This window comes from Nostoc sp. UHCC 0252 (genome assembly GCF_034931145.1).
Classification (GTDB): Bacteria; Cyanobacteriota; Cyanobacteriia; order Cyanobacteriales; family Nostocaceae; genus Nostoc.
The window spans coordinates 20,370-63,827 of sequence record NZ_JAYGHE010000047.1; the positions used below are offsets into that span (position 1 = coordinate 20,370).

Below are 43,458 nucleotides of genomic sequence, written 5' to 3' on the forward strand. Positions count from 1 at the left end.
GTTAAGTTGACACGTATGGGCACTGCCGTGCCCCTACACCTCGCAATATTTTGCACCGCATTTGAATGGGAACCGCTACAAGTACTTATTTAAGGTGGTTCAAAAATCTTTGTTTCGTACTCAATATATTCAAAGCAATCACAGCCAAAATTATAATTTCTGTCTAACAATTTTTAGTTAATCAAGTAGTTAATTACTTTGAGGTGTTTATGACTTCTACAAACGTCAATTTCTTAGAGCAAAGTGTATCAAAATTTCAGAGTTTGGAAATAGACGATCGCTTGACTGTCCTAGCCTTACTTTATACTGAAATTGGTGATGAAATTCAATCGCTCTGTTTGAGTAATGATGTACCAAATGAAAATACTGCAAATTTAGTTGCACAAATTCAAAATCTGCCACAGCAGGAACAGGTTTCTGCTTTGCGTCAGTTGCTAAACAAAGATGAAGTAGGAGACCCACAAATTCCTACTGAAGAGTACGCTTCTATGAACGCTGATGATAAATTGGCTTTTTGGTATCAATTAGCCCAAAACTTGGGAACTACAATTATCGGTTTACCAGATGACTATATACCTTCTGAAAAAGCTACAGAAGTAGTTGATTTACTTCACACGCCAAACATTGAAGATTTAGTGACTTTCTTCAAGCGGGTGCTGTAACAGTTTTGAGCTAAGAGTCAAAGGTGAGGTTATATCATGTTCAACTTAATACTTATGCCATTGCGAGCGTAGCGCGGCAATCTCAAACCTTTGCGATTGCTTCATTCCACTTCGTTGCATTCGCAATGACGTATTATAAGCGATTTGCCGAACATGATATTATGCCTTACCTTTATTTATTGTAAAAAACTTTTGTTTAGCAAACTCTAGAAGGGGGCAAAGGGCAGGGGAGGCAGGGGAAGCAGCTTCAAAGACTCGTCCGCGAGTATCAAAGACTCGTCCGCGAGTATTAAAGACTCATTCACGAGTATCAAAGACTCATTCACGAGTATCAAAGACTCGTCCGCGAGTATTAAAGACTCGTCCGCGAGTATTAAAGACTCATCCGCGAGTATCAAAGACTCATCCGCGAGTATCAAAGACTCATCCGCGAGTATCAAAGACTCGTCCGGGAGTATCAAAGACTCGTCCGCGAGTATTAAAGACTCGTCCGCGAGTATTAAAGACTCGTCCGCGAGTATCAAAGACTCATTCACGAGTATCAAAGACTCATTTACGAGTATCAAAGGCTCACGTTAATTTACACAAACAGAATTGTTACAAATCATTCTCCCCTGCTTCCTTCACTAGCGCAAAACCGCTTGATAGCGACCTAGTGCAATTAAAGGAAAGTATTGTTGATATAAGTGATATTTGAGATAAAAATGGCAAGGGAATCCAGTCCCTGTAAAGTCTGCCTCAAACCAAGTACCATCAGATTTTTGAGTTGCAACTAAATAGCCAATTCCTTGCTCAATAGTCTCAAGAGCGAATTTACCAGTTGCTTCACCTGCTGCCAAGAGGCCAATTAAAGCCCAAGCAGTTTGCGATGCAGTACTATTTCCTTTTCCTTTGAGACTGGGGTCATTATAGCTGCGGCAAGTTTCACCCCAACCACCATCTGGGTTTTGACATCCCACTAACCAAACTGCTCCCCGTTCTATACTGAGTTTATGCCTTTGAGGATTAATCAATGCCAAAGCTGACAAAACGCCACTAGTGCCGTAGATATAATTTACACCCCAACGACCAAACCAACAGCCTTCGGTTTCTTGTTCGTCCAGAAGATAAGTAAGCGATCGCTCTAAATTATCACTATCAATTGACAAATCACAAGCACCAAGCATTTCCAATACTCTAGCCGTCACATCTGCGGTGTTTGGATCAATCATGGCTTTCAAGTCGCCATAAGGGATAGAGTTAAGCCAATCTTGATCGTTATCCAAATCAAAAGCAGCCCAACCGCCTGGTTTACATTGCATAGATGCAATCCAGTTTAGCGCCCGTGCGATCGCAGCCTGCTTGACTTTTTCATTAGGGAGTTTCGCCAAATGTAAAGCCATCACTACCACCGCCGAGTCATCCACATCGGGATAAAACCGATTGTCAAACTCAAACGCCCAAGCCCCTGGTTTTCCTTGGCGATTTTTGACAGCCCAATCTCCGTAATCTAAAATTTGTTTTTGCAATAACCATTCTCCAGCTTGTACCACGGCGGGATGATCTGCTGCAAAGCCGGATTCTACTAAGGCACGCATCACCCAAGCTGTATCCCAAACCGGTGAAACACAGGGCTGTACCCGATAACTATTCTCTGTTTCAATGGCAAAGTTATCAATTGCTTGCAAACCTCGTTCCACAATCGGATCGCTGCGGTCATAATCCAGACAGCGCAAAGCTAGCATTGAATTCAACATCGCCGGAATAATGCCGCCCCAGTCGCCTGTAGCTTCTTGGCGTTCTAAAATCCATTTTTCGGCGGCTTTGATGCCTTCTTCGCGGAAGGGGACTAAATTAAGGCTTTCTGCCCACTTGAATCCTTGATCAAGGGTGAGGAATAAATCAGTCCAATCGCCACTTTGGGGTAATTCCCACCGGACTCGATCAACACCCTCAGCGTATAGCTCATCTAGATTGATAGTTGGGTTGGTGATAAAAACAGGTTTGCGATCGCATACAATCAGTAATGGCACAGTGCTGGAACGTGCCCAGCTAGACATTTCGTAGATATTAACAGGGAAAGCTTTAGGCAACAACATTATCCAAGGCGGTAGCGAGGGAATACCGCGCCAGTTGTAACAACCAATCAAGGCTAAGTGCAACTTAGTAAAAATCCGAGTTTTGCTGATACCACCCCGTTGGAGAATAAAAGCTTTTGCCTGAATCATCGCCGGATCGCTTGCTGGTACACCTAGCAGTCTCAGCGCCATGTAAGCTTCAACTGAAGTGCTAAGTTCTCCGCCATCACCGTAATAAAGTTCCCAGCCGCCATGCTGTCGTTGCTCTTTACGCAGATATGCTTCAACTTTGTGCAAAGGTCTACTTTCGTCTGTTCCCCAAATCTTATGCAAAAGGACTGTTTCAGCAGTAATGGTGACGTTAGATTCTAACTCTGCCCACCAATAGCCTGCTGGATTTTGAATCGAAAGTAAATATTGTTGACTGGCTGCGATCGCTTCTGCAATTTGATTGACTTTTACCCTGTCTTGTGTTTGCATCAAATCCTATCTAACCTCACACTCAACACTAGCTATGAATACGGCAACACTATGAAAAATCTTTTTCTTTATTGGTAGACTCTCATCTTGCACCTAGCCCTAGCGATTAGAAATCGCGGCTATACAAACGAAGTCCGCCTGCGCGGACTAACACAATTCAACCTGCGGAGGCAGGTTTTGTCTCGTGTAGCCGCGACTTCTAGTCGCCTGGTGCAAGATATAAGTAGACATAGTATTGTGTCTGAGTCACTGAAAATTTGCAATAGGTCATGGGTGTAATTGTATTAGGATTGACGCTGTTATCATTGACAATTTGGTTAGGATTACTGTGTTTTTGGGGACAATTTTGGCGGACAGACCAGCAATTAGAGATGGGAGAAACTCAACTACAATCGTTACCTGCGGTTTGTGCCGTGGTTCCAGCGCGTAACGAAGCTGAGTTAATACCAACGACACTGCGATCGCTCCTACTCCAAGATTATCCTGGTTCTTTCAACGTGTTTTTGGTAGACGATCGCAGCACAGATCGGACAGCAAATTTTGCCGAAGGGGTTGCACACGCTGTAGGTAAACCCCAGCAATTGCATATTATCTCAGGCGAATCACTGCCTTCTGGCTGGTCGGGTAAACTTTGGGCAGTTGAGCAAGGTATAAAAAGTGCTAGTAAATTCGCACCTGACTATTTTTTACTGACCGACGCAGATATCGAACACGATCCTAGTAATCTTCGCCGACTCGTTGCGAAAGCTATCCAAGAAGATTTAGACTTGGTTTCGGTAATGGTGCGACTCAGGTGTGAAAGCTTTTGGGAAAAACTTTTGATTCCGGCTTTCGTGTTTTTCTTCCAAAAACTCTATCCTTTTCGCTGGGTGAATAATCCCAACAATCCCACAGCCGCCGCAGCTGGAGGTTCTATTCTGATTGCCCGTGAAGCTTTAGAGCGAATTGGAGGCATTCAAGTGATTCGCCAAGCTTTAATTGACGATTGCGCCCTAGCGATGGCTGTTAAGAAGAGTGGGGGAGTGGGGAGCAGGGAGCAGGGAGCAGGGAGCAAGGGAGAAGAGTTTTCCCCTCTGCCCCCCGCACCCTGCCCCTCTGCCTCCCCTGGGCGTATCTGGTTAGGATTGAGTAGCTTGACTCGCAGTTTGCGCCCTTATGACTCGCTAGCGACAATTTGGGATATGGTTGCTCGTACTGCCTATACTCAACTGAATTATTCGCCATTACTACTCTTGGGCACTTTGGTGGGAATGCCTTTGATTTATCTAGTTTCACCTGTGTGTCTAATTCTAGGTGCAGTTTGGGGCAATTGGGCGATCGCACTTACGGGTTTCTTAGGATGGCTGTTGATGACTTTCGCTTACTACCCGACAATCCGCTTTTATAAATGTTCTCCTTGGTTCGCGTTGAGCTTGCCTGCGATCGCATTTCTCTATACGCTGATGACTCTAGATTCAGCACTACGTCACTGGCAAGGGCGCGGCGGCTCTTGGAAAGGAAGAGTTTATCCCAGCCCAGATAATTTATAGTTAGAATAAAATTAAATGTGGATACCCACAGTGCTAATCTAAATAAAAATAAGCCGAAAGTGGTTGATTAAAAGAGCTATGACAACCGCAACACCCACAATTAATCCTGTTACTGTCCCCAAAAAGCTGCCTTTTCTGGAGTCCATTTGTTGGCAGACTGCCGATGTGTATCGGTTTACTTCAGAACAAATGCTGAGTCGCTATGAGCGTGGCTGGCAGTATCATAATCTATTTAATAATCTTGAAGGTGAAGAACTCAATTTTGTTCAGGAACTCGCTAGACGCTATAAATCCTGGTTGCAAGTTTGTTTATGACCTTCAGGTTAGAACACCATAATCAAATTCTCACAGTTCTTGAATCTTTAGATTCCGACATACTTATGAAGGGTTCTGCTTACTTCGGTGGCGGAACCCTTCTTGCATTTGAGTTTGAAGAATATCGCTGGAGTAAGGATGTTGATTTTATCGCTTCTGTTGGTACAGAAGGCTATAAGTACCTGCGGGAAGTGGTATTTGAAGGTGGGCATGAAGCATTATTTCGTGATTTAAGTAAAATCCAAGTTGGTCGTAGCACAACTGACCAATATGGAATTCGGATGATCGTTTTTGTGGATGATGTGCCGATTAAAACGGAAATTATTGCTGAAACTCGTTTTAAACTAGATCCACCAAGATATCCAAAATGGTCACTCGTTCCTTGCTTAAGCTTCAATGACTGTTTTACCTCTAAGCTGCTGTCAAATTCTGACCGTTACGCGGATGACAGTGTTCAAGCAAGAGATTTAATCGATCTAGCAGTTCTCAGGCTGCAATCTCCAATCCCTCAAGCATCAATTGAGAAGGCTGAAAAAGCCTATCAGGTTATGCGCCCTTTGAAAAGAGCGATTGAACTCTTTCAGGGAAGACCTGATTACAGGGAGAAATGCTTTCTCAGTCTACAAGTTGATCAAGCTCAGATACCCAAAATTCTTGATGGTATTGATTTACTATCAACAGATTTAGGTTTATCTCACACTCCAAGAGCTTTTCAAGAACAACATGATATCTTTGCCGATTTAGAAACACAAATTAAAAAACAAGAAGATTCTTAAAAAGATAGCGATCGCCCCATTCCCCATTCCCCATTCCCCATTCCCCATTCCCCATTCCCCATTCCCCATTCCCCATTCCCCATTCCCCATTCCCCATTCCTAATTCCTTGAAGCTGTTTGTTTATCACTCGCAGGACTCACAGGCAATGGTTGAGCAGCTTTCAACACCGCATCCAGCAACCCTGGAAACAGCACCTCTAAATCCTCACGCCGCAGGATGTTGATGTGATGTGTCCCTTCTTTACGTGTAAAGACTATCCCAGACTCCCGCAAAATCTTAAAATGATTGGACATTGTAGACTTTGCGATCGCAAAATCAAAACTGGCACAGCATTGTTCCCCCTCAGTCGCCAACCGCCGCACAATCTCTAGCCGCACTGGATCGCCCAATGCATACAACACTCCCGGTAACGAAATATTTTTTCTATCTGGATGATAAAGAAATCTCATAGTTGCATTATCTCATCAAGTGGCATATATTTTTATTATTCGATATTATCGAATTATAGAATTAATTAGGAAGGCAATTTTATGTCATCCATTACAAATGTCACAGAAGCCACATTCAAGCAAGAAGTCTTGGAAAGTGAAATTCCGGTCTTAGTAGACTTTTGGGCCCCGTGGTGCGGCCCTTGCCGGATGGTAGGCCCAGTAGTTGATGAAGTCGCTGCGGAATACGAAGGACAGGTGAAATTTGTGAAGCTGAACACAGATCAGAACCCTACTGTCGCTAGCCATTATGGAATTCGCAGCATTCCGACGCTGATGGTTTTTAAGGGAGGTCGGCAAGTCGATACTGTCGTAGGGGCAGTTCCAAAAACCACCTTGAATAAGACCTTAGCACAGCATCTTTAATCTAGGTACTGTTGTGAGACGCATTTAGTTTGTAGTCTTCTCTAATGAAGGGAGACAGGAGTCAGAATACACCTGATACCATGTTCAGCGAATCACTTATAATATGTCATTGCGAATGCAACGAAGTGGAATGAAGCAATCGCAAAGGTTTGGGATTGCCGCGCAACGCTTGCAATGACATAAGTATTAAGTTGAACATGATATGACTCCTGTACAGACGCGATTAATCGCGTCTTTCCCCACTCTTGACTTCTGACTCCTGAATTCTGTTTTAACTAATGGGGAAAGAGCAAAATGGACTTGAAATTGCATGGTAAATCCGCGCTAGTTAGTGGCTCAACCGCAGGTATTGGTTTGGCGATCGCCCAAGCGCTAGCTGAAGAAGGTGCATCAGTAATTGTCAACGGTCGATCTGAAGAAAGAGTAACCCAAGCGATCGCCAAAATTGAACAAAGTACACCCGACGCGAAAGTTTCTGGTGTTGTTGCTGACACAAGTACTGCATCAGGGGTAGAGGAACTCTTTCAAAAAGTTCCTCACGTTGATATCCTGATTAATAATGTGGGTATTTATGAGCCAAAAACCTTCTTTGATATTACCGATGAAGACTGGTTAAACATATTTCAGGTTAACGTTCTCAGTGGAGTCCGTTTGAGTCGGCAATATCTGCAAAAGCAGCTAGAGCAAAACTGGGGGCGGATAATTTTTATCTCCAGCGAATCTGGGATTCAGATTCCAGTGGAAATGATTCACTATGGCACAACTAAGACAGCGCAGCTTGCTATTGCCAGAGGTCTAGCAGAAATGACTGTGGGGACTGGAGTTACAGTAAACTCCGTTCTACCAGGGCCAACTCGTTCCGAAGGAGTTGAAGGTTTTATCACCAACCTGGCAAAGGAACGTAGTATTAGTGCTGATGAAGTTGAGGCTGAATTTTTTCAAAATGTGCGTCCAAGTTCCCTAATCAAACGCTTTGCGACTAATGAAGAAGTAGCAGCGATCGTAGTTTACCTTTCTAGTCCTGTAGCTTCAGCAACAAATGGTGCAGCTTTGCGAGTAGATGGTGGCGTTATTCGATCGATTGTTTAGTATTTGAACCACATCTGTAGCAGGCGTACAGTGAAAAGGGCGGTTAGAAACCGCGTCTACACAAACAAAACTCACCTTGGTGGGTTAAAAAGCTTTGAATTGGAGCAAAATAACATGACTAGTGATATCAACTTATTCTCTTCTTACCAATTAGGGAATTTAGAACTGCCAAACCGGATTGTGATGGCACCCTTAACCAGAAACCGAGCAAGCGAGGGAAACGTACCACACCAACTGAATGCTACTTACTACGCTCAACGTGCTTCCGCCGGACTGATTATTGCAGAAGCAACACAGGTAACTCCTGAAGGACAGGGTTATCCTGCTACACCGGGAATTCATTCACCAGAACAGGTGGAAGGATGGAAATTAGTAACCGATGCCGTACATCAGGAGGGAGGAAGAATTTTTCTGCAACTATGGCATGTAGGCAGAATTTCTCACCCAGACTTACAACCAAATGGAGCTTTACCTGTGGCCCCTTCTGCTATTACTCCTAAAGGTGAAGCTGCAACTTATGAGGGGCCAAAACCTTATGTTACACCCCGTGCTTTAGAAACTTCAGAAATACCACAAATAGTAGAACAGTATCGTCAGGGAGCAGCAAATGCTCTAGCGGCTGGGTTTGATGGGGTAGAAATTCACTCAGCTAATGGTTATTTAATAGATCAATTTCTCCGCGATCGCACCAATCAACGTACAGATAAATATGGGGGTTCCATTGAGAATCGCACCCGATTCTTGTTGGAGGTGACAGAGGCGGTAACTAGTGTGTGGGATTCTAACCGAGTTGGGGTTCGTTTCTCTCCCAGTGGGACTTTTAACGATATCGGTGACTCCAATCCGCTAGAGACATTCGGTTATGCGGCTCAAGCGTTGAACCAGTTTAACTTGGCATATCTGCATCTTTATGAGGCAACAGAAGCAGACATCAGACATGGCGGGATAATTGTACCAACCAGTCATATCCGCGATCGCTTTACAGGTACTCTCATCGTCAATGGTGGTTATACCCGTGAAAAAGGCGATGCTGTACTGGCAAGTAAAGCAGCAGATTTAGTTGCCTTTGGCACATTATTTATATCAAATCCAGATTTACCCAAGCGCTTGGCTTTAAATGCACCATTAAATGAAGCAAATCAAGCAACCTTTTATGGTGGCGGTGAAGAAGGGTATACAGATTATCCATTTTTGGCAACTGCTAATGAGGCGGTAGCTAAGGCGTAATTCGTAATTCGTAATTCGTAATTCTGACTTTTGTTCGGAAACAAGGAATAATTTTTATTTTTGTTTCATGAATAAATAAATTCGCTTGTATTGTAATTACGACTTGCGAATTATTTGGTTAAAACTCAACTATCAGGAGAATCTCATGAGTTCTATCACCCAAACTCAAGCTTTAGACGTACCGAGTGCGATCGCTCAACGTCGTTCCATCAAAACTTTTAAAGCAGACCCCATTGCCCCAGAACTGCTCAAGCAACTGGTAGAATTGACCGTGGCAGCGCCCAGCAGCTTTAATATCCAGGACTGGCAAATTATTCTTGTGCAAGATGAGGCGCAAAAGGCAGCACTATCAGCAGCATCGTGGAATCAACAGCAAATTGTCCAAGCACCTGTAACCTTCGTCTTTGCCGCCGATCCTAACGCAGGCGAACAAGACTTGACCCCAATTTTTGAGCGAGCAACTGAAACTGGGGCATGGAATGAAGGCACGATAAACTACTTTAAAACTGCCGTCCCGCAATTTCAAGCTGGGCTAGGCGACAAGCGACGCGAATATGCCATCAAAGATGCCATTATTGCCGCTACTCACTTGGTGTTAGCAGCAGAAAGTTTGGGATTATCCACTTGTTTTATGAACGGTTGGGTTGAAGATCAGGTAAAGCAAGTGATTGGTGCTGAGGATAAACCAGATTTAGCGATCGCTGTTGTTGTTCCTGTTGGCTATGCAGCAGAACCACGCTTAAATCCAGGTCGTTTGCCATTCTCCCATAACGTCTCTGTGGATAGAATCGGTAATTCTTATACAGGGTAGCTTTCTTTAAATTTCGGTTAAGACAAAAGACGCGATGAATTGCCGTCTCTACGATAATCAGTCCTTTGTAGAGACGGCGATTTATCGCGTCTTTGTAATGATTTGGTTTGGCTCAAAGTATTGCTAGAGAACTAGCACCAAATAATATTCATATAGCGCATTTTGTAATTGATATCATGTCCGGCTAATTAGTTATAATTCTCACATCTGTGCAAAAAGCGGGAAACCCTCTTTCCCCCTGCTCCCCGCCCCCTGCCCCCCTGCGGTCTTAATGATAAGTCTTTAACCGGACACGATATGATGGGGCAATTCGTTCAGCAATTCGCCAAGATCCATTAGATAATCCTGATAGTACTCTTGACCCAGATGCGTTCGCGTAGAGTTTCCGAAGGAGATTCGCTCAAACTTATCTCAGCATTTTATGCTAACCCCGTAGTGCTTGGACTTATGAAGTAGAAGTACGTCCTTGGGTAGAGAACTTCTAACCTAGACAATTGTTACAAGAATAGTTTTGCAGCGTATGAAAATTGATTTTGGTGCAACTGCTGTTGATTACGCAAAACATCGTGCGGGCTTTCCCAGTTCATTATTTAACAAACTGTCTGAATATGGTATCGGTTTACCAGGGCAATATATTGTTGACCTTGGTACAGGGACAGGAACACTAGCACGCGGCTTTGCTGATAGAGGTGCTTATGTAATTGGCATAGATCCATCAGCATCACTTTTAGAACAAGCGAGACAGTTAAGCGAAGCAACCCAACTCAAAGTAGATTATCGAGTCGCAACCGCCGAAAATACCGAGTTACCAGATGCAAGCGCCGATGTAGTCACTGCTGGACAATGTTGGCATTGGTTCGATCGTCCGCGTGCTGTCCAAGAAGTTACTCGGATATTGAAAAAAAACGGCTCGATTGCGATCGCACATTTTGATTGGATACCCTTAAAAGGTAATGTCGTTGAAGCAACAGAACAACTGATCCAGGCTCATAATCCCGCGTGGGATCTGGCCGGCGGTAACGGTTTGCATCCCCTGTGGCTACAGGATATTGGCGAAGTTGGCTTCCGAGATATCCGCACATTTTCTTACGATGTATTTGTATCTTATACACATGAAGATTGGCGGGGACGAATTCGGGCGAGTGCTGGCGTGGGGGCTAGCCTGACACCAGAAAAGGTAGAAGTATTTGACCAAGAATTGGCAACATTACTCGAAACAAAATATCCTACACCAATCCTTGAGGTTCACCATAGAGTTTGGGCAGCGATCGCAAAATCACCCCTATGAAAAACCATAATACTAGTCATACGAATAGCAGAGCTACGGAAGCTTTACAAAAATCATAACCATCAGGTGGTTATCGCCTTCAGCAGCGATTTCCCGATTCGACTTTTAATTATGTAGTTGCAGATTTATACAAATTTGAAAAAAGAATGCGACAAATACACTGGGTAAGGTAGCACCTCTGTGCTAATCTCGGCAATTTCCACCTAGCTTAACGAAAATCTAAACACCGTCTGGCACAACTGGGCTAAGAATAGTTTTTAGTAATAATAGCGATCGCACTCATAACTAACCATGTCTGAACCAAATATCGAATCAATCCTCCAAGAGAATCGTCTCTTCCATCCTCCCTCCCAATTCTCGCAGAACGCCCATATCAAAAGCTTAGAAGACTATCAGCGTCTCTACGACAAAGCCAAAGCCGATCCGCAGCAATTTTGGGCAGATTTGGCTGGAACAGAATTAGAATGGTTCCAAAAATGGGACACAGTATTAGATTGGCAACCGCCTTTTGCAAAGTGGTTCGTTGGCGGTAAGATGAATATTTCTTACAACTGCCTTGACAGACACCTCACTACTTGGCGCAAAAATAAAGCAGCCTTGATTTGGGAAGGAGAACCAGGTGATTCGCGTACCCTGACTTATGCCCAACTGCACCGAGAAGTTTGCCAGTTTGCCAATGTATTGAAGCAACTGGGCGTAAAAAAAGGCGATCGCGTTGGTATTTATATGCCAATGATTCCCGAAGCTGCGATCGCTATGTTAGCCTGTGCCCGAATTGGCGCACCCCACGGTGTAGTATTTGGTGGTTTTAGCGCCGAAGCTTTGCGCGATCGCTTAATCGATGCTCAAGCTAAATTAGTAATCACGGCTGATGGTGGTTGGCGCAAAGATGCGATCGTTCCTCTCAAAGAACAGGTAGACAAAGCCTTAGCCGATGGTGCTGTTCCCAGTGTCGAAAATGTCCTAGTTGTCAAGCGCACCGGACAAGAAACTTATATGCAGTTAGGCGGACGCGATCATTGGTGGCATGATTTGCAAAAAGGTGTGTCAGCCGATTGTCCCGCCGAACCAATGGACAGCGAAGATATGCTGTTTGTTCTCTACACTTCTGGCAGCACGGGCAAACCGAAGGGCGTGGTGCATACAACTGCTGGTTATAATTTGTATACCCATATCACCACCAAGTGGATATTCGACCTCCAAGACACAGATGTATATTGGTGTACCGCCGATGTCGGTTGGATTACAGGACATAGTTACATAGTCTACGGCCCGCTTTCTAACGGTGCAACAACCGTGATGTATGAAGGTGCGCCCCGTGCTTCTAATCCTGGCTGTTTCTGGGATGTAATTGAAAAATACGGCGTTAATATTTTTTATACTGCACCAACGGCAATTCGGGCATTCATTAAGATGGGCGAACAACATCCCAATGCGCGAAACTTGTCTTCGTTGCGTTTATTGGGAACCGTCGGCGAACCGATTAACCCGGAAGCTTGGATGTGGTATCAGAAAATAATTGGTGGCGATCGCTGTCCAATTGTTGATACTTGGTGGCAAACGGAAACAGGCGGTATCATGATTACACCGTTACCAGGAGCAATCCCCACTAAGCCAGGTTCGGCAACTCTTCCCTTCCCCGGAATTATTGCAGATGTCGTAGATTTAGAAGGAAACACCGTACCCAATAACGAAGGCGGTTATCTAGCAGTGCGCCATCCTTGGCCAGGAATGATGCGGACAGTCTACGGCGATCCAGAACGCTTCCGCCGCACCTATTGGGAACACATTCCACCCCAAGACGGTAACTATACTTATTTTGCTGGTGATGGCGCGAGGCAAGATGAAGACGGCTACTTCTGGGTAATGGGTCGTGTGGATGACGTACTGAATGTATCAGGACACCGACTCGGTACAATGGAAGTAGAATCTGCTTTAGTTTCTCACCCAGCAGTTGCAGAAGCGGCAGTAGTGGGTAAACCTGATGAACTTAAAGGTGAAGAAGTAGTTGCTTTTGTGACTTTAGAAGGCACTTATCAGGGAAGTGAGGAACTGAGTAAAGAACTCAAACTGCACGTTGTTAAAGAGATTGGTGCGATCGCGCGTCCCGGAGAAATTCGCTTTACCGATGCTTTGCCAAAAACGCGATCGGGTAAGATTATGCGGCGCTTGCTGCGGAATCTAGCCGCCGGACAAGAGGTATCTGGTGATACTTCGACATTGGAAGATAGAAGTGTGTTGGATAAATTGCGAGAAGGCTCGTAAGTAATTCTAAATGAGGTTAGTAGGGGCGCATATTATATTATGTGCGCCTTTACCGTCTGTCTTCTGATGCATTACGCAATAACGCACCTCATTTATCATAAATATTTAGAACATTATTGAGGCATTCAGAGCGATGAAGGTGAAGCGCAAACTGAAATCAGCATTTGTTAAATCTGTTAGTGGCATGACGCTGAGTATTATCACTGTAATTGGTTTATCACCATTAGCGTTAGCGGTTCCTGCAAAAGTTTCTTTGCATTCGCCTGGACAGTTGGTTGAGAGACAACCACAAAAACTAGCGCAGTTTTCAGACACAGGGCCATCACAGCGATCGCAGATGCTGCAACAAGCCAATTCTTTATTTAATCAGGGAGAGTTGACTGGTGCAGAGGAAAATTTTCGCAAATTCGTTAAACAATTTCCAGACGATGCCTTTGGACATTTTCAACTGGGAAACGTGCTTTTTCGGCAAAAGAAACCAGAAGAAGCAATTAGCTCTTATCAAGAAGCCATTCGCCTCCAGCCAAAATACGCTCTCGCTCACAATGCGATGGGTATGGTTTACGCAAGCCAAAGTCGCTGGGAAGAAGCCATTAGTGAATATAAAAAAGCTCTAGAAATTAATCCTAATTATGGCGAAGGGCTAACTAATTTTGCGCTGGCATTGTGGCAAACAAATAAAAAAGACGAGGCGCTATCTTCTTTAGAAAAAGCTTTAAATATCTTCAAAGAACAGAACAGAGGTGAAAAAGTTAACCAAGTAGAAAGAATCTTGCGAGAGATAAAAACTGCTGATGATCCTAGTGTTTCATGAAAATCACATTATTCAGTGCATAAAAGTTAAAAATAGTTACTGAAAATTAGCTTTAAGGATGCTTTGCAAAAACTACGATCTCGTTAAAGGATAACCCTATCTGGGATAATTTGTGGCAAGGAGGATAAGGATAGTTTTACACAAAGACGCAAAGGTTTTTAGAAACTTTGCGTCCTACAATAAAAATGTAAAAATAGATCATAAAATATAGATAGGTAATGAGGTATGGCTAGGGTTATGTTTGAAGCTTTCATCTGAAGAGACTGTAAACCGCAGCAGTTTGCCCCCCAGATACTTCTTGTGGTTTTTTCTCATGTCCATCACGAATATAAAGCTTGTCTCCGTACCATACAGGCTCATTACCAGCTTTAATCTCAATCATTAATACTGTATGTTCCATATATGTAAGAGGAGTTAAACTTGTATTAACTGCTGTCTTTAACCATTCTGGTAATTTTGAATCGCGAATTTTTCTGCTGATAAAAAGAATGTAATCATCAAGGCTAACATTTTTTAAACGCGCTTCTCGCTCTAAACCCACAATACCAAATGTAAAAAAACGAGGAGCAGTAATCTTGTCCAAATTTTCAATACGTTGAGTATCTTGTTCTTTATCAGTAACACCAATAAATATATATCCCTTTTTTCCTTTTCCTAAATTTGCTATTGCAGCAATATTTTGTATAATTTTTTCTAAGTTTTGCTCATCAAATGTTCTATTTTTATCTTCTAAAGTATATAGCCCCTGTTTAAAATCATAATTAGGTGCTTCTGTTTTTGAGCGTCTCAAGTAATTTTCAAAATCAATAGCATATGATCCACTGCTGCGAGTTGGACTATTGGAATACTTAAAATAATTTTGAATCAATCCTTTAGTAAGACCAATATTGTCGATTCTATTTTCCGTCTTAACAGTAGGACTCATTTTAATTTTCGTTATTAAATTTTGAACAGCAGCAAAAATTTTTTCGTACTCAAAAGGCTCCTTAGATTCTTTGATAAGAAGTTCATAAAAAGACATGAATAATGTATAAAAAGGCTCTTTTACTGGATTACTTCCTCCAGATTTACGACTTAAAATATTTCTTAAAAAGTTATTTTGTTTTGATGTATTAACAGCATTAATAGCATTTATTAGATGAGACAAAACTGTTTTGATATCTTGTTGAAGATTATCTTCTCCATATTTTGCGATAGCCAATTCTATTTTGTCTAATTTATTATTATCGCCTTTTCCATAGTAAGCATCAAAGTTTTCTTTGCTAGCTGCGAAAGGTTCTCCTAGTGCTATAGAAAGTATTATATCTGCCAATAACTGTTCATCCTCACTATCTCGAAGGCCAGAAATCCGTAGTATTCCTTGATTACACCAAAATGTATCTTCTGCATAAACTCCATATCCAAGAGCAATAGATTTGGCATCAATACTAATTTCAGGCATCTCAGTAAGAGGAAGTTCTTCTCGTGAGACATCCCCACGAATTTCAGCTGCAAGAAACCTAACCAAAGTTGAAAACTTTGTTGTGACTCCAGCTTGTCTTACTTCTTGAGGTGATATAGCGGTTCCCAACCTAGTGAGGTACGTTTTCAAAGCTACTAACCTTGGTAAACAAGATTTGGGTGTACCTCAGTAGACTAGGAAACGCTATAAATGTTTACCATTTGAATTAATTCGATTGAAAATATCCTCAATTTCATCAATTAAATTGGCTCTGTATATTGTTACTGCAACGGAATACTCTAAGAATTTTGCACAAATATCAGAATCCCAATAAGCGGATTTATTAGCATCTACCGGGATAAATACTTTTGCTTGACTCAACTCGTATGCAAAGGGATGTTTGGTAACATCAAAATATTTTTCTTGGACAGAAAACTCATTTTCTATGAAACTAAATATTGCATTAAGTCTTTGCATACCATCAATTATTTCATATACCTCTTCTCCATCACTATCATTAAAGACTCCCAATAATATTAATGGAATAGGATAATTAAGTAATAAGCTTTCAATAAGACGAGTTTTTTCACTTTTTGTCCAAACTAACTTACGTTGATATCTACGATTGACAATTAACTTTTCTGTTCTATAAAGACGGTATAATTCTAGTACACTTGTACCTTTGGGAGTAATACTCATAATTTTCTTCTACTTTGATTTAGATTAGAAATTTTTGACTGTAATTTAAAGTAGGGTAGATAGCTATTTCATCGCTCGCTCTTAGTTTTAAGATATTTTGTATAATATAGCACAACAAACGATATTAACCTGTTAATATCCAGTTATTTCGATTGCATTTATAACAAAACTCATTATTATAAATGATGCAATCATCCAAAACAGTCAAGTTGCCTATCTACAATAAGATTTAGATACAATCTTGACCATGCTTATTTATGACTTCCCTATCGGCATTAACTTTACCTGATCACACCCAGTTACCAGACTCAGACGGTACATTTGTAAAAAATCTTCAGGAGCATCCGCAAAGCATTTTAATTACAGATTCAATTAAACCTGTTTTAGAGCAACTTCATCCTGATAGTCAATATTGTATTGGACAAGATTCTGGTATTTACTGGCGATTGACAAATCCTCCTGAGAAAGGGGCTGAAGCACCAGACTGGTTTTATGTACCTAATGTACCACCGACCCTTGACGGTAAAATGCGGCGTTCTTATGTGCTGTGGAAGGAGTATGTTGCACCTTTGATTGTGCTGGAATTTGTCTCTGGAGATGGTTCAGAAGAACGAGATAACACACCACCATCTCAACGGGATGGTGGGAATGTTGGTAAATTTTGGGTTTACGAGCAGGCAATTCGAGTGCCTTATTATGGAATTTATGAAGTAGCAAAAGCGCAAGTGGAAGTTTACCACTTAGTAGATAATACTTATCAACTGATGAAAGCTAATGAACGAGGACATTACCCAATTGCTCCTATGGGGGTAGAGTTAGGAATCTGGCAAGGATTTTATCAGAATGCAGAGTTACCTTGGTTGCGCTGGTGGGATGCACAAGGAAATTTACTGCTAACGGGTGAGGAACGGGCTGTGATTGAGCGACAAAAACGGGAGAGAATTGTAGAGAAATTGCGTACTCTCTCTATTGAAGAACTCAACGCTTTAGGAATTGACCCAGAAATGTTGGATTAAGAAACATTTTTTTCGTTATGAACTTATGAGATCATGTACTTAGTAATGTATAATTAAGCCCAATAGTTCAGGGTGCTTGTCAAGTATTAAACTACTTGCTGGTACTGCCAAAGCATGTTGTATGTCTAAATCTGCAATCACCATTACCGTCAAATTGTTCGCTGCTTATCAAGAAGCCTTTAGGGTTTCGGAGCTGGTGCTGGAATTTCCCAATAGTATGCCAGTCAAAACAGTATGCGATCGCCTCATAGCTGAACACCCCGAACTCTCCCAATGGCGTGACATCACCCGCTTCGGAATCAATTTAATATTTGTCGAACCGGATACCCTACTACAAGATGGTGATGAAGTCGTACTGATTCCACCAGTTAGTGGCGGCTAGGAGAATAGTTAGGAGTTAGGACTTAAAGATTCAAAACTTATGACTTCTCATCTGGTATTCAACTTTGCAGTTCGCTGGACTAAGCTATCTAACTCTTGCTGCATCTGATTAACAACTAATTCATAACATTCATTGACATAATGGCGATCGCTAGCTGCTTCAGTACCGTAACGTTCAAATACAATCGGCGGGCAAACCTGCGTGTAAATTGGTACAGGTAATGGAATGTTGGGCAACGGGCCAATTGCTAATCCCCAAGGTAGTCCGAGATAAATCGGAAAAACTTCTGGATCAATCCCAAGCAGCCAAGGCATTCCCCACTCGTGGAGTTGCTGCACAATTTTGTAGAAGTCAGCCAGTACAATCAGCGTATCGTGAGCGCCCCAGGAAATCACAGGCACAATCGGCACATTTGCCCGCAATGCTAACTTGATAAATCCTTTTCGCCCCGCAAAGTAGATTTTGTTACGTAAATAATGCGGTCGAAACACATCTTCGGCTCCACCCGGATAAACTAGTAAACTAGCCTCACGCAAGGCAGTGTAAGCCATTTTCGGATGAGCCGCGATCGCTCCAGCTTTGGCGGCTAGCTGTGCCATTGGTAGGCTAACCTGCCAAACCTTGGGATGCATCAAACCATAAATCGGCTGCTCCACACCAAATCGTCTGAACCAGTCGTACATCATCATTGTCATATCGGGAGCCGCGAGTCCCCCATTATGAGAACCGACAAATAGGACTTTTTCTTTGGGTGAAATATTTTCCCAGCCACTAGTTTTAACTTGAAAATAGTACTGATATAAAAAGCCCAACAGAGGCATCAGAGATTCTATGAACTTTGGATCTCGCTCATCCAAAGACCAACCAGATTTTTTCTTGAAAAGATGTTGCTTTTTTGACATCAAAGCATTTTAACAGGATTGCTAAAGGTCAAACAATCCTTAAACCAACTTTATTAATAAAGGCGTTCGATTTGAGAATAATATCAGTTGCACTTGACTTGATAAATCCTCAATATTTAAGAAACTATAGGAATCCGGTTTTATTCATGAAAACATACGTAGTGGCATGGCAAGGCTAAAATGTTGCAATAGATTTTTGAGAAAATTGAGATAACTTAATGCTTTCTGCTTTTTTCTAATACACTATTTTAGTCTTGCCACGCCAGTAGGGTGCGTTAGCGACAGCGTAACGCACCGAACCCTCTATGATGGTGCGTTACGAACTCCGTTCTAACACACCCTACAATACCCAATTTTGTTCAAAAATCAAATATGATTCCTATAGTTCGCTATCTCTTTTCCTTGGCGTACTTGGCGTACTTGGCGGTTCGTCCTCATTCCATTTTTCACAATTTAGATAGGATTGCTATATATCCTTTGCTAACCAGCCCACTCAGTTCTTCTATTTGTTAATCACAAATTGCTCTAGATCGTGAAACTGCCCTTTGAAGAAGCCATGCTGTTTAAGTACACCCTGACTCTGAAAACCTAACTTTTCTAGCAGCTTTTTAGAAGCTATGTTGTTCAGCATGACTTGGGCAATAATGAAACGCAGACCCATTTCCTTAAACCCAAATTGCAAGATAGTATGCACTGCTTCAGTCATTATGCCTTGTCTCCAAAAAGTACTGGCAACCTCATAACCGACCTCAGCAGAATGTTTTTGTGGGTTCCACCTAAAGCCACAAGAACCAATCAAAACGTTGTCTTGCTTACGGGCAATTCCCCAGCGAATTCCTTTTCCTTGCTCAAACAGCTTGGTTCTACGTTCAATTATAGCGATCGCTTCTTCGATAGAAGTGAAAGTATCAAGATCGTGAAACTGAGTCACGGCTGGATCGGAGAATACAGCAAAGATAGCCTCAGCATCCTGCAAAGTTGTCTCACGAAGAAGGAGCCTTTCTGTTTCTAATTCAGGAAAGGAAGATAGTGAGAAATCGTTGCTCATAATTGCTCCTTTAGAGCTTACTTAGCGATCGCCACAGCGACAAGACAATTCACAAAGCTTAAGGTTGAATAGTTTTCGCCGATTGGTTAAATAACAAATCTCGTGACTTATCTGGATCAAGCGCTTGAGTTTTCAATGCTTCTGCTTTCTCGTAGGCGCGAATTGTTGCTGGACGAGCTTTGATTGTCTCAAACCACCGCTTGACGTGAGGAAAATCTTCTAAATTTTGACTTTGGCGTTCATAACCCACAATCCAGGGATAAGCAGCAATATCAGCGATAGAATAATCGCCTGCTACAAATTCTCTATCTGCAAGTTGCTTATTCAACACCGCATATAAGCGTCCCGTCTCATTCACATAGCGGTTAATGGCATATTCGATCTTTTCGGGAGCATAAGTACTAAAGTGATGATTTTGTCCCGCCATTGGCCCCAGCCCAGACATTTGCCAGAACAACCATTCTAAAACTTGAGTGCGATGACGTACATCTTGGGGAATTAATTTCCCGGTTTTTTCTGCTAAATATAGCAAGATTGCCCCAGACTCAAATACCGAAATTGGCGCACCTCCATCTGCTGGTTCGGAATCAACGATCGCAGGGATGCGATTGTTAGGAGAAATCTTCAGAAATTCCGGTTTAAATTGATCTCCAGCCCCAATATTCACAGGAATTATGGTATATTGCAAGCCGACTTCTTCCAAGAAAATCGTAATTTTATGACCGTTTGGGGTTGTCCAATAATAAAGCTCAATCATGGCGATCTTCCCTAAAATGGTGCAATTCTTTTTTAAGCTAATAGTGCGGACAGCTTTTCGGATTTCTCATAAAATCTGAAAAGAAGAGGGCGAAAGCTGCAAAAAATCTATATACAGTAGGTATTTTAGCACTTCATACCCAAAAGTATTCTCCTAGAGGTAAGATGGAAAATCGCTTTCAGGAATGGCACTATAGCCCCATACTGGATTATTTTGCTGGGCTATTAATGATGCCTTTCGTCCCCACCATTTCACCCGGAAAGGTTTGCACTTCGACCCTTTGTCCAGCTTGTGGCGATCGCACTTGTGATGATGCGGTGGATGTGGGCGATGTGTACGACGGGCTATTCGGCGATCGCACTCTGAAAAATTGTGTCAAATCAGTGATGTCTGGCGACAAGAAGCGTAGCTCTTTACGCAAGTCAAATAAATAGCTTAGTGACATGAAGATGAACAGTAAACCTAAAAATACTGACCTGCCCAAATCAATCTGTCCCGTTCTTCTAACCGCTCTGATTGATTAAATTGAAGAATTGCAACAGTTACTCGTCCTTCTGCTGTTAATGGTGCAATCTCTGCTCCATTCATCTGAAAGTGATCGCTCCATTTTTGAGTCCTTGGATTGAAAAAGGGTGTTAGTTTCCCCGTTTCAGGATCGATTGACCCCAAATCAGTACCCTTTGCACGATTACAATATGGACAGGCGAGAGCTAGATTTTCTGCTTCAGTAATGCCACAATGTTTTTCGGCAATAATATGTTCCATCTCAAAGCTAAATAGTGCCGCACTCTGAGGAAATAAGCAGTACTCACATCTTTGGTTCGCTCTTTCGATTACGAGTTTCCGTAATTGGGCTGATACATAACTCATGGATTTTGGCGTAATTGCTCGAAGGTATGAGCTTTTGCCATACGGACAAGATGTTCTATGGTCAAATAGCGTTCTAGTTCCGCTTCACCTTTGGCTGAAAGTGTTCCTGCTTTACTTTGTGCTAGCAAATCACTGACACGAGCCTGGAATTCTGGTGAGGGTTGGATTGCTAGAATCTGTTCTGGTGTAGGCTGACTGGCTAACAACGCAATAATCTGTTTCTCATCGATAAAATTACCAGACTGTTCGCTCAATAACTCTTTTAGACCGCGTTCTACTATCTCTTGTAAACGGTCTTGGAACTGCTGTAATTGCTGTCCTAGCTCCTCAGATACCTCAACAGTGATTTGCATCATCTAGCTCTGTTATTTTTTAAATCTATCTATTAGCTATAAGTCTAGCTATAAATTTATCTATTAGTTTGATTTTACAAGTATCTGGTATAACTAGTTACTGCGATCGCACTTCTATTGATAAGGTTAATGTGGGCGATCGCTCTTATTTTTTCATGAAAGCCTTAAGTTGAAATTAACTTGCTAAAGTTGCCTAGTATAAGCCAGTGAAAGTATGCAAAATGAAATCATGTAACAATTACATCTCACTTTACAAATATTAAAGGTAAAAAATATGGGTTTTGAAGGTAGCGTAAATGTTGAAGTGGATGCCCTTGGCATTGCAGAAGCCATTGTATCGTCAGCTAAAACTGCTCAAAATCGTGAAGGATTCGTAAAAAATTTAAGTGAAACTGGTTTTTTTCAGGGAGGTCAACAGTATAACGTGATGGTTTTTAATTTGTCTCAAGGATACACTAAAAACTTTAATAATGGTATCAAAACGTATTTTTCAGCAGTTTACGATGGTGTCATTTACGGTACTTGGATTTTTGAAGATGGTGAATTCACCAATGAAGGTGATGGGGGATATATCAATTGGGCTTTCCAAGGTTGGTTTGAAAGAACTGGCGATCAGGGTCATCATGTGATATTCAGAAAACCTTAATTTAATTTGCTCTTAAGTACACTGTATCCTGTATCAACTCTATTAAAACTAGAAATAGTTGCTTCACAAAGGAAAATATGTCGTACTTTTAATTTTTACAGGTTTTATAGAGTTTCCTAAGCAACTGAGGTACATTCAAATTTGATTTAAGATTTATCTCAAAAGCTAAATAGATTTAGCGTTGTACCTCAGTCATAGAATCGCTATAAGCTTTTTTAGATTTTTATATTATCAATCAAGTCAATAATGTGGCGATCGCATTTCTAATGATGGGGTTGATGTGGGCGATGTCCGTTTAAACCCAAAGTTTCGCTAGGGACAAATTTGAGATAATTTTTGAAAATTATAGTAATCACACAGATGTCTAATCAGGTTAACGTGATTAAGCTAGCGATTTTTGGTCAGACAGGCTCAGGTAAAACAAGCCTTTCTAATATCCTTTTTGGACTCAATTGGCAGACTGACAATGCAGTTTCTTGCACGCAAGAAGTTCATCAACATGAAGGTAAGCTGGCTTTGTTCTCTAATAGAACTAGTAATTTAACTTGGCAACTTCTTGATACTCCTGGTGTTGGGGAAAGTGAAGTTGCTGACGAAGAACACTTTCAGTCAGTGTATTCAGCTTTTCATTCTACAGATGTAATATTATGGGTTGTTCAGGCTGATACTCGTGCCTTTGCTGAGGATCAAAAAGCAATATTAAAATTGACTGATGATCTGCAAAAACTTCCAAATGCACACTTTGTTCTTGCATTGAATCAGATTGACCGAATATATCCTGAAGATTGGGATGAAGACAAAAATGTTCCTTCACATGAACAATTTTCTTTAATTCCAGAGAAAATAAACCTTGTTTACGAGCGTTTTCATCCCTATATACCAGTTTGTAGACAGGATATTCTTCCTTGTTCTGTACTAAAAAATTATGGGCTACAAAATTTAGTAAACATACTCAGTAATTATCAACAACAGGAATCTTAAGATGTTAAATTCTGAAAATAATCAGATAGATCAAAAATTACCAAAAAATATCACAGACAAATTGCGTAAACTGCTAAGTGCTGAAGATTTCAATAGGTTTGAGTCTTCAGTTAAGCAAGAGCTAAATAAACCACCAAAAATAGCCGTCATTGGCAGACCAGGTGTTGGTAAAAGTTCAACAGTTAATGCTCTATTTAATTTACAAGAAGCTGTAAGTCATGTTGCTGATGGTACAACAGAACCAATTGAGAAACCAATCAAGCTTCCCGAAGGTGGAATGCTATCAATTATTGATATGCCTGGTTTAGGAGCAGATATTGAGTCAGATAAAAAGTATCGTGAAATGTATAAAAAAGTTCTACCTGAAGTAGATATAGTGCTTTATGTAATTCAGGGAAATTTGAAAGGGTTCAAAAACGATGAGAACATTCTTAAAGAAGTTGTTATGCCTGTGATGGGTGATTTGAAAGGACGAATTGTAATTGGACTTAATCAAGTTGACAAAATAGGCGATGGCAAAAAAGACAAGGACAAAAAAGACGAGGACACAACAGGCGAGGCTCTGTGGAATGACAAGTTTAATTACCCATCACCTAAGCAAGAAGTTGCTATCAATCGCCGTTGTAATGATATACAGAATGAATTTATTAAATCACTGGATATCGAGATTAAACAAGTAGAGTATTACTCAGCAAAGAAACGATACAGAATCTATCAACTTTTAGCAGCAATTATTAAATCGGCAGGAAATGTAGGCTGGAAATTCTCTATAAACCCTGCTGATCCAATTGACCTTGTTACTGATGAAAGAGTAAGAGATTTTCTAAGACAGGAACTAGAGAATGGAAGCTGATTAATGAGAAAATGAATCTGTGTCTTAAGATTTAGGATTCGTAAGTAATAAACATTTGATACTCACAAATAAATCATTATGAATGCACAAGGAAAAATTGAAAAAGCTTGGGTAGAGCATGGTATTTTCCAAGAAGGAAACGCTGGTGTAAAAATCCATACTAATTTTTCGGTTGAGAATGTTCAAAATGTCCCTTGTAAAATAGCTGCTTATTTCCATAAGTCTCCAGAAGAAAAGCTAAAACGCATTAATAGTTCATATACAAGTTCCGACGGTCAGTTAGTTATATCTTCTGAATTCACTCCTGTTTATACTTCTACAGTTTATAATGATTTTTCGATGTTTATACCTTACGAAGAATTAAAGGGAGACGGTGAAAAACTCAGTGATATCAAGTTTCAGATTTGCTTATATATTAAGGATGGAGCAAAGTTTTTCCACTGGTCAAAATATTTTTTTGTACAACCTCTAAGTCTTGAAGACTTAGATCCAGTAGAACAAGAAATAATGAGTAGTCTCAAAGATATGTCTAAGGCAAAGAAGGAGGTCATTAGAGTGAGTAAAAATGCTTTTATCGAATGGATTAAAACAGCAGTTCCATCGGTTTGGAATGAGATTTCTGGGAAGCTTCCAGAAATATGGGAATGGGTCATAAGATTATTCAGCTGATGATACAGCGCTTCCCGCTATTATGCAATACAGTTTTTATCCTTGCCCCCTCCTAGCACAGCTTTCAGTTTTGAGGATGTACCTCATAGCTGCCGGAAGTGCTGTAATGCTATGGTAGGCGATCGCACTTTTACCAAACATATCAAAAAAGCGATCGCAAATAGTAAAACTTACACCTGTCAGTAAGTAGAAAGTGGGGAGTAGGAGTTTAGATATTTTCGATTCTTGTGTCATTAATTTTTTGACAAACCTGTTCAAACCATTGCTGCCTAGTATATTCCATGACCACTGGTAGCAGGAAAAAATGCTCACCGATTTTTTCAATTAATGACCTTTGCAACAGGGATTTAATTGCTGAAGGTACGAGACGCTTGAAAGAATATGTCACTATATCAGCAGCTAACTGGGTAAGGGATACTGGTTCTCGATTAATTGCCAGCCAATACATTACTTCTTCTTCTACTGCTGATAAATGCTGGAATTGGCGTTCTAACAAGTCGCCAATGTCCTCAAAAATTAGTATCCCCTGTTCCACATACTCTAAAACAGGGGCAATTCTACCATTAAAAAGCTCTTGGGTTCCGGCTGCTACCATCTTGAGCGCTAAGGGATTTCCCCCGTAATGCTCGATGAGTAATTTCCATTCTCGTTCTGTACCCGTGAATTGTCCTTTTTGATGGAATAATTGTTGTGCCTCGGTAGGATTTAATCCCTTTAATGGGAGCGATCGCACTTCTGCTCTTTCCCCTTCTAACGGTACAATTTCTCTGGGTTTTTCTCTAGAAGTGAACAGAACGCAACTAATATGAGGTACTTCGCCAATGCACTTCAGTAATTGACCATATCCCTCGTAACCGGGACGACATTGCGCTGCTTGACCACCAGAGAGAATTGTCTCAACATTGTCTAAAATCAGCAGACATCGGTTTGATTGCAAACATTCCATCAGCTTTGATAGTTTGCCATCAAAGCTTTCGGGGATCGCCATCTCCTTTCGCAACCCCCACAGCAAAAATTGCAGGAGGTTTGTTATTTGCTCCTCTACTGGTGGTGCATTTAGCAAGCTTCGCCACACCACTACTTCAAATTCGCTTTGAATTTGCAGCCCCAACTTTACTGCTAAGGTGCTTTTGCCAATACCACCAATTCCCAGCAGTCCAACTAAACGACACCGTTCTTCTAATATCCAGTGTCGTAGCTGCAATAATTCTTCACTGCGGCCAAAAAACACAGATACATCCGGTGCTTTTCCCCAATCATACTGTGGGTTTGCTTGTCGGGTTTCTAGTTCCTCTAAAGTTGAGGTAGGCCTAGTATAATCGCTTTTAAATAACTCCAAATTAAAGGCAGCAAAGGCAGCCTGCAAAGAACTTCTATCTATAAGTTCCAAACGTGCCAAAATTCTAGATATAGTGTGTAGAGCTAAACGGGTGCGATCGCTCAGTTCTTCTAAAGAAAAGCTATCTCCACCATTTTCATCAAATTCGACTTGAGTTTTGGCATCTCTAAATTTATCCCAGCCTTTTAGGGTAAGGATTACACCCCGTCTGCGTTTGCTTGGTTGTTTCATCAACGTCACCTAAAACCGAGTAGATGCATCTCCATTGAGAAAGTTATCACAGTCCAATAGAAGAAGATAGTTGTGGAACAACTATTCAAGCTTGACAAATTAAATAAAATGTAAAAGCTGGCTAGTTTGGCAAGAGGACGGCAAATATCCAAACGTGATTGTGGAAATTTTGTCAAGTTCAACGACAGCAGTTGATAAAGGTTTAAAAAAACAAGTTTATCAAGATACCTTCCGTACACCAGATTATTTCTGGTTTGACTCTGTAACAATGGAGCTTCAGGGATTTCATTTAGTTGGGGGCAAGTATCAAGAAATTCAATCTACCACTGATGGACGTTTGTGGAGCCAGCAGTTAGAACTTTATTTGGGAGTTTATGAAGGTAAATTAAGATTCTTTACTACTGAAAATCAATTAATATTATCATCAGAAAAACTAGCTGAACAAGAACGTATACGTGCCCAACAAGCAGAGCAATGCTCGATTGCGGGAGGTATTACGCACACGGGGCATCGACTTAGAAAATATTTAATGACATTAGGAAATTAATTGAGTACACTTTCAAGTTAAGATTTAGTGATTGGTGTGTAAAAAAAGCGTTATCTTCTGAAAGTAGGGCATCGTTTGCAAGCAACAGAGATTAAGGATAAGCTAAAGTCCCTTACCCTGCAAGCCTCCTCGGTAGATCATAATTTGGCGAGAAGATTAGAGGAAATCAATCGTTGGGTAAAAAATATCAAGCCAGGTTCCCTAACTGCGAAACCATTGGTGATTGCATTTCTCTTAGAGGTAATTACGGATTCTACTATTTGGCTGATAATCAAATCCTTACCTTCGGAAGAAGAACAGAAAGCAAAGTTCGACCTTATGACACCGATTGAGAGATATTGGTATGGTTATCTATTTCCTAGATGGATTAATGCAAATGACTCCAAGTTTTATATTTGGAAACAAAAATTGATGTCAGGCGAATTTAATCAGGTCGATGATGATATCATTAGATCAATAGCTCAAGATGTTGTAAGTCGAGAAGGTAGTTTTTGGCAGCGTTATATCGCCGACCTCTCTATGGCAACAGACCTAATTGTTAGTAGTCGTAACAATCAACCGCTTTGCATTCAAGTTACTAGTGTCTCTGAAGAACTTAATTACCAAAAGTACCAAGCTTGGCAAAATACACTGCGATCGTGGGAAATAGAGAGAGGATTGTTCTTAAGTTACAATCCCAAGGATACCAATTTTGTCAACCAGTTAGTCAACGTGGCCCTGTATAACAGTGATTACCTTTCTGGTGGCAAATATTTAAAATTTTCGTGAACTTTAGGGAATTTGATATTTCAGGTTTGTGTTCAGCCTACATACTTACTTGCTAATTACAGCTTTTATGGCTAACAAAAGAGAAACTCACTGCAACAATCAAGTGGATACATTTGCTGAAGCTTTAGCAACGGCGCGACAAATGCAGCAGAACTGGTTAACTTATGGGGTTGATTTTGTCAATTTTTACGTTGAAGATGTAGATGGAGACTGGCTAGAAACGTGGGGACATGACGAAATTTTAGGTAATTCTCAGTTAGATGCTATTAAAGAATTTTTGGTAAGCCATGATCCTGTAGCTGTGAACGTAAGACAGCATTTAGGCGAGCGATCGCTGTTTGATTTTGCCGTAAACTTAGAAGAATCTTGGAGAATTTCCCAAACCAATCACAGGTTCTCTGCGCTAAAAAACCTGTTAGCTGGTGAAGAACATAGTATTAATACAGATGATATCAGGTTATTGGATTTAGCAGATAGTCTGGTGGCAAAGTTGACAGAGATTTTGTAAACTTTTTAGTTGCGTAGTGGGAAAGTAAATTTTTAATGGCTATTCAGCCTAAGTTTATGCGATCGCTTTCAGTCTAGCTTGCAGAAATCAAATGGTAACTGCCATAGTTATTTATTTCCTCATCAACTGAGTGACGGTAGAATATACCTAATTTATAATTCTCATAGCTTCAAAAGCCTAACCATGACGATGCATTCTACACTCCAACGTGCATTTAATAACCGCCGCGTTCTGAAAGTAATTAGCGGCTTGAATAACTTTGACGCTGCTAGCGTTGTTGCTACTGTCAAAGCTGCTGAATTTGGTGGTGCTACTTTTGTCGATATTGCCGCCGATCGCGCTTTAGTACAATTAGCTAAAAGTTTGACAAATCTACCAATTTGTGTATCAGCCGTCGAACCAGAAAAATTTGTGCAAGCTGTGGCAGCTGGTGCTGATTTAATTGAAATCGGGAATTTCGATTCCTTCTATGCTCAAGGCCGCCGTTTTGAGGCTTTGGAAGTGTTAGCGCTGACTAAACAAACCCGCGCTCTCCTCCCAGAAATCACCTTATCTGTCACCGTTCCCCATATTTTGGAACTAGATCAACAGGTACAGCTAGCCGAAGAACTGGTGAAAGCTGGAGCAGATATTATCCAAACCGAAGGCGGTACTAGCAGTAGCCCAGTTCACCCTGGAACTTTAGGTTTAATTGAAAAAGCTGCTCCCACATTGGCAGCAGCTTTTGAGATTTCCCGTGTGGTGTCAGTACCAGTATTGTGTGCTTCCGGGATTTCTAACGTTACAGCACCATTAGCGATCGCTGCTGGTGCAGCCGGTGTTGGTGTTGGTTCTGCCATCAACCAACTCAATAGCGAAATAGCCATGATTGCGGCTGTACGTGGCTTAGTAGAAGCTTTGGCGACTGCAAATGCAGTAATGAAATGAGTTAGGAGTTAGGAGTGATGAGTTAGGAGTAATGAGTAATGAGTAATAAGTAATGAGTCGAAGAAACTTATTTATTCAAAACTCCTAACTTCTAACCTCTAACTCATAACTTCTTTCAACGCATAAATTACCTGGTCTTGCTGTTGTTGTGTCAATTCTGGGAACATGGGTAAAGATATGACTTCATGGCAAGCTTGCTCTGCTATTGGTAAGTCCCCAATTTGATAACCCAGATTTTGATAAACTGGCTGCAAATGTAAAGGGTATGGGTAGTAAATCATTGAACTTACACCCTGCTCTTGCAATTGATTACGCATCCAATCTCGATATTTGGCGGTAGAACCATTTCGCCCTTCGCCTGAGATGCGAACAGTATATTGATTCCATACGCCAATACCTCCAGGTAATTCTTGAGGCGGGACGATTCCCGGAATTTGGCTCAAGAACTGATAGTAATAGTTAGCAATATCTCGGCGGCGATCGTTCCAAGTATCTAAATAACGCAGCTTAATCTGCAAGATGGCTGCTTGGAGAGCATCTAAGCGGCTATTTACACCGATTTCCTCGTGTAAATATCGAACTTTACTACCATGATCCCGTAGTATTCGCAACTTAGTAGCGATCGCAGGATCGTTAGTCGTTATTGCCCCGCCATCGCCGCAACCACCAAGATTTTTGGTAGGGTAGAAACTAAAGCAACCAATATGTCCAATACTTCCTACTTTTTCATCAGCCCACCTTGCACCTGTAGACTGAGCGCAATCTTCAATGATTGACAAATTATAAGACTGAGCGATCGCCATTAATGATGTCATATCCACAGGTTGCCCAAAGAGGTGAACCGGGATAATCGCTTTGGTTTTGGGTGTAATCGCTGCCGCTACTTGCTCCACATCGAGATTAAAGGTAGTAGCGTCAATGTCAACAAAAACAGGCTTTGCACCGACGGCGCTAATTACTTCAGATGTTGCAATAAAGGTGAAAGGCGTTGTAATTACTTCATCACCTGCACCAATTTCCAAAACTCGCAACGCTAAGTAGAGCGCATCAGTACCGGAATTACAAGCCACACATTGAGTAACGGTATTATAAGCAGCAAATTGTTGTTCAAAGCCTTCAACTAAGGGGCCGCCGATATAGCGCCCAGAAGCCAGAACTTCTAAGACGGCTGCACTTATTTCTGCTTCGATGGTGGTGTATTGCTGCTTAATATCAAAGGCAGGGATGGGATTTACACTTTGGATCATGAGTTCTCATTTTATCGGGAGATACAAAGGATGCACTTCGAGAGTCAATTTTTGCTGATTGAATTGTTAATCAAAAAGGAGCTACTAAAAGACTATCGCCCAAGATACGCATCTATTAGGGTTTTTACTTAAATTGTCAGACGGTAGATTACCGCACATTTAATTTACAGATAGTAGACATACTAGGAGTTTGCCATGTTAAGGTTGTAGCATTTTGGAATTTTCAATTGATGAAAGTGATATATATCAACCAAGATCCAACACATCGGATCAAAGTTCCTCTTGTGTGGGCTGGTTTGAGAAGAAAATACTAGGAGATGGAGAACCCATGCCGGATCTGATCGAGCTGGATTTCGTGGATTTAGCGATCGCTATGGGATTGATGGCGATCGCAATTGGTTTATCCGCCTGGGAAAAATTAGGATTAGAGTTGAACCTAACCCTTGCTACTGGGAGAACCATCTTACAACTTCTTGTATTGGGATACATTTTAGATTTCATCTTGGCTTTAGACAATGCTTGGGCAGTTTTGGCGCTATTAGCAATAATGCTGACAATTACGGCGATTGTCGCACGAAATCGCATTACTCCAAAAATTCCTCATCTGTTGCCTTTAGTGTGGGGCGCAATTTTTACTAGTACTGCCCTAACAGTGTTTTACACCAACTTCTTGATTATTCAACCAGAAAGATGGTACCAAGCACAGTATATAATTCCCTTAGCAGGGATAGTCTTGGGTAATGCGACCAATGCAGCTGCGATCGCAGGCGAACGTCTTGTCAGCACGATTAATTCTAGCCATCTCGAAATAGAAACTCACTTGAGCTTAGGTGCAACGCCCCAGCAAGCAGTTAGCCAGTATCGCAAAGATGCCATTAGAGCCGGATTGATTCCAACTCTCAATCAAATGATTATTATCGGGATGGTGGCAATACCAGGCATTACCACCGGACAATTGTTAGCTGGTGTGAGACCCTTGGATGCTATATCTTATGAGATTTTGATTATTTTCATGGTTGCTTTCGCTAATCTACTGACAACAATTTTGCTTACTAGAGGGTTGTGTCGTCAGTTTTTCAATTCTGCCGCGCAGTTAATAAGTTAACGTGAGTTCGACAAGTCTTATTTGACCATTTTTTTTTAATTAAAAGTTAAAAATTAAAAATTAGTGAAGAAGAATAATTTCTAATTAATTAATTTTGGGTACAAGCCCCAAAAGAATTGCAATTTTTAATTTTGCATTTTTAATTTTTAATTGGAGCGAAGCGACTTGACCACTCCCCCAGCCCCTCTCCGACACGGAGAGGGGAGTAAAAAGCTGAATTTTTCATTGCTCCTCCCTTTCCGTTTCGGAGAGGGAGGCTGGGAGGGAGAGGTCATCGAATTCACGTTAGGTTAAGAAAATTAATCTACATCCGAGAAGACTTTATCATCTTGGATGTAGATTAAGAGCAATCAATAGCGATCGCTTCTTCAGAAGCCTTCCCTATAAAGGCAATAAGCGTGAGAATCCGATTTGTCATTGCGATCGAATCATGGCTCAACCCACCATTGGATGACTGGGGTTTGGGCTATTTTTTGCGTCAGTCCTGTTAAATGCTAATTAGCAGGGCAAGATTTAGAAGTGAGTAAGAAATTATGGGGCGTTGCAGTGGGTACTTGAGCAACCAAAACCACGTTACCATTAGCATCAATTACCCAACCTTGGGCTTCCACAATTTGAGTCGGTTCATTGACAGAATTAACCTTCTGTAATTTTCCTTCAGTGTTTTGCTGATTGTGAACAAGCGCTCTTTTTTGAATACCGTCAGCACGATTCTTACTTTCTGGAGAGAGGGCGATCCAATCTACCAGCACCGCATCATCAGCTATCAATGGCTGCGTGGGGTCGTCTACAAGCCCTCCACGCCCAGTAGTAATAAACGAACTCCTTCCTGCCTTTCCACCAGAATTGCAATCAGCAACAATTTGCTGGGAAGTATCAACCAGATTTACGGGCAATTCCACTAATCCTTTACTGGGGTCTGCATCTGGTGAGTTGATTTGGACAGTGCCATCTAATGAAGGGTTCTGTCGAGAAAACGCCGTAATGTCATTTGTTTGCAGATTACTCGGTTTGTTTTCGCCTGTTGGATCGAGCTTTGCTATATCTGCACCTGTGCGCCGCACAAATCCAAAGATGTTTTTAGTAGTAATTTTAATTTCCCCACCAAAGCCAAAGTTGGCATTGGCAGTGATATCGCTATTTCCGAAGAGAGAGCCGACAATGAAGCCATTAGGTACATTGATAGTAATATTACCGCCATCTCCATCACTCGCTGCATCAGTGGATATTTGGCTCTTGCGACGCATGAGTAATAAGTCCCGCGCTTCTAGAGTAATATCTCCACCTTGACCTGATGCGGTTTCAGATGTCAGTTTTCCTTCGTTGTCCAAACTGATGTTGTGTGCATTTATATCAATATTGCCTGCATCTCCTTCTCCCTTGCTACTAACGCTTATTTGAGCCTCATTTTGGACAGTCAATTTTTGAGTTGCGATCGCAATGTCCCCTCCTGAACCTGTAGAGTTAGTTCGGGTACTAGCAAACAGCCCACTGGTAGCTCCTTCATTTTGAACTATATCTTGAAAGTTATTTTTTCGTTCAGCAAAGGTGGGGTCACTTCCAGAAAGTGTAATGCTGTCAGTAGCATTAACGGTAATATTCCCTGCTTTCCCAGAACTGCTGGCGGTGGTGATAACTTGTCCACCATTAATAGCTTCAAAGGTAGTCGTGTTAATAGTAATATTACCCCCAGATCCCGAATTGCGAGTTTGGGCATTTACGGTAGCACCATCTGTTATTCGAAAATCCCTCGTATTGACTGTAATATTTCCTGCTGCCCCTTCTGCACCTTCGTCAGTAAGTGTAAATAAACCACTAGAATAACCTGTATCCAGACTGGCTCCTGAGATAGTTACAGAATCAGCATTGACTAGAATATTTCCCCGACTACCTATAACTCCGGGATTTTCTTGGGTTTTACCAAAAACGGAAGCACCTATTTGAACTGCACCACTTAACGAGAGTGAGGTAGTTTGAATATTAATTTCACCAGCATTACCTACTGCTCCTACTGCCACATTGCTAAAAATGCCGGTGTTTATTACAGATTCGGATTCGATAGAAACAATATCTGAAACCTCCACGAATATGTTTCCCGCATTTCCCGCTCCATAGGTTCCGCTATTCACAGAACCGCCATCCCTTAAAGAAAGTTCCCTCGCCGTGATTTTGATGTCGCCACTGTTACCTCTTCCTCCTTCTCCCACAGTGCTATTTAGATTAGAGTTGATACCAACAACAGCAACAGTTCCATTGCCGACATCAATGTTCACGTTCCCAGCATTTCCTATACCAAAAGTAGTGGCCTCGACTAGACCAGCCTTACTTAATGAGAGAGAGCCAGCCTTAATATTGATATTGCCACTATTGCCCTGCGCTCCAGTTCGCACTCTGTTGACAATTCTACTCTGGTCTGTAACTGTTACTGTTCCGGTGGCATTGAGCGTAATATCTCCTCCAGCTTGGCGGCCAACTATCTTTTGCTCTATCCCGTTCAAAAGGCTACTTTTTCCTGAAATGCCTATATTCCTTGCATTAAGCGTAATACTACCGCCACCATCAGCAGTTACATTAGCTATAGCTTCATTGCTAAAGAATACATCTGCTAATGCAGTATTTTCAGGAAAACTTAAGCGCAAATTGTTATTATCAACATCTAACCCTATTACTCCTGCTTCAGCTAATCCTCCCAATTCAACTCGACCGCCAAAAGCGTTTAATTTTCCTCCGTTTAAGTTCACCTCTCCACCAACCAGTAGTAAACTCCGTCCATCAGGAACACTCAACCCATTTACACTTGCTCTGTTCTCGATTGGACTGTTAGCACTCTGATGAAACAAGGCTGAAGGATTGACTGTCAATAATGGAACCTCAGAAGCTGAAGCCCTAAAAAATCCCTGATTGCCAAATTGGATAGCATCGGCTGTGGTCGCTACAAATGACCCTTTAACATCCAGCTTGGCGTTCTCTCCAAAGATAATCCCATTGGGATTTATCAAAAATAGGTTGGCATTACCCCCTGATATACCTAATGTTCCGCGAATGTTCGAGGGGGCATTCCCTGTTACTCTAGTCAGAATGTTCCTGACTCCCGGATCAAGGAAGAGAACTGTTGCTCCTGAATCCACATTAAATTGAGAAAAACTGTGGAAAAGGTTGTCGCCGCGTTGAAGAAGCCCACCCCCAATGGTACAATTTCCAGAGCATGTGTCTGGTGTGGTTGGAGTAGTCCCATCTATCTGGATAGATTGAGCTTGGACGGCACTGGTCACAGTTACTAAACAGACGGAGATACTGCAAGCACTCCACAACATATATAAGTACAAGCGCTGTTTCATAAACAAATTATGAAAAAATTCCAAGTCAACTCGAACATGAAACATTGAAGATGTGAAAAATAAGTAATAAGGTGTTCCACATTAAAATTGCATAAGCTGGGCGGGCAAAATGCCCACCCCACAAACAAGAGTTATGTTTAATTAGATTATGCAAATTAGATGTTTTTTAGCTTAGTCTTGTCTTGATGATTAGCAAAAGCAATGCCTAAAACTAGACAATTATCCAATTACTCCAATTACATTTACTTCAGGTTCAGCAGATATATTGTCTTTAGGAGGCGGAGGGTTCATTGCTGGGCCGTTAGCTATTAGTAGTGTCCCGCCTTCCTGTGTGAGGTCATTTTCTGGCTCAAGAAGGGTATTATCGGTTTCACTATCATTAGGTTCTGTTTGTAGAGAAGATTGTTTTGTCTTAGTAAGATTAAGATCGATTTCTCCATTCATGACTTTTCCCCTAAGTTATAAAAGCTACTGTCAATGAGTCTTTCAGGTTGATTTGTGAGAATTACGCATTGTGTAACAAAACTTTATATTGTTCAATTGAATTGTCTTAAGGTGTTGATTATCAGGGCTGACGAGCAAATTTCAACAAGAGCTAATACCTCATGGCTCTTGTTGAAGAACGTTGAATCATCAATTTAACCTGACTAGTAAAGCCATTCACTCCCTCAGAGTTAAAAGGCACTTTTGACAATTCAAAATTCAAAATGACGCTCGCGGACTCGCTAACAAAATTCAAAATTGAAGACATTTTCATACGGCAATTTAAACCCCAACTGAAAGTGGGGCTACGTATATGGTTGGGGCCTTAAGCCCTTTAATTTACGATAAAGAAAATTGAAGGAGGCAGGAGGAGCAAATTAGTAAGGGATTCGACCCCTACTGATGCCTTGATATGGAAAGTAAGTAATAGTTGCGTCTGATGATCTCCAAAAGCAATGTCTAAAACTAGACAATTATCTCAGGTTCAGTAAATATCTCTTCTTCAATTGGGGGTAGTGTTATGGTTCCGTCAGCAATTAGTACTGTCTTGCCTTCCTGCGTGAGGTCATTCTGGATAGATTGAGCGTGGACATTAGTGGTAGCAGTTACTAAACACAGGGAGATACCGTAAGCACTCCACAACATATAATAAAAGCGCTGTTTCATAAATAAATTACGCTCGAAAAAGTTACGACTCTATCGGCTCTTTTATGGAACCTGATACTAAGCATACTATAAGCAGACTAAATACGTGGGTGGGAGAATTTATAACTATGTCATTGCGTTCGCCCCTGGCATTCTCCAAGAGTAGGAGCAAAGCGAAATGAAGCGATCGCAAAGGTTTTGATTCTTTTACATTTCGTTACATAGTTAGATTTACTTCTATACTTACCCACCCAAAGTTCGTGTATAAATTACCTGGTTTTGAGAATCGTAGAGAGAAAGAGACAGGTTAGCATTGTCAGCAATTACAGCTAAGGCTTCCCGTAAAATTTGCAAGTGATTGGTAACGTCAACAGCAGTCTCAGAGTTCTCAGAATAAGGATTTGCAAAGTTATTTTGCCTTACTTGGTCATACTCAGGGGTTAGCCGAACAATAATTCCTGCATTGTCTATGGTAAAGGTGCAAATCCGAATTCCATTAATACAGGTTTTATCCAAGTCAGTGCGGGTTTGCTCGAAACTACTAACAACTTGGACTTTTTCTTGTGCTTGTTTTAGGGCTGCTGAATATGGTTCGATGAGAGACTGAGCCTGAGTGTAGTACAAGCTATCTTGAGTAACTTTTTTAGCAGTTTGCAAAGCCTGATCCCAATATGTTGCTGCTGCTTGCCATTGGTTTTGTTGCTGATATACTTTGGCTTGGTTGGCAGCGCTAACGGCTTGTTGGTAGGTTTTAGCGGCTAATTGTTCTTTAGTGGCGCGATCGCGTGCCGCTACTAACTTAGGTTTATAATCTACCAAAAGCTTTTGAGCTTCTTGGTATCTAAAGCTAGTTAGAGGAATGCTATTCAAAGCATTAATCGCCACCAACCAAGTAGACCGAACCTTTTGCCAACCATTCAAAGATTTAGCAGTAGCTTCCTGCTTCTCGGCTGCACTAGCTACAGCTTTTGCTGCTGTAATTTTTTTTAGCCATTTTTCCTCAATAAATATCTGCTGATTTACAGCGTGCAAACGGACACGATAATTAAGTAATTTACCTTGCACTAGCCCATAAAGTTCACTATCGGGACTTATAGTTTCTAGTGGCGCTATAACCTGTCGCCATAAGTGTTGTCTAGCTTGTAATTCCTCTAGGCTAGATGCAGGGGTTTGAACTTTTTGTGTCGCTAAAGATGCCGTCTGCAAAGCCTTGATTACCTGGTTGATTTTTCCTGCTCGTCCAGACAAACTTGCTTTTAGTTCTTCCGACTCCTGGTAACGGGGCGACCAACTAGGAATTGCATTTAGGGCTGCACTGGCTGTAGCAAATTGTTGTGCAACAACAAGTAATTCTTTTTCAGACTTAGCACGGCGTATCAGTTGCGGAGATTTTGTTTTTACTTGCTGGGCATTTTGTATTTCTTTACACTCAGACATCACACAAGGGCGAGTCAATAAGTAAGCACCACTGCCTAAAACTATCATTCCCACCAAAGCTGCACCCAGAAATATGGGTTTGATTTGAAATGTTCGCTTTGCAGTCGGCATCGGCGCATCTGCAAAGGGGTCAAACGGTTCCTCTTCTTCAACCTCATCAAGTGATAAAGAATAAGTCAGAGCCGATGAAGAAATGGGAGAAAAGTATTCCTCCTCTGGTTCCCCTACTTCCCCGTCCCCAAATACCTCCGCTTGCTTCAGAGCTAAAGAACATTTGGCATAAGGGAGTTGTTGACCAAAAATTCTGAGGAAACATTGTACCTGCTCCTCTCTATGGGGTGTTAGAGACTGAAGCACTTCCTCAATTACTGCAAAAATTATCTGAGTGTCAACTTTTACATCTGATTCATGTTGCGTTAAAATCATTAATCCGTCTTTCGTGACGGCGCACTTAACCTCGAAGACTTCAGCTGATGAAACTTCTACAAGCAATTGTTCTTGCAAAGTTTTGGCTAAAAGCTGTAAATCTTCCTGCTGGACTGCTACTTTCATAGAGCTTTGCCGCTCAATTTCTATATTGTTTTGATTATCTTTAAGAGAATGAAATGAACCTTTTAGTTTTGTTGAATGCAAATGCACAGTTTAACCAACCACAGCCTGAAAATCTGAACGACCAACTTTCTAACACAAATTCTGACTTTTAACCAAAACTTAAAAAAGTAGTTATTGTTCGCGCCGCTACATTTTTACTGCGCTATATACAAGGTTAAATAATCTGTCTTCAGATATAAGTTACAAATAAAAAATGGGAATAATAGAACTTTTGAGTATTTTCACTGCATTATTTTGCGACAGTTAAATTCACAAGAACTACTGCTCTGCAAAATCGTAGTTGCACAGCAGGAGTGAAAAATTTATCCCAAGGTTAAGGAAACGATACTACGTCAGAGGGTTTTGACAGAAATGGTAGTTATCTTCTATGCTGGGAAACTTACTGAGGAGATTAATTACGTGTTGTAGCTCTGGCCCAAATAGGTTGTCTATCAAAATTAATGTGTCTCTTATGCTGAATTCGGTAAAATCTATCCATAAAAAATAAATTTTTATAGCTGCGGAAAGCTTAACTTTGAAATAAAGTGCTGCAAAATATTAAGACAGCACTCACCAAATGTTTGGAAAGTGTCAATACAAGGTGTATCAATGGATTTATTAGAGTATCAAGTTAAAGAATGGTTTGGGAAGATAGGCATTCCGGTATTACCCTCCCAACGAATTGACCATCCTACAGATTTGAAACGTTTAAAAATTCGCTTTCCAATTGTACTGAAATCTCAAGTACATGGAGCGGAACGGGCAAAAGCGGGTGGAGTCAGGTTTGCCGAAACAACAATTGATGCGATCGCAGCAGCGCAAAATATCTTTAGTCTACCAATATGGGGCGAATTGCCAGAAGTTGTGCTGGCAGAATCCCAATACGACGCGAACCAGGAATTTTATCTCGCGGTAGTTTTAGATACTGCTGTTTGCCGACCAGTACTTTTAGGTTGCAAAGAAGCAGATATCGATTGGGAATCGGCTGGGGAAAAAATGCATCATGTTGTCGTGGAACAGGAATTTTCGCCATTTTATGCCCGACGACTGGCTTTGAAAATGGGTTTACAGGGGACGCTGATGCAGTCGGTAAGCAGCGTTTTGGAAAAGATGTACCATTTATTTCTGCAAAAAGACCTGGATTTAGTCGAAATAAATCCCTTGGCAGTCAGTGCTAATGGTCAAGTTATGGCTCTCAATGGTAAAGTCAGGATCAACGAACGGTCAATCAAGCGTCATCCCGATCTGGCCGAGATCGCGGCAAAAATTATCAGCCGTCATACCAGTACTGAAATCAACGGTATTTTAGGTGACAAGAATGGTGTAAAAATGCATGGCAGAATTGGGATTTTAGGTAATGGTACTGGTTCAGTAATGGCAACATTGGATTTAGTCGCCAATGCTGGTGGCAATCCAGGTGTTTGTTTAAATCTACGTCATGCTTTCCTCACAGATACTACACCAACTACCTTCCGCGATCGCCTAGAAACAAGTCTGAAAATCCTGGAGGCTGACAAAAGCATTCAAGTAATCCTAATTAACTTTTTGGGTAACATTCCTCAAAGCGAGGAAGTGATTGAAGCTATAGCCAGAGTTGTACAGCAAGACGACAGTGAAGTTGAACCACAGGTTGTCCGTTCTAATGGCAGTAAAAGTCGGCAAGAGCGAAATTTTACACCCTTAGTTGTCCGTCTTGCTGGTTCTGAATTTAATGCTGCTAGAAAATATTTAGCAACACTAAAAACCCACAACGATGCGCTACTCGTGGTAGAAAATTTAGATGAGGCAGTGGCGGCAGCAGTTCGTCTTGCTAAACCAACTGCTAATAAAAAGTAGTGACTATCAAAAATTATTAATTTTTACCACGTAAACATATCGTTGGGAATTGGGAATTGGGAATTGGGAATTGGTATTTTTCCCCCTGTCCCCTGCCCCCTGCCCCCTGCCTCTTGTCCCCTGCCCCCTGCTCGCCTAGCGGCTGACTCACTAGGTTGTCAAACTTACGGTAATTTTTTATGAACCTAACGCCAGAAAGTAAAGTATTAATTCAAGGCTTTTGTGAATTTATATCAGGCACTCATGTTGCTCAAATGCAAGCTTATGGCACAAATTTGGTAGCTGGTGTCAATCCGGGATGTGGCGGACAGGAACTACATGGATTACCAGTATTTGACTTAGTAGAAGAGGTGATAGAACAATTTGGGGTGATTGACACAACAATTATCTGTGTAGATCCTTATGATGTCCTAGATGCGGCATTAGAAGCGATCGCATCTCATATTAGCCAGATTATTATTATTACTGCTGGCGTGCCACCTTTGGATATGGTGCAATTACTCCGCAAAGCCGAAGCCTGTGAAACTCTGGTAATCGGGCCCAATAGTCCGGGGATCATTGTGCCGGGAAAAATTCTTTTGGGCACTCAACCTAGCGAGTTTTATACTCCTGGCCCAGTGGGGATCGTTAGTCGTAGCAGCACTCTCACCTACGAAGTTGCTTCCGAATTAACAAAAGCCGATTTGGGTCAGTCAATTAGTGTCAGTATTGGTAGTGATGCGATCGTCGGTTCCTCCTTTCTCCAATGGTTGCAAATCTTGGATGAGGATGAAACTACAGAGGCGATCGTTTTAGTCGGTCAACCTGGTGGTGGTAGTGAAGAAGCAGCAGCCCGGTATATTGCTGAAGCAATTGATAAACCAGTAATTGCCTACATTGCAGGAAGACTTGCACCACCAGGAAAAACTTGGCAGCAAACTGGGACTTTAGCAACGGTTATTGGGCGCGATCCTAACTTTGGCACAGCCCAAAGTAAATTAGCTGCTTTAAAAGAGGCGCAAGTTCCAGTAGCTGAACGCCCTTCTCAGATTCCAGAATTACTAAGAAAGCAGATTAAATAATTACGAATAGCGAAGCAATAATCGGGCTTCGTCTGCCAGTTTTAATCCATGAGCAATGGCGATCGCTCTTGATGTGATAATCTCATCAAAAGCTCGCCCAAAGCGTTGCTCTAGCCAACCGTGGCAAGATTCGTTGTGTACTAGCTTTAATAACCTGACATGACAGTACAAAGGTGTTGAACATTTTTTGTATTGTTCAAGTCTGCAAAGGGGCATCTCGTGGACTCTAAACAAAGCTCATCGCCTCCGTTCGCGTAGCGTCTCCGCCAGGAGAAGCAATAGCTGGATTGGATGAGAAGCCCACACTGTACTGCTTGCAGTCAGTGTGGGAGTATGTCACTAAAGTGTCACCCCTTGTTTATAAGCATTAACAAAACTCTTGTAGTCGTACTCGACTTGAGTTGTATAGTCTACCGCAAAGTTAACAATTTCGTCTTTGAATAAAGCCTTGCTACCACTCACAATATCAGTCACTTCTTTATCAGCACTCACAGAAACGATCGCAGCATCGTAGTCTTTATCTGAAATTGCATGGTTTTTGGCAACGACTTTTCCCGCATATCCCATTGCATCTATGAATTTTGACTTAGTGGTTAGTAACTTATAGTCAAAGTCCACTTGGTAGGGTGATTTTTCATGAAGCATAAAGGGGATGCTATTAACTGTTGTGTAGCCAACCAAGGGATCAGTATTGGAGAGCATCGCTTTTGCGGCGATCGTCACCCGTGCCCCTTCTTGGTTTCCGTAAACTGAAGTTGGTAGCAGACCTGGAACTGCGATCACCTCCGGTGGGCGGAACGCCATGGCAACTGCGCTACTGCCTTCCTGCTTCATCTCCAAAATGCGATCGTCGGTGGTTGCTGAACTGGGGCCTTCAATCAGCAAGTAATATCGGTACTTGCCAAGATTACCAGTGCCTGAACCTAATTTGAGGCGAATATCCTTGAGGGTGTAGTAATTATTGTTATAGCGCTTACTGGTAGGAATTGAGGCAATGTAGCTACTCATCACTCCAGCTATGTCTGAATAGGTGCTGCTGGATACAGGCTGGAGTTCCGAGGTTGTCTGAAAGATTCGATTGTTATTCTTATTTAGCTGAGTGTATTTAGTTAGCAAGCTAGAACGGCTCTTATCTGATGTCTTTTGAATCAAATCTCTAACTACACCGTTTGTATTGCTAGATTCCAAACGATATGATAATTCATCATTAGTTCCCTTAAAATCGCTCATCTTGTTCAGATAAGCATCCAAGAAATTCCGCACAACATCTTGAGCATCACTTGAGCTAAGACCGTTCTCTTTAGCTGCCAACATAATAGAGACTGCCATCCGCCGCAAGTCCCAAACGTAAGGGCCAAGATAGCCTTCATCAAAATCAGTGGTGTCAAAAATGTTGTTTTCATTGCTATCTCTCATCCCCCCAAGATTTTCCAGATGCATATCTCCTTCTAACCAAATGGCTGAGGTTGAAGAATTTACAAAATCTGAACTTGGCAGGGTCTGCATATCACGATAAAAAATGTGATCTGTTCCCCGATAAAAGGCGAAGGGGCTAGCAGTCATCTTCTGCATCTTTGTGGCCAGTTCTTGAGGCAATTGAGAAGCAAAAGGATGGTTGTATTGATAAATTTCATTCTCTACCCAACTTGAACGGGGAGTTGCAGCTTGAACTGGAGATGCAAACCCCAGAATTAGAATTAAGGCAACTACAATTGCAGATATGTGTTTGGGCATGACAGTCTTTAGTTGTAAAAAATTTGACTATTAATAAATTTTTGCGTAGAAGCAATCATTCAACAATAATCTTTTTAGCACCTTAAGCCATAGCTTTAAAAGTGATTTAAAGCACAATGCAATAACTGTTCATGGTAAAGGATCCAAAAAGGTAAAATTATAAAGAACCGTCAGAAAGTAATCATGTCAGCTATCCAAACAACTGTGGTTCTTGCAATGACGGCCGATGGAAAGATCAGCGCCGTAGATCCTCAAGCACCTCGTGATTCCGATGAAGCAGATCAAGCACACGTGGAGTATCAAGTCTCACTTGCTGATCTAATCCTGGTAGGAGCAGGGACAATTCGGGCTGAAGGAGTAAGCTTTACAATTCGCAATCCTGAACTATTGGCAGCACGTAAGGTTCGGGGCCAGTCTCCCCAGCCCATTACCTGCGTTGTCTCAGGTTCCCTTGATCTCTCGCCGGACTTACCTTTTTTGAGCCAGGATATTGAGCGGTGGATATTGACGACACGAACCGGTTTAGAAGGCAATTCTGATGCAACAACCTTGCAAAAACTAGCTGAATTAATTGATTTGGGAGATACAGACCTGGACTGGGATCGAGCCTACAGCTTGATGGCAGAGCGGGGTATTAACAAGGTCGTAGCTTTAGGAGGCGGTTCTTTAACAGCTGCCCTAGCAAAGGCTGGAAGAATTGATGATTGGTGGTTGACAATTTGGCCCGTCATTTATGGAGGAAAAGATGCCCCTAGCCCAGTTGAGGGAGAGGGTTTTGTTCCAAACGTTGCTCCTCATCTGCAACTAGTCGAAACTCGTCAGATTGGAAGTGAGTTGTTTTTACACTACCGCACACTCAAATAACAAAAAAGCGCT

The 43,458-nt window shown here is 41.6% G+C and carries 43 protein-coding genes and 1 pseudogene; 26 read left to right on the forward strand and 18 right to left on the reverse strand.

Annotated elements, in window-relative coordinates; all coding sequences use genetic code 11:
- The first annotated feature begins 209 nt into the window (after positions 1-209).
- Entirely contained in the window at positions 210-662 is a 453-nt protein-coding gene (locus VB732_RS22955) for an orange carotenoid protein N-terminal domain-containing protein (RefSeq protein WP_323233206.1), read from the forward strand.
- 626 nt (positions 663-1,288) lie between these two features.
- On the opposite strand, the gene shc is transcribed toward VB732_RS22955, so the two are convergent.
- Positions 1,289-3,199, reverse strand: coding sequence for a squalene--hopene cyclase (gene shc, locus VB732_RS22960; RefSeq protein ID WP_323233207.1), 1,911 nt, complete (start codon positions 3,197-3,199; stop codon positions 1,289-1,291).
- Positions 3,200-3,468: 269 nt separating this feature from the next.
- Between shc and VB732_RS22965 the strand changes: the two genes are divergently transcribed.
- The 3 genes from VB732_RS22965 to VB732_RS22975 all read left to right on the forward strand — a co-directional run bounded on the left by VB732_RS22965 (position 3,469) and on the right by VB732_RS22975 (position 5,819).
- Complete coding sequence (locus VB732_RS22965; RefSeq protein WP_323233208.1) at positions 3,469-4,728, forward strand: glycosyltransferase; 1,260 nt, start codon at positions 3,469-3,471, stop codon at positions 4,726-4,728.
- Positions 4,729-4,806: 78 nt separating this feature from the next.
- Positions 4,807-5,043 (forward strand): hypothetical protein, encoded by a 237-nt coding sequence (locus VB732_RS22970; RefSeq protein WP_109008078.1) that lies wholly within the window; start codon positions 4,807-4,809, stop codon positions 5,041-5,043.
- A complete protein-coding gene (locus VB732_RS22975) occupies positions 5,040-5,819 on the forward strand; it encodes a nucleotidyl transferase AbiEii/AbiGii toxin family protein (protein WP_323233209.1) in 780 nt (259 codons plus the stop codon). The genes VB732_RS22970 and VB732_RS22975 overlap by 4 nt, the downstream gene beginning before the upstream one ends.
- Positions 5,820-5,918: 99 nt before the next feature.
- Here VB732_RS22975 and VB732_RS22980 read toward each other — a convergent pair whose 3' ends face one another.
- Entirely contained in the window at positions 5,919-6,269 is a 351-nt protein-coding gene (locus tag VB732_RS22980) for a helix-turn-helix transcriptional regulator (protein ID WP_323233210.1), read from the reverse strand.
- An 81-nt stretch (positions 6,270-6,350) separates the two neighbouring features.
- On the opposite strand from VB732_RS22980, the gene trxA reads away from it, so the two are divergent.
- The 7 genes from trxA to VB732_RS23015 all read left to right on the forward strand — a co-directional run bounded on the left by trxA (position 6,351) and on the right by VB732_RS23015 (position 14,168).
- Entirely contained in the window at positions 6,351-6,674 is a 324-nt protein-coding gene (gene trxA, locus VB732_RS22985) for a thioredoxin (protein WP_012412473.1), read from the forward strand.
- Positions 6,675-6,968: 294 nt separating this feature from the next.
- On the forward strand, positions 6,969-7,763 hold the full coding sequence (locus VB732_RS22990; RefSeq protein WP_323233211.1) for an SDR family NAD(P)-dependent oxidoreductase: 795 nt from the start codon (positions 6,969-6,971) through the stop codon (positions 7,761-7,763).
- A 114-nt stretch (positions 7,764-7,877) separates the two neighbouring features.
- Positions 7,878-8,990: an alkene reductase gene (locus VB732_RS22995; protein WP_323233212.1), complete on the forward strand. Its 1,113-nt coding sequence runs from the start codon at positions 7,878-7,880 to the stop codon at positions 8,988-8,990.
- 145 nt (positions 8,991-9,135) lie between these two features.
- A complete protein-coding gene (locus tag VB732_RS23000; RefSeq protein ID WP_323233213.1) occupies positions 9,136-9,801 on the forward strand; it encodes a nitroreductase family protein in 666 nt (221 codons plus the stop codon).
- Between the two features lie 520 nt (positions 9,802-10,321).
- Positions 10,322-11,089, forward strand: a complete 768-nt coding sequence (locus VB732_RS23005) for a class I SAM-dependent methyltransferase (protein WP_323233214.1) — start codon at positions 10,322-10,324, stop codon at positions 11,087-11,089.
- Positions 11,090-11,380: 291 nt separating this feature from the next.
- Positions 11,381-13,354: an acetate--CoA ligase gene (acs, locus tag VB732_RS23010; protein ID WP_323233215.1), complete on the forward strand. Its 1,974-nt coding sequence runs from the start codon at positions 11,381-11,383 to the stop codon at positions 13,352-13,354.
- A 133-nt stretch (positions 13,355-13,487) separates the two neighbouring features.
- The gene (locus VB732_RS23015) at positions 13,488-14,168 is read left to right on the forward strand and encodes a tetratricopeptide repeat protein (protein WP_323233216.1); all 681 of its coding nucleotides are present in this window, start codon (positions 13,488-13,490) and stop codon (positions 14,166-14,168) included.
- A 250-nt stretch (positions 14,169-14,418) separates the two neighbouring features.
- Here VB732_RS23015 and VB732_RS23020 read toward each other — a convergent pair whose 3' ends face one another.
- On the reverse strand, positions 14,419-15,738 hold the full coding sequence (locus VB732_RS23020) for an ATP-binding protein (protein ID WP_323233217.1): 1,320 nt from the start codon (positions 15,736-15,738) through the stop codon (positions 14,419-14,421).
- A 75-nt stretch (positions 15,739-15,813) separates the two neighbouring features.
- Positions 15,814-16,308, reverse strand: a complete 495-nt coding sequence (locus VB732_RS23025; RefSeq protein ID WP_323233218.1) for a DUF262 domain-containing protein — start codon at positions 16,306-16,308, stop codon at positions 15,814-15,816.
- A 257-nt stretch (positions 16,309-16,565) separates the two neighbouring features.
- On the opposite strand from VB732_RS23025, the gene VB732_RS23030 reads away from it, so the two are divergent.
- On the forward strand, positions 16,566-17,324 hold the full coding sequence (locus VB732_RS23030; RefSeq protein ID WP_323233219.1) for a Uma2 family endonuclease: 759 nt from the start codon (positions 16,566-16,568) through the stop codon (positions 17,322-17,324).
- A gap of 121 nt (positions 17,325-17,445) precedes the next feature.
- Positions 17,446-17,706 carry a MoaD/ThiS family protein gene (locus VB732_RS23035; protein WP_323233220.1) on the forward strand — a complete coding sequence of 87 codons (261 nt, stop codon included), beginning with the start codon at positions 17,446-17,448 and terminating at the stop codon, positions 17,704-17,706.
- A 47-nt stretch (positions 17,707-17,753) separates the two neighbouring features.
- On the opposite strand, the gene VB732_RS23040 is transcribed toward VB732_RS23035, so the two are convergent.
- The 3 genes from VB732_RS23040 to VB732_RS23050 form a co-directional block, all read right to left on the reverse strand.
- Complete coding sequence (locus tag VB732_RS23040) at positions 17,754-18,608, reverse strand: 1-acyl-sn-glycerol-3-phosphate acyltransferase (RefSeq protein ID WP_323233221.1); 855 nt, start codon at positions 18,606-18,608, stop codon at positions 17,754-17,756.
- 502 nt (positions 18,609-19,110) lie between these two features.
- Positions 19,111-19,656: a GNAT family N-acetyltransferase gene (locus VB732_RS23045; RefSeq protein ID WP_323233222.1), complete on the reverse strand. Its 546-nt coding sequence runs from the start codon at positions 19,654-19,656 to the stop codon at positions 19,111-19,113.
- Between the two features lie 58 nt (positions 19,657-19,714).
- Complete coding sequence (locus VB732_RS23050) at positions 19,715-20,413, reverse strand: glutathione binding-like protein (protein WP_323233223.1); 699 nt, start codon at positions 20,411-20,413, stop codon at positions 19,715-19,717.
- 164 nt (positions 20,414-20,577) lie between these two features.
- Between VB732_RS23050 and VB732_RS23055 the strand changes: the two genes are divergently transcribed.
- Positions 20,578-20,847: a hypothetical protein gene (locus tag VB732_RS23055; protein WP_323233224.1), complete on the forward strand. Its 270-nt coding sequence runs from the start codon at positions 20,578-20,580 to the stop codon at positions 20,845-20,847.
- A gap of 28 nt (positions 20,848-20,875) precedes the next feature.
- Here the strand turns inward: VB732_RS23055 and VB732_RS23060 are convergent, their stop codons facing one another.
- Positions 20,876-21,283: an HNH endonuclease signature motif containing protein gene (locus tag VB732_RS23060; protein ID WP_323233225.1), complete on the reverse strand. Its 408-nt coding sequence runs from the start codon at positions 21,281-21,283 to the stop codon at positions 20,876-20,878.
- Complete coding sequence (locus tag VB732_RS23065) at positions 21,280-21,639, reverse strand: hypothetical protein (protein WP_323233226.1); 360 nt, start codon at positions 21,637-21,639, stop codon at positions 21,280-21,282. The genes VB732_RS23060 and VB732_RS23065 overlap by 4 nt, the downstream gene beginning before the upstream one ends.
- A 271-nt stretch (positions 21,640-21,910) precedes the next feature.
- Between VB732_RS23065 and VB732_RS23070 the strand changes: the two genes are divergently transcribed.
- The 4 genes from VB732_RS23070 to VB732_RS23085 all read left to right on the forward strand — a co-directional run bounded on the left by VB732_RS23070 (position 21,911) and on the right by VB732_RS23085 (position 24,785).
- Positions 21,911-22,282 carry a hypothetical protein gene (locus VB732_RS23070; protein ID WP_323233227.1) on the forward strand — a complete coding sequence of 124 codons (372 nt, stop codon included), beginning with the start codon at positions 21,911-21,913 and terminating at the stop codon, positions 22,280-22,282.
- 360 nt (positions 22,283-22,642) lie between these two features.
- Entirely contained in the window at positions 22,643-23,263 is a 621-nt protein-coding gene (locus VB732_RS23075; RefSeq protein WP_323233228.1) for a GTPase family protein, read from the forward strand.
- A gap of 1 nt (position 23,264) precedes the next feature.
- Positions 23,265-24,116, forward strand: a complete 852-nt coding sequence (locus tag VB732_RS23080) for a GTPase family protein (protein ID WP_323233229.1) — start codon at positions 23,265-23,267, stop codon at positions 24,114-24,116.
- A gap of 78 nt (positions 24,117-24,194) precedes the next feature.
- A complete protein-coding gene (locus tag VB732_RS23085) occupies positions 24,195-24,785 on the forward strand; it encodes a hypothetical protein (protein WP_323233230.1) in 591 nt (196 codons plus the stop codon).
- Between the two features lie 36 nt (positions 24,786-24,821).
- Here VB732_RS23085 and VB732_RS23090 read toward each other — a convergent pair whose 3' ends face one another.
- Entirely contained in the window at positions 24,822-25,019 is a 198-nt protein-coding gene (locus tag VB732_RS23090) for a hypothetical protein (RefSeq protein WP_323233231.1), read from the reverse strand.
- Positions 24,994-26,355: an NB-ARC domain-containing protein gene (locus tag VB732_RS23095; protein ID WP_323233232.1), complete on the reverse strand. Its 1,362-nt coding sequence runs from the start codon at positions 26,353-26,355 to the stop codon at positions 24,994-24,996. Before VB732_RS23095 ends, VB732_RS23090 begins: the two co-directional genes overlap by 26 nt.
- Positions 26,356-26,467: 112 nt before the next feature.
- On the opposite strand from VB732_RS23095, the pseudogene VB732_RS23100 reads away from it, so the two are divergent.
- The 4 genes and pseudogenes from VB732_RS23100 to VB732_RS23115 form a co-directional block, all read left to right on the forward strand.
- Positions 26,468-26,885 (forward strand): annotated as a pseudogene (locus VB732_RS23100) (Uma2 family endonuclease); the annotation flags it as partial.
- Positions 26,886-26,977: 92 nt separating this feature from the next.
- On the forward strand, positions 26,978-27,670 hold the full coding sequence (locus VB732_RS23105; RefSeq protein WP_323233233.1) for a hypothetical protein: 693 nt from the start codon (positions 26,978-26,980) through the stop codon (positions 27,668-27,670).
- 67 nt (positions 27,671-27,737) lie between these two features.
- Positions 27,738-28,178 carry a hypothetical protein gene (locus VB732_RS23110; protein WP_323233234.1) on the forward strand — a complete coding sequence of 147 codons (441 nt, stop codon included), beginning with the start codon at positions 27,738-27,740 and terminating at the stop codon, positions 28,176-28,178.
- 183 nt (positions 28,179-28,361) lie between these two features.
- On the forward strand, positions 28,362-29,105 hold the full coding sequence (locus tag VB732_RS23115; RefSeq protein ID WP_323233235.1) for a DUF561 domain-containing protein: 744 nt from the start codon (positions 28,362-28,364) through the stop codon (positions 29,103-29,105).
- A 98-nt stretch (positions 29,106-29,203) separates the two neighbouring features.
- Here VB732_RS23115 and VB732_RS23120 read toward each other — a convergent pair whose 3' ends face one another.
- Positions 29,204-30,352 (reverse strand): DegT/DnrJ/EryC1/StrS family aminotransferase, encoded by a 1,149-nt coding sequence (locus tag VB732_RS23120; protein ID WP_323233236.1) that lies wholly within the window; start codon positions 30,350-30,352, stop codon positions 29,204-29,206.
- A gap of 328 nt (positions 30,353-30,680) precedes the next feature.
- Here VB732_RS23120 and VB732_RS23125 point away from each other — a divergent pair, with 328 nt between their 5' ends.
- Positions 30,681-31,457: an ABC transporter permease gene (locus VB732_RS23125; RefSeq protein ID WP_323233247.1), complete on the forward strand. Its 777-nt coding sequence runs from the start codon at positions 30,681-30,683 to the stop codon at positions 31,455-31,457.
- Positions 31,458-31,951: 494 nt separating this feature from the next.
- Here VB732_RS23125 and VB732_RS23130 read toward each other — a convergent pair whose 3' ends face one another.
- The 4 genes from VB732_RS23130 to VB732_RS23145 form a co-directional block, all read right to left on the reverse strand.
- A complete protein-coding gene (locus VB732_RS23130; RefSeq protein WP_323233237.1) occupies positions 31,952-34,795 on the reverse strand; it encodes a filamentous hemagglutinin N-terminal domain-containing protein in 2,844 nt (947 codons plus the stop codon).
- Between the two features lie 219 nt (positions 34,796-35,014).
- On the reverse strand, positions 35,015-35,239 hold the full coding sequence (locus VB732_RS23135) for a hypothetical protein (RefSeq protein ID WP_323233238.1): 225 nt from the start codon (positions 35,237-35,239) through the stop codon (positions 35,015-35,017).
- A gap of 504 nt (positions 35,240-35,743) precedes the next feature.
- A complete protein-coding gene (locus VB732_RS23140; protein ID WP_323233239.1) occupies positions 35,744-35,944 on the reverse strand; it encodes a hypothetical protein in 201 nt (66 codons plus the stop codon).
- Between the two features lie 222 nt (positions 35,945-36,166).
- Positions 36,167-37,912 carry a hypothetical protein gene (locus tag VB732_RS23145; protein WP_323233240.1) on the reverse strand — a complete coding sequence of 582 codons (1,746 nt, stop codon included), beginning with the start codon at positions 37,910-37,912 and terminating at the stop codon, positions 36,167-36,169.
- Positions 37,913-38,560: 648 nt separating this feature from the next.
- Between VB732_RS23145 and VB732_RS23150 the strand changes: the two genes are divergently transcribed.
- Both VB732_RS23150 and VB732_RS23155 read left to right on the forward strand, forming a co-directional pair.
- Entirely contained in the window at positions 38,561-39,787 is a 1,227-nt protein-coding gene (locus VB732_RS23150; RefSeq protein WP_323233241.1) for a succinate--CoA ligase subunit beta, read from the forward strand.
- Positions 39,788-39,966: 179 nt separating this feature from the next.
- On the forward strand, positions 39,967-40,848 hold the full coding sequence (locus VB732_RS23155) for a CoA-binding protein (protein ID WP_323233242.1): 882 nt from the start codon (positions 39,967-39,969) through the stop codon (positions 40,846-40,848).
- Here VB732_RS23155 and VB732_RS23160 read toward each other — a convergent pair whose 3' ends face one another.
- Positions 40,849-41,064, reverse strand: coding sequence for a hypothetical protein (locus VB732_RS23160; RefSeq protein WP_323233243.1), 216 nt, complete (start codon positions 41,062-41,064; stop codon positions 40,849-40,851).
- Between the two features lie 123 nt (positions 41,065-41,187).
- Complete coding sequence (locus tag VB732_RS23165) at positions 41,188-42,582, reverse strand: DUF2252 domain-containing protein (protein WP_323233244.1); 1,395 nt, start codon at positions 42,580-42,582, stop codon at positions 41,188-41,190.
- A 183-nt stretch (positions 42,583-42,765) separates the two neighbouring features.
- On the opposite strand from VB732_RS23165, the gene VB732_RS23170 reads away from it, so the two are divergent.
- Complete coding sequence (locus tag VB732_RS23170; protein ID WP_323233245.1) at positions 42,766-43,446, forward strand: RibD family protein; 681 nt, start codon at positions 42,766-42,768, stop codon at positions 43,444-43,446.
- Positions 43,447-43,458: the final 12 nt, after the last annotated feature.

Bases quoted from the DNA above. Each gene is read 5' to 3' on its own strand.
- VB732_RS22955 (WP_323233206.1), top strand. From the start codon at position 210: ATGACTTCTACAAACGTCAATTTCTTAGAGCAAAGTGTATCAAAATTT.
- shc (WP_323233207.1), bottom strand. From the start codon at position 3,199: ATGCAAACACAAGACAGGGTAAAAGTCAATCAAATTGCAGAAGCGATC.
- VB732_RS22965 (WP_323233208.1), top strand. From the start codon at position 3,469: ATGGGTGTAATTGTATTAGGATTGACGCTGTTATCATTGACAATTTGG.
- VB732_RS22970 (WP_109008078.1), top strand. From the start codon at position 4,807: ATGACAACCGCAACACCCACAATTAATCCTGTTACTGTCCCCAAAAAG.
- VB732_RS22975 (WP_323233209.1), top strand. From the start codon at position 5,040: ATGACCTTCAGGTTAGAACACCATAATCAAATTCTCACAGTTCTTGAA.
- VB732_RS22980 (WP_323233210.1), bottom strand. From the start codon at position 6,269: ATGAGATTTCTTTATCATCCAGATAGAAAAAATATTTCGTTACCGGGA.
- trxA (WP_012412473.1), top strand. From the start codon at position 6,351: ATGTCATCCATTACAAATGTCACAGAAGCCACATTCAAGCAAGAAGTC.
- VB732_RS22990 (WP_323233211.1), top strand. From the start codon at position 6,969: ATGGACTTGAAATTGCATGGTAAATCCGCGCTAGTTAGTGGCTCAACC.
- VB732_RS22995 (WP_323233212.1), top strand. From the start codon at position 7,878: ATGACTAGTGATATCAACTTATTCTCTTCTTACCAATTAGGGAATTTA.
- VB732_RS23000 (WP_323233213.1), top strand. From the start codon at position 9,136: ATGAGTTCTATCACCCAAACTCAAGCTTTAGACGTACCGAGTGCGATC.
- VB732_RS23005 (WP_323233214.1), top strand. From the start codon at position 10,322: ATGAAAATTGATTTTGGTGCAACTGCTGTTGATTACGCAAAACATCGT.
- acs (WP_323233215.1), top strand. From the start codon at position 11,381: ATGTCTGAACCAAATATCGAATCAATCCTCCAAGAGAATCGTCTCTTC.
- VB732_RS23015 (WP_323233216.1), top strand. From the start codon at position 13,488: ATGAAGGTGAAGCGCAAACTGAAATCAGCATTTGTTAAATCTGTTAGT.
- VB732_RS23025 (WP_323233218.1), bottom strand. From the start codon at position 16,308: ATGAGTATTACTCCCAAAGGTACAAGTGTACTAGAATTATACCGTCTT.
- VB732_RS23030 (WP_323233219.1), top strand. From the start codon at position 16,566: ATGACTTCCCTATCGGCATTAACTTTACCTGATCACACCCAGTTACCA.
- VB732_RS23035 (WP_323233220.1), top strand. From the start codon at position 17,446: ATGTCTAAATCTGCAATCACCATTACCGTCAAATTGTTCGCTGCTTAT.
- VB732_RS23040 (WP_323233221.1), bottom strand. From the start codon at position 18,608: ATGTCAAAAAAGCAACATCTTTTCAAGAAAAAATCTGGTTGGTCTTTG.
- VB732_RS23045 (WP_323233222.1), bottom strand. From the start codon at position 19,656: ATGAGCAACGATTTCTCACTATCTTCCTTTCCTGAATTAGAAACAGAA.
- VB732_RS23050 (WP_323233223.1), bottom strand. From the start codon at position 20,413: ATGATTGAGCTTTATTATTGGACAACCCCAAACGGTCATAAAATTACG.
- VB732_RS23055 (WP_323233224.1), top strand. From the start codon at position 20,578: ATGGAAAATCGCTTTCAGGAATGGCACTATAGCCCCATACTGGATTAT.
- VB732_RS23060 (WP_323233225.1), bottom strand. From the start codon at position 21,283: ATGAGTTATGTATCAGCCCAATTACGGAAACTCGTAATCGAAAGAGCG.
- VB732_RS23065 (WP_323233226.1), bottom strand. From the start codon at position 21,639: ATGATGCAAATCACTGTTGAGGTATCTGAGGAGCTAGGACAGCAATTA.
- VB732_RS23070 (WP_323233227.1), top strand. From the start codon at position 21,911: ATGGGTTTTGAAGGTAGCGTAAATGTTGAAGTGGATGCCCTTGGCATT.
- VB732_RS23075 (WP_323233228.1), top strand. From the start codon at position 22,643: ATGTCTAATCAGGTTAACGTGATTAAGCTAGCGATTTTTGGTCAGACA.
- VB732_RS23080 (WP_323233229.1), top strand. From the start codon at position 23,265: ATGTTAAATTCTGAAAATAATCAGATAGATCAAAAATTACCAAAAAAT.
- VB732_RS23085 (WP_323233230.1), top strand. From the start codon at position 24,195: ATGAATGCACAAGGAAAAATTGAAAAAGCTTGGGTAGAGCATGGTATT.
- VB732_RS23090 (WP_323233231.1), bottom strand. From the start codon at position 25,019: ATGACACAAGAATCGAAAATATCTAAACTCCTACTCCCCACTTTCTAC.
- VB732_RS23095 (WP_323233232.1), bottom strand. From the start codon at position 26,355: ATGAAACAACCAAGCAAACGCAGACGGGGTGTAATCCTTACCCTAAAA.
- VB732_RS23110 (WP_323233234.1), top strand. From the start codon at position 27,738: ATGGCTAACAAAAGAGAAACTCACTGCAACAATCAAGTGGATACATTT.
- VB732_RS23115 (WP_323233235.1), top strand. From the start codon at position 28,362: ATGACGATGCATTCTACACTCCAACGTGCATTTAATAACCGCCGCGTT.
- VB732_RS23120 (WP_323233236.1), bottom strand. From the start codon at position 30,352: ATGATCCAAAGTGTAAATCCCATCCCTGCCTTTGATATTAAGCAGCAA.
- VB732_RS23125 (WP_323233247.1), top strand. From the start codon at position 30,681: ATGCCGGATCTGATCGAGCTGGATTTCGTGGATTTAGCGATCGCTATG.
- VB732_RS23130 (WP_323233237.1), bottom strand. From the start codon at position 34,795: ATGAAACAGCGCTTGTACTTATATATGTTGTGGAGTGCTTGCAGTATC.
- VB732_RS23135 (WP_323233238.1), bottom strand. From the start codon at position 35,239: ATGAATGGAGAAATCGATCTTAATCTTACTAAGACAAAACAATCTTCT.
- VB732_RS23140 (WP_323233239.1), bottom strand. From the start codon at position 35,944: ATGAAACAGCGCTTTTATTATATGTTGTGGAGTGCTTACGGTATCTCC.
- VB732_RS23145 (WP_323233240.1), bottom strand. From the start codon at position 37,912: ATGAAAGTAGCAGTCCAGCAGGAAGATTTACAGCTTTTAGCCAAAACT.
- VB732_RS23150 (WP_323233241.1), top strand. From the start codon at position 38,561: ATGGATTTATTAGAGTATCAAGTTAAAGAATGGTTTGGGAAGATAGGC.
- VB732_RS23155 (WP_323233242.1), top strand. From the start codon at position 39,967: ATGAACCTAACGCCAGAAAGTAAAGTATTAATTCAAGGCTTTTGTGAA.
- VB732_RS23160 (WP_323233243.1), bottom strand. From the start codon at position 41,064: ATGCCCCTTTGCAGACTTGAACAATACAAAAAATGTTCAACACCTTTG.
- VB732_RS23165 (WP_323233244.1), bottom strand. From the start codon at position 42,582: ATGCCCAAACACATATCTGCAATTGTAGTTGCCTTAATTCTAATTCTG.
- VB732_RS23170 (WP_323233245.1), top strand. From the start codon at position 42,766: ATGTCAGCTATCCAAACAACTGTGGTTCTTGCAATGACGGCCGATGGA.